The organism is Bradyrhizobium sp. GW821-FHT12B03 (assembly GCF_058807535.1).
Genome location: NZ_JBXAQU010000004.1, coordinates 1 through 56,071, shown reverse-complemented (window position 1 = coordinate 56,071; position 56,071 = coordinate 1). Strand labels below are relative to the sequence as shown.

General features: G+C 64.2%; 51 protein-coding genes, 1 tRNA gene and 2 pseudogenes (1 of these 54 cut by a window edge). 28 read left to right on the top strand and 26 right to left on the bottom strand.

Annotated features, from left to right (window positions below; translation table 11 throughout):
* From AC1RUR_RS09875 to AC1RUR_RS09865, 3 genes are all read left to right on the top strand, one after another.
* Positions 1–1,025, top strand: the 3' portion of a protein-coding gene (locus tag AC1RUR_RS09875) for an HlyD family type I secretion periplasmic adaptor subunit (RefSeq protein WP_492843283.1). 310 nt of this gene lie to the left of the window's left edge; the window shows 1,025 of its 1,335 coding nt (coding positions 311–1,335); its start codon lies beyond the left edge, outside the window; its stop codon occupies positions 1,023–1,025.
* A gap of 160 nt (positions 1,026–1,185) precedes the next feature.
* Entirely contained in the window at positions 1,186–2,655 is a 1,470-nt protein-coding gene (locus AC1RUR_RS09870; RefSeq protein ID WP_492843281.1) for an AMP nucleosidase, read from the top strand.
* Positions 2,656–2,732: 77 nt separating this feature from the next.
* The gene (locus AC1RUR_RS09865) at positions 2,733–3,008 is read left to right on the top strand and encodes a DUF1488 family protein (protein WP_492843279.1); all 276 of its coding nucleotides are present in this window, start codon (positions 2,733–2,735) and stop codon (positions 3,006–3,008) included.
* 187 nt (positions 3,009–3,195) lie between these two features.
* Here AC1RUR_RS09865 and AC1RUR_RS09860 read toward each other — a convergent pair whose 3' ends face one another.
* Positions 3,196–3,678, bottom strand: coding sequence for a CinA family protein (locus AC1RUR_RS09860; protein ID WP_492843277.1), 483 nt, complete (start codon positions 3,676–3,678; stop codon positions 3,196–3,198).
* Between the two features lie 168 nt (positions 3,679–3,846).
* Between AC1RUR_RS09860 and AC1RUR_RS09855 the strand changes: the two genes are divergently transcribed.
* Genes AC1RUR_RS09855 through AC1RUR_RS09845 form a run of 3 tightly spaced genes read left to right on the top strand, consistent with a single transcriptional unit; the run spans position 3,847 to position 6,452 of the window.
* Positions 3,847–4,905 carry an amidohydrolase family protein gene (locus AC1RUR_RS09855; protein ID WP_492843275.1) on the top strand — a complete coding sequence of 353 codons (1,059 nt, stop codon included), beginning with the start codon at positions 3,847–3,849 and terminating at the stop codon, positions 4,903–4,905.
* Between the two features lie 24 nt (positions 4,906–4,929).
* The gene (locus AC1RUR_RS09850) at positions 4,930–6,039 is read left to right on the top strand and encodes an amidohydrolase family protein (protein ID WP_492843273.1); all 1,110 of its coding nucleotides are present in this window, start codon (positions 4,930–4,932) and stop codon (positions 6,037–6,039) included.
* Positions 6,039–6,452: a Rieske (2Fe-2S) protein gene (locus AC1RUR_RS09845; RefSeq protein WP_492843271.1), complete on the top strand. Its 414-nt coding sequence runs from the start codon at positions 6,039–6,041 to the stop codon at positions 6,450–6,452. Before AC1RUR_RS09850 ends, AC1RUR_RS09845 begins: the two co-directional genes overlap by 1 nt.
* A 196-nt stretch (positions 6,453–6,648) precedes the next feature.
* Here the strand turns inward: AC1RUR_RS09845 and AC1RUR_RS09840 are convergent, their stop codons facing one another.
* Positions 6,649–7,974, bottom strand: coding sequence for an MFS transporter (locus AC1RUR_RS09840; protein ID WP_492843269.1), 1,326 nt, complete (start codon positions 7,972–7,974; stop codon positions 6,649–6,651).
* A gap of 141 nt (positions 7,975–8,115) precedes the next feature.
* Entirely contained in the window at positions 8,116–9,015 is a 900-nt protein-coding gene (locus AC1RUR_RS09835) for a transcriptional regulator GcvA (protein WP_492843267.1), read from the bottom strand.
* A 110-nt stretch (positions 9,016–9,125) separates the two neighbouring features.
* On the opposite strand from AC1RUR_RS09835, the gene AC1RUR_RS09830 reads away from it, so the two are divergent.
* Together AC1RUR_RS09830 and AC1RUR_RS09825 are read left to right on the top strand one after the other, a co-directional pair.
* Positions 9,126–9,329 carry a DUF1127 domain-containing protein gene (locus AC1RUR_RS09830; protein WP_492843265.1) on the top strand — a complete coding sequence of 68 codons (204 nt, stop codon included), beginning with the start codon at positions 9,126–9,128 and terminating at the stop codon, positions 9,327–9,329.
* A 67-nt stretch (positions 9,330–9,396) separates the two neighbouring features.
* Positions 9,397–10,020, top strand: a complete 624-nt coding sequence (locus tag AC1RUR_RS09825) for a GNAT family N-acetyltransferase (RefSeq protein ID WP_492843263.1) — start codon at positions 9,397–9,399, stop codon at positions 10,018–10,020.
* 225 nt (positions 10,021–10,245) lie between these two features.
* On the opposite strand, the gene AC1RUR_RS09820 is transcribed toward AC1RUR_RS09825, so the two are convergent.
* Complete coding sequence (locus AC1RUR_RS09820) at positions 10,246–11,076, bottom strand: enoyl-CoA hydratase (protein WP_492843261.1); 831 nt, start codon at positions 11,074–11,076, stop codon at positions 10,246–10,248.
* 126 nt (positions 11,077–11,202) lie between these two features.
* On the bottom strand, positions 11,203–11,904 hold the full coding sequence (locus AC1RUR_RS09815) for an SDR family oxidoreductase (protein ID WP_492843259.1): 702 nt from the start codon (positions 11,902–11,904) through the stop codon (positions 11,203–11,205).
* A 222-nt stretch (positions 11,905–12,126) separates the two neighbouring features.
* Between AC1RUR_RS09815 and AC1RUR_RS09810 the strand changes: the two genes are divergently transcribed.
* Both AC1RUR_RS09810 and AC1RUR_RS09805 read left to right on the top strand, forming a co-directional pair.
* Entirely contained in the window at positions 12,127–13,911 is a 1,785-nt protein-coding gene (locus AC1RUR_RS09810; protein WP_492843257.1) for an acyl-CoA dehydrogenase family protein, read from the top strand.
* A 45-nt stretch (positions 13,912–13,956) separates the two neighbouring features.
* Positions 13,957–15,045: a Zn-dependent alcohol dehydrogenase gene (locus AC1RUR_RS09805; protein WP_492843255.1), complete on the top strand. Its 1,089-nt coding sequence runs from the start codon at positions 13,957–13,959 to the stop codon at positions 15,043–15,045.
* A 141-nt stretch (positions 15,046–15,186) separates the two neighbouring features.
* Here the strand turns inward: AC1RUR_RS09805 and AC1RUR_RS09800 are convergent, their stop codons facing one another.
* From AC1RUR_RS09800 to AC1RUR_RS09765, 8 genes are all read right to left on the bottom strand, one after another.
* Positions 15,187–15,540, bottom strand: a complete 354-nt coding sequence (locus tag AC1RUR_RS09800; protein WP_492843253.1) for a nuclear transport factor 2 family protein — start codon at positions 15,538–15,540, stop codon at positions 15,187–15,189.
* 34 nt (positions 15,541–15,574) lie between these two features.
* Positions 15,575–17,047, bottom strand: a complete 1,473-nt coding sequence (locus AC1RUR_RS09795; RefSeq protein ID WP_492843251.1) for an amidase — start codon at positions 17,045–17,047, stop codon at positions 15,575–15,577.
* Positions 17,048–17,354: 307 nt separating this feature from the next.
* The gene (gene mbfA / locus AC1RUR_RS09790; RefSeq protein WP_492843249.1) at positions 17,355–18,326 is read right to left on the bottom strand and encodes an iron exporter MbfA; all 972 of its coding nucleotides are present in this window, start codon (positions 18,324–18,326) and stop codon (positions 17,355–17,357) included.
* Between the two features lie 67 nt (positions 18,327–18,393).
* Entirely contained in the window at positions 18,394–19,542 is a 1,149-nt protein-coding gene (locus AC1RUR_RS09785) for an alpha/beta hydrolase (protein ID WP_492843247.1), read from the bottom strand.
* Between the two features lie 201 nt (positions 19,543–19,743).
* The gene (locus AC1RUR_RS09780) at positions 19,744–20,613 is read right to left on the bottom strand and encodes an MBL fold metallo-hydrolase (protein WP_492843245.1); all 870 of its coding nucleotides are present in this window, start codon (positions 20,611–20,613) and stop codon (positions 19,744–19,746) included.
* Positions 20,614–20,628: 15 nt separating this feature from the next.
* Entirely contained in the window at positions 20,629–21,240 is a 612-nt protein-coding gene (locus AC1RUR_RS09775) for a glutathione S-transferase family protein (protein WP_492843243.1), read from the bottom strand.
* Between the two features lie 156 nt (positions 21,241–21,396).
* Positions 21,397–22,239, bottom strand: coding sequence for a fumarylacetoacetate hydrolase family protein (locus AC1RUR_RS09770; RefSeq protein ID WP_492843241.1), 843 nt, complete (start codon positions 22,237–22,239; stop codon positions 21,397–21,399).
* Between the two features lie 241 nt (positions 22,240–22,480).
* Positions 22,481–23,329, bottom strand: coding sequence for an MBL fold metallo-hydrolase (locus AC1RUR_RS09765; RefSeq protein ID WP_492843239.1), 849 nt, complete (start codon positions 23,327–23,329; stop codon positions 22,481–22,483).
* Positions 23,330–23,464: 135 nt separating this feature from the next.
* Here AC1RUR_RS09765 and AC1RUR_RS09760 point away from each other — a divergent pair, with 135 nt between their 5' ends.
* Positions 23,465–23,941 (top strand): DUF3775 domain-containing protein, encoded by a 477-nt coding sequence (locus tag AC1RUR_RS09760; protein ID WP_492843237.1) that lies wholly within the window; start codon positions 23,465–23,467, stop codon positions 23,939–23,941.
* Between the two features lie 157 nt (positions 23,942–24,098).
* On the opposite strand, the gene AC1RUR_RS09755 is transcribed toward AC1RUR_RS09760, so the two are convergent.
* The gene (locus AC1RUR_RS09755; RefSeq protein WP_492843235.1) at positions 24,099–24,881 is read right to left on the bottom strand and encodes an SDR family oxidoreductase; all 783 of its coding nucleotides are present in this window, start codon (positions 24,879–24,881) and stop codon (positions 24,099–24,101) included.
* 127 nt (positions 24,882–25,008) lie between these two features.
* Positions 25,009–25,521: a CvpA family protein gene (locus tag AC1RUR_RS09750; protein WP_492843233.1), complete on the bottom strand. Its 513-nt coding sequence runs from the start codon at positions 25,519–25,521 to the stop codon at positions 25,009–25,011.
* A gap of 118 nt (positions 25,522–25,639) precedes the next feature.
* Between AC1RUR_RS09750 and AC1RUR_RS09745 the strand changes: the two genes are divergently transcribed.
* Positions 25,640–26,401 carry an SDR family oxidoreductase gene (locus AC1RUR_RS09745; protein ID WP_492843231.1) on the top strand — a complete coding sequence of 254 codons (762 nt, stop codon included), beginning with the start codon at positions 25,640–25,642 and terminating at the stop codon, positions 26,399–26,401.
* A gap of 42 nt (positions 26,402–26,443) precedes the next feature.
* On the opposite strand, the gene AC1RUR_RS09740 is transcribed toward AC1RUR_RS09745, so the two are convergent.
* Both AC1RUR_RS09740 and AC1RUR_RS09735 read right to left on the bottom strand, forming a co-directional pair.
* The gene (locus tag AC1RUR_RS09740; RefSeq protein ID WP_492843229.1) at positions 26,444–28,042 is read right to left on the bottom strand and encodes a GMC family oxidoreductase; all 1,599 of its coding nucleotides are present in this window, start codon (positions 28,040–28,042) and stop codon (positions 26,444–26,446) included.
* 117 nt (positions 28,043–28,159) lie between these two features.
* Positions 28,160–29,629, bottom strand: coding sequence for a coniferyl aldehyde dehydrogenase (locus AC1RUR_RS09735; protein WP_492843227.1), 1,470 nt, complete (start codon positions 29,627–29,629; stop codon positions 28,160–28,162).
* Between the two features lie 311 nt (positions 29,630–29,940).
* On the opposite strand from AC1RUR_RS09735, the gene AC1RUR_RS09730 reads away from it, so the two are divergent.
* The 3 genes from AC1RUR_RS09730 to AC1RUR_RS09720 all read left to right on the top strand — a co-directional run bounded on the left by AC1RUR_RS09730 (position 29,941) and on the right by AC1RUR_RS09720 (position 32,475).
* Positions 29,941–30,017 (top strand) — tRNA-Met (locus AC1RUR_RS09730).
* 395 nt (positions 30,018–30,412) lie between these two features.
* Entirely contained in the window at positions 30,413–31,264 is an 852-nt protein-coding gene (locus AC1RUR_RS09725; RefSeq protein WP_492843225.1) for an aldo/keto reductase, read from the top strand.
* 65 nt (positions 31,265–31,329) lie between these two features.
* Positions 31,330–32,475, top strand: a complete 1,146-nt coding sequence (locus tag AC1RUR_RS09720; RefSeq protein ID WP_492843223.1) for an aldo/keto reductase — start codon at positions 31,330–31,332, stop codon at positions 32,473–32,475.
* Positions 32,476–32,589: 114 nt separating this feature from the next.
* On the opposite strand, the gene AC1RUR_RS09715 is transcribed toward AC1RUR_RS09720, so the two are convergent.
* Complete coding sequence (locus tag AC1RUR_RS09715; protein ID WP_492843221.1) at positions 32,590–32,901, bottom strand: ArsR/SmtB family transcription factor; 312 nt, start codon at positions 32,899–32,901, stop codon at positions 32,590–32,592.
* A gap of 94 nt (positions 32,902–32,995) precedes the next feature.
* Here AC1RUR_RS09715 and AC1RUR_RS09710 point away from each other — a divergent pair, with 94 nt between their 5' ends.
* Positions 32,996–33,748, top strand: coding sequence for an SDR family NAD(P)-dependent oxidoreductase (locus tag AC1RUR_RS09710; RefSeq protein WP_492843219.1), 753 nt, complete (start codon positions 32,996–32,998; stop codon positions 33,746–33,748).
* Between the two features lie 104 nt (positions 33,749–33,852).
* Positions 33,853–35,319: an alpha-amylase family glycosyl hydrolase gene (locus AC1RUR_RS09705; protein ID WP_492843217.1), complete on the top strand. Its 1,467-nt coding sequence runs from the start codon at positions 33,853–33,855 to the stop codon at positions 35,317–35,319.
* Positions 35,320–35,688: 369 nt separating this feature from the next.
* Here AC1RUR_RS09705 and AC1RUR_RS09700 read toward each other — a convergent pair whose 3' ends face one another.
* The 3 genes from AC1RUR_RS09700 to AC1RUR_RS09690 form a co-directional block, all read right to left on the bottom strand.
* A complete protein-coding gene (locus AC1RUR_RS09700; protein WP_492843884.1) occupies positions 35,689–36,426 on the bottom strand; it encodes a thermonuclease family protein in 738 nt (245 codons plus the stop codon).
* A gap of 63 nt (positions 36,427–36,489) precedes the next feature.
* Positions 36,490–36,726: a hypothetical protein gene (locus AC1RUR_RS09695; protein WP_492843215.1), complete on the bottom strand. Its 237-nt coding sequence runs from the start codon at positions 36,724–36,726 to the stop codon at positions 36,490–36,492.
* Positions 36,727–36,966: 240 nt separating this feature from the next.
* Positions 36,967–37,467 (bottom strand): hypothetical protein, encoded by a 501-nt coding sequence (locus AC1RUR_RS09690; RefSeq protein ID WP_492843213.1) that lies wholly within the window; start codon positions 37,465–37,467, stop codon positions 36,967–36,969.
* A 294-nt stretch (positions 37,468–37,761) separates the two neighbouring features.
* Between AC1RUR_RS09690 and AC1RUR_RS09685 the strand changes: the two genes are divergently transcribed.
* The 3 genes from AC1RUR_RS09685 (at position 37,762) to AC1RUR_RS09675 (ending at position 42,851) form a co-directional block, all read left to right on the top strand.
* Positions 37,762–40,812: an ATP-binding protein gene (locus AC1RUR_RS09685; RefSeq protein WP_492843882.1), complete on the top strand. Its 3,051-nt coding sequence runs from the start codon at positions 37,762–37,764 to the stop codon at positions 40,810–40,812.
* Positions 40,813–41,103: 291 nt separating this feature from the next.
* Positions 41,104–42,315 carry an OpgC domain-containing protein gene (locus AC1RUR_RS09680; RefSeq protein WP_492843211.1) on the top strand — a complete coding sequence of 404 codons (1,212 nt, stop codon included), beginning with the start codon at positions 41,104–41,106 and terminating at the stop codon, positions 42,313–42,315.
* Between the two features lie 47 nt (positions 42,316–42,362).
* Positions 42,363–42,851: a DUF2059 domain-containing protein gene (locus tag AC1RUR_RS09675; RefSeq protein ID WP_492843209.1), complete on the top strand. Its 489-nt coding sequence runs from the start codon at positions 42,363–42,365 to the stop codon at positions 42,849–42,851.
* 20 nt (positions 42,852–42,871) lie between these two features.
* On the opposite strand, the gene AC1RUR_RS09670 is transcribed toward AC1RUR_RS09675, so the two are convergent.
* Together AC1RUR_RS09670 and AC1RUR_RS09665 are read right to left on the bottom strand one after the other, a co-directional pair.
* Positions 42,872–44,122: a TadE/TadG family type IV pilus assembly protein gene (locus tag AC1RUR_RS09670; RefSeq protein ID WP_492843207.1), complete on the bottom strand. Its 1,251-nt coding sequence runs from the start codon at positions 44,120–44,122 to the stop codon at positions 42,872–42,874.
* 196 nt (positions 44,123–44,318) lie between these two features.
* Positions 44,319–45,384: pseudogene (locus AC1RUR_RS09665) on the bottom strand (ABC transporter substrate-binding protein).
* Positions 45,385–45,676: 292 nt separating this feature from the next.
* Here AC1RUR_RS09665 and AC1RUR_RS09660 point away from each other — a divergent pair.
* Together AC1RUR_RS09660 and AC1RUR_RS09655 are read left to right on the top strand one after the other, a co-directional pair.
* Positions 45,677–47,290, top strand: a complete 1,614-nt coding sequence (locus AC1RUR_RS09660; protein ID WP_492843205.1) for an acyl-CoA synthetase — start codon at positions 45,677–45,679, stop codon at positions 47,288–47,290.
* Between the two features lie 15 nt (positions 47,291–47,305).
* Positions 47,306–48,313 carry a zinc-dependent alcohol dehydrogenase family protein gene (locus AC1RUR_RS09655; protein WP_492843203.1) on the top strand — a complete coding sequence of 336 codons (1,008 nt, stop codon included), beginning with the start codon at positions 47,306–47,308 and terminating at the stop codon, positions 48,311–48,313.
* 17 nt (positions 48,314–48,330) lie between these two features.
* Here the strand turns inward: AC1RUR_RS09655 and AC1RUR_RS09650 are convergent.
* Positions 48,331–49,170 (bottom strand): annotated as a pseudogene (locus AC1RUR_RS09650) (MFS transporter).
* Here AC1RUR_RS09650 and AC1RUR_RS09645 point away from each other — a divergent pair.
* The 5 genes from AC1RUR_RS09645 (at position 49,112) to AC1RUR_RS09625 (ending at position 53,818) form a co-directional block, all read left to right on the top strand.
* Complete coding sequence (locus tag AC1RUR_RS09645) at positions 49,112–49,273, top strand: hypothetical protein (RefSeq protein ID WP_492843910.1); 162 nt, start codon at positions 49,112–49,114, stop codon at positions 49,271–49,273. The pseudogene AC1RUR_RS09650 and the gene AC1RUR_RS09645 sit on opposite strands and share 59 nt — an antisense overlap.
* Positions 49,274–49,350: 77 nt before the next feature.
* Complete coding sequence (locus AC1RUR_RS09640) at positions 49,351–50,154, top strand: MBL fold metallo-hydrolase (protein ID WP_492843201.1); 804 nt, start codon at positions 49,351–49,353, stop codon at positions 50,152–50,154.
* A 157-nt stretch (positions 50,155–50,311) separates the two neighbouring features.
* Positions 50,312–51,328: an alpha/beta fold hydrolase gene (locus AC1RUR_RS09635; protein WP_492843199.1), complete on the top strand. Its 1,017-nt coding sequence runs from the start codon at positions 50,312–50,314 to the stop codon at positions 51,326–51,328.
* A gap of 15 nt (positions 51,329–51,343) precedes the next feature.
* On the top strand, positions 51,344–52,291 hold the full coding sequence (locus tag AC1RUR_RS09630) for a fatty acid desaturase (protein WP_492843197.1): 948 nt from the start codon (positions 51,344–51,346) through the stop codon (positions 52,289–52,291).
* 291 nt (positions 52,292–52,582) lie between these two features.
* The gene (locus tag AC1RUR_RS09625) at positions 52,583–53,818 is read left to right on the top strand and encodes an EAL domain-containing protein (RefSeq protein WP_492843195.1); all 1,236 of its coding nucleotides are present in this window, start codon (positions 52,583–52,585) and stop codon (positions 53,816–53,818) included.
* A 56-nt stretch (positions 53,819–53,874) separates the two neighbouring features.
* Here AC1RUR_RS09625 and AC1RUR_RS09620 read toward each other — a convergent pair whose 3' ends face one another.
* Entirely contained in the window at positions 53,875–54,108 is a 234-nt protein-coding gene (locus AC1RUR_RS09620; RefSeq protein ID WP_492843193.1) for a hypothetical protein, read from the bottom strand.
* Positions 54,109–54,245: 137 nt separating this feature from the next.
* Entirely contained in the window at positions 54,246–55,226 is a 981-nt protein-coding gene (locus AC1RUR_RS09615) for a helix-turn-helix transcriptional regulator (protein WP_492843191.1), read from the bottom strand.
* Positions 55,227–55,313: 87 nt separating this feature from the next.
* On the opposite strand from AC1RUR_RS09615, the gene AC1RUR_RS09610 reads away from it, so the two are divergent.
* Positions 55,314–55,958, top strand: coding sequence for a glutathione S-transferase family protein (locus AC1RUR_RS09610; protein ID WP_492843189.1), 645 nt, complete (start codon positions 55,314–55,316; stop codon positions 55,956–55,958).
* Positions 55,959–56,071 lie beyond the last annotated feature (113 nt).

Below are 56,071 nucleotides of genomic sequence, written 5' to 3'. Positions count from 1 at the left end.
TGGCCATCGTCACCAAGAATCTCGACGCCGCGCAGGTGCGCGCAGCACGACTCCAGGCCGAGCAGCGCGGGATCGACACGATCGATTTCCCGCAATCGCTGCTCGACCGCGGCAACGATCCCGACGTCAAGGCGCTGCTCTCCGCCGAAACCAAGCTGTTCGACGTCCGCGTCAACGGCCGTGCCGGCCAGAAGGCGCAGCTACGCGAGCGCATCCAGCAGCTCAACGAGGAGATTGCGGGTCTGTCCGCGCAGGAAAAGGCCAAGGACAAGGAAATCGCGCTGGTGCAGCAGGAGCTCGTCGGTGTCCGCGATCTCTACGAGAAGCACCTGGTGCAGATCTCGCGCCTGACAACGCTTGAGCGCGACAGCGCCCGCCTCAACGGCGAGCGCGCGCAGTACATCGCCTCGCGGGCGCAGGCCAAGGGCAAGATCACCGAGACAGAACTTCAGATCATCCAGGTCGACAAGGACATGGTCAGCGAGGTCTCCAAGGATCTGCGCGAGACCAATGACAAGATCGGCGAGCTGATCGAGCGCAAGGTCGCCGCCGAAGACCAGCTGCGCCGCGTCGACATCCGCGCGCCGCAGGACGGCATGGTGCTGCAATCGACCGTGCACACCGTCGGCGGCGTCGTCACCGCCGGCGACGCGTTGATGCTGATCGTGCCGCAGGCCGACGATCTCCAGGTCGAGGCCAAGGTCAACCCGGTCGACATCGACAAGCTCCAGATCGGCCAGAAGACGCTGCTGCGGCTGTCCGCCTTCAACCAGCGCACGACGCCCGAGCTCAACGGTGTCGTCAGCCGCGTCTCGCCCGACGTCACCACCGACCAGCGCACCGGCCAGAGCTACTACACCATCCGCGTCTCGTTGCCGGCGGACGAGATCGCCCGCCTCGGCGACTCCAGGATGATCCCCGGCATGCCCGTGGAAGCCTTCGTCCAGACCGGCGACCGCACCATGCTGTCCTATCTGATGAAGCCCCTGCACGACCAGTTCATGCGGGCGTTCCGCGAGAAGTGATGCGCGATACCCTCGTAGTGGTGGGTTAGGCGAAGCCGTAACCCACCACTTCTCTATCCGTGGAAGCAGAAGTGGTGGGTTACGCTGCGCTAACCCACCCTACGGAGCTTCGTTCTTTGCTATAGTTCGATTCAAGCCCCAATAACCCGGCGTTCGAACCATGCAATCCCCACCCCCCATCGCCACCCAATCCTTCACCGACGCCAGCCTTGCCGTTGCGCGGCTCGAAGAGATCTACGAGCGCAATACGAAGTTCCTGCGCGACCGGTTCGAGGCCTATGTCGGCGGCGAAGCGATCACGACGCGGGCGCGGGCCTACTACCCCTTCGTCCGCCTCACCACCGCGACGCATGCGCGGCTGGATTCGCGCCTCTCCTATGGCTTCGTCGCCGGCCCCGGCGTGCACGAGACCAGCGTGACGCGGCCGGATCTGTTTCGCAGCTATCTCACCGAGCAGATCGGCCTGTTGGTCCAGAACCACGGCGTGCCCGTGGAGATCGGCGAGTCGGCCGAGCCGATCCCGATCCACTTCGCCTATCGCCGCGACATCAACATCGAAGCCGCCATCACCACCAGCGAGAACTCGCCGGTCACGCGATCGCTGCGCGACGCATTCGACGTGCCTGATCTCGCCACCATGGACGATTCGATTGCGGACGGCACCTTCGAGCTCCAGAGCGGCGCACCCGAGCCGCTCTCCCTGTTTCGGGCCGCTCGCGTCGATTACTCGCTGCGCCGGCTCTATCACTACACCGGCACCGATCCCGAGCACTTCCAGAACTTCATCATCTTCACCAACTACCAGTTCTATGTCGACGCCTTCGCGCAAGCGTGCCAGCAGCGGCTTCAGTCCGGCGAGGCCGGCCTCGAAGCCTTCGTCGCGCCCGGCAATGTGATCACGCGGAGCGGCGGCGCGACGAGTGGGGACGCGCCGGCACGCACGCCGCAGATGCCGGCCTTCCATCTGGTCGCATCAGGCTATCGCGGCATCACGCTGATCAATATCGGCACCGGCCCGTCCAACGCACGTAACGTCACCGACCACGTCGCCGTGCTGCGCCCGCACGCCTGGCTGATGCTCGGCCATTGCGCGGGCCTGCGCAACACGCAGCGGCTCGGCGACTACGTTCTGGCGCATGGTTACGTGCGCGAGGACCACGTGCTCGACCGCGAGCTGCCGCTCTGGGTGCCGATCCCGGCACTGGCGGAGATGCAGGTCGCGCTCGAAGAGGCGGTCGAGGACGTCACGGGCCTCGAAGGATTCGAGCTCAAGCGCCTGATGCGCACGGGCACGGTGGCGAGCGTCGACAACCGCAACTGGGAGATCTCGGGCCCCGAGGTGATCCGCCGCCTGTCGCAATCGCGCGCGGTGGCGCTCGACATGGAATCGGCCGCGATCGCCGCCAATGGCTACCGCTTCCGCGTCCCCTACGGCACGCTGCTCTGCGTCTCCGACAAGCCGCTGCACGGCGAGATCAAGCTCGCCGGCATGGCCAGCGAATTCTACCGCCGCCGCGTCGGCCAGCATCTCGAGATCGGCCTGAAGGCGCTGGAGCGGCTCAAGCAGCAGGAATCGGAGCGGCTGCATTCGCGAAAACTCCGCAGTTTTGCCGAAGTCGCGTTCCAGTAGGACGAAGCACCTCTTGGCGGCTGACAAGCCGCGAAATCTTCAGCATTGTCGGCGCGGGGCCGACCGGACTGTTTTCAATGCCGCTGCTGCGCGACCGGATCATCGGCCATGACCTCGAACGGCTGGCCTTCCGCTTCACCATGACGCGTGACGACGAGGTGGTGCAGTGCCAGATCAGCGACGCTGCCATGGACGAGCTCGCGGGCATGCAGGGCACGGAAAGCAGCGCGCGGCAGGCGCAGTTCTTGTCCCTGCGCGAGACCATCGAGCGGATCGCGTCGGATATTTACGACGAGGCGCCGCGCTTCAGGGGGTATGTGGTGCGGATCTTCATGCGGCATTTGGGGCGGTAGGCACCGTGCCTCCGCAACGTCGTCCTGGCGAAAGCCAGGACCCATTACCACCGTCGAATGTTGTTGAAAGAAGCTGTGGCTCCGCCGACCGCAACAATTGGCATTCGGGGTTATGGGTCCTGGCTTTCGCCAGGACGACACCGAATGTGAGGTGGCGCCGCTCTCTCGTCCGCAAACGGTGATGCGGCTACTCCGATAGCTTCCTCAGCAAAAGCTTCAGCGCCGTCGCCGCGAACACCTGCATATTCGCCAACCGGTTGTTGTCGCCCGTCTCCAGTGTCATCACCTCCGCCGCGGGGCCCGCGACCGCCATGCAGCTATGGCCGGCGGCATCGCCGTAGCGGTTGCCGGTGGGGCCGGCTGCGCCGGTCTCGGACAGGCCCCAGTCGCAATTGAAGCGGCTGCGCATCTGCTCGGCGAGGAGCTTTGCATAAGGCTCCGACGAGGAGCGAAAGCCCTTCATGCCGTCATCCGAAATATCCATCAGCACGCGCCTGGCATCGCGGGTGTAGACCACGGCGCCACCGAGGAAATAGGCGGACGCACCGGGCACCGCGAGCAGGCTCGCCGAGATCAGGCCGCCGGTGGAGGATTCCGCCACCGCGATGGTCTGTTTGCGCGCGATCAGTTGGGCCGCGACCTGTTCCGCAATACCGACGAGCTCTTTCATCCCTAAAACCCCTATGCCTTCGCAACCGAGCTCAGCCTTCCTACCATATGACAGAAGCCTTCGCCGAGTTGCAGGCGACCGTCAGGCCTGCTTCAATGGTAGGTGCAAGGCGGCGCGGCGAAGCGCTGCGCATATGGAAACGCGAAGAGGAACCGAGAGGGAGACGTGATGGCGTCCCTGATCGCCGGCGCCGTCGACTGCGATGTGCATCCGGCCGTGCCGCATCTGACCAGCTTGCTGCCGTATCTGAACGACTATTGGCGCGATCAGGTGACGACGCGCGGCATGGTCGATCTCGTCTCGCAATCCTATCCCGAGAATTCGCCGATCACGGCGCGCCCCGACTGGCGTCCCGAAAGCGGCAAGCCGGGCGAGAGCCTCGAGGCCATGCAGCGCCATGTGCTCGATCCTTTTCAGCTCAAGCATGCCATCTGCAATCCGCTCTACGGCGTTCAGATGGTGTTTTCCGAGGACATGCAAGCCGCCTTCTGCCGCGCGCTGAACGACTGGCTCGTGAAGGAATGGCTCGATCGCGACACGCGGCTGCGCGGCTCGATCGTGATCCCCACGCAAAGTGTCGAGAAGGCCGTCGCCGAGATCGAGCGCTGCGCGCAGGACCGGCGCTTCGTGCAGGTCTTGATGCTGGTCATGGGCGACACGCCGCTCGGCAAGCGCGCGCTGTGGCCGATCTACGAGGCGGCGGAACGGCTGGACCTCACGGTCGGCATCCACGCCGGTTCCGCCTACCATAATCCGCCGACTGCGGTCGGCTGGGGTTCCTACCATATCGAGGATTATGTCGGTCAGGCCCAGGCGTTCCAGACCCAGCTCACCAGCCTGATCGTCGAGGGCGTGTTTGCCAAATATCCGCGTCTGAAAATGGTGATGTTGGAATCCGGCGTCTCCTGGATTTCGCCCTATCTCTGGCGCCTGCACAAATTCTGGCGCGGGGTGCGGATGGAGACGCCCTGGGTCGATCGCGCGCCGCTGGAACTTGTGCGCAGCAACATCCGCTTCTCGTTACAGCCATTTGATGCGCCGCCGGAGGCCGAGACATTAATTCGCCTGTTTGATCATATGCAGTCGGACGAATTGGTCCTATTCTCCACGGACTATCCGCACTGGCAGTTCGACGGCCAGGATGCACTGCCCGAGGGCCTCACCCCCGATCTCGTGCGCAAGATCATGATCGACAATCCGCATGCGACCTATCCCCGCCTGACTTAGCCCGCTGCCAGAGGAGGCAAGGCGATGAATATTCAATTCCGCGAAAGCACCGAAGCCGCTTCACCCCTGACGACAAAGACCGCGATCGCGGATTGCGACATCCATCCGGCCCGCGCGACCCGCACCGAGCTTTACCCCTATCTCGCCAAACGCTGGCAGCATCATCTCGAAATCTACGGCTTGCACGCCTATCAGGGCATGATGGAAGGCCCGCCCTATCCCAAGGCCCAGCCCAACGCCTCGCGCCGCGATGCCTATCCGCCGGAAGGCGGCCCGCAGGGCTCCTCGCTCTCCTTCATGCAGAAGCAGCTGCTCGATCCCAACAACGTGCAGCTCGGCGTGCTCAATCCGCTCAACACCGGGCAGGGCATCCGCAATCACGAGCTGTCGGCCGCGTTGTGCTCGGCGATCAACGACTGGCAGATCGACAAATGGACCAGCAAGGACAAGCGGCTGAAAGCGTCGATCGTCGTCGGCAATGAGGACGGCCTGTCGGCCGCCGCCGAGATCCGCGAACGCGCCGGCGACAAGAATTTCGTGCAGGTGCTGCTGCTCAGCCGCAATGTCGAGCCGCTCGGCCAGCGCCGTTATTGGCCGATCTATCAGGCCGCGGAAGAGGCTGGCCTTCCCGTCGGCGTCCACGCCTTCGGCTTCGGCGGCAATCCGATCACGCCGTCGGGCTGGCCGTCCTATTACATCGAGGAGATGGTCGGTCACTCGCAGTGCCAGCAATCGGCGCTGGCGAGCCTCGTGCTGGAAGGCGTGTTCGAGCGCTTCCCTAAATTGAAGATGGTGATGATCGAGGCCGGCTTCGGCTGGGCGCCGTCGCTGGCCTGGCGATTGGATAAGGCCTGGCAGCGGCTTCGCAGCGAGGTGCCGCATGTGAAGCGGCCCCCGTCGGAATATATCCGCGAGCAGGTGTGGTGGACCACGCAGCCGATGGAGGATCCTGAAAGGCGTGAGGATCTGTTCGACGTCATCAAATGGATCGGCTGGGACCGCCTGCTGTTCGCGACCGATTATCCGCATTGGGATTATGACGAGCCGTCGCGGGTGCTGCCGGCGGGCGTGAGCGAGGCCAATCGCGAGGCGTTCTATCTCGGCAATGCGCAGAAACTGTACGGAACTTGTTGATGGCGCGTCATGTGATTGCGCCGGTCAACGAGCTTCCGCCGGGCACGCGAAAATTTCTGGAGATCGAGGGACGGCCGATTGCGGTCTTCAACATCAAGGGCGAATATTTCGGCCTGATGAACCGTTGCCCGCATCAGGGCGCGGCGCTGTGCGAGGGCCCGCTGATCGGGCTCGCGCAATCCAATGATCCCGGTGAGATCGAATACACCAAGTTGGGGGAGATCATCCGCTGCCCCTGGCACGGCTGGGAGTTCGACATCCGCACCGGCCAATCCTATTGCGATCCCCGCCGCTTCCGGGTGAAGGCCTATCCCGCGCATGTTGAGCCAGGCGCGACTGTCGTGAAGGGGCCGTATGTTGCCGAGACCGTCCCAGTGAGGGTCGAGAGCGACTACGTGGTGGTGGAGCTGTAGCTCTGCCCTTCACCCTCCCCTGGAGGGGGAGGGTCGATCGCGCGCAGCGCGAGCGGGGTGGGGTGATCTCTCCACTCGGGCAGCGTTCGACGCGGAGAGACCTTCACCCCACCCGTCTCACATTTTCGCTGCGCTCAATGTGAGCCGACCCTCCCCCTCCAGGGGAGGGTAAGAGTCGGCGATGATCGAAGAGCCATCAGTGCCCTGCGACCGGTTCCGCCGCCGTATCATATGTCGGCACGGCCTTGCCGCCGCCGCGGTAGACGATCGAGGCGGCTATGATGCCGAGCAGTGCTGCGAACATCAGCCAGGCACCGGGCGCGGCCTTGTTGCCGGTATAGTCGATCAGCCAGGTCGAGGCGAACGGCGTGAAGGTGCCGAACAATGCGGCCGCGAGCGCGAAGGCGAGCGAGAAGCAGGTGGTGCGGACATGCGCCGGCACGATCTCGACGAGGGCGCCGAGCATGGTGCCGCTGTAGACGCCGAAATAGAACGAGAACATCATCTCGACCGCGAGCAGCTTGCCGAAGCTCGGTGCCGCCACCAGCCAGGACAGGGCCGGATAGGCGGTGACGAGCGCGAGTCCGGCGATGGCGAGCAGCACCGGCTTGCGGCCGATGCGGTCGGACAGCGCGCCGCCGACCGGATTCCAGAAGAAGTTGGTCACGGCGACCAGCAGCGTCACCAGCAGCGCGTCCTGCGTCGACAGTTTCAGCACGGTCTTGCCGAAGGTCGGCGTGTACACCGTGACGAAGTAGAACGTCGTCGTGGTCAGGATCGCGATCATCATGCCGAGCAGCACGATGCGCCAGTTGGCGAGCGCGGAGGCGAACACCTCGCTTGCGGTCGGGTGCTTCTTCATGGCGAGGAAGGCCGGCGTTTCCTCCAGCGTGCGCCGCAGGAAGAAGATCAGCGGAATGATCAGGCAGCCGACGAAGAAGGGAATGCGCCAGCCCCAGGCGGCCACCGTGTCGGCCGGCATCACCTCGGACAGGAGATAGCCGAGGATCGAGGCCACGAAAATCGCGACCTGCTGGCTCGACGACTGGAACGAGGTGTAGAAGCCGCGATTGCCGGGCGTGGAGATTTCGGAGAGGTAGACCGACACGCCGCCGAGCTCGACGCCGGCGGAGAAGCCTTGCAGCAGGCGGCCGATCAGCACGATGACCGGGGCCGCGATGCCGATGGTCGCGTAGCTCGGGCAGAACGCGATGACGACGGTGCCGATGGCCATGATGCCGAGCGTGACGATCAGGCCCTGGCGGCGGCCGATGCGGTCGATGTAGGCGCCGAGCACGATCGCGCCCACGGGCCGCATCAAGGCGCCGAGCCAGAACACGCCGAAGGTGTTGAGCAGCGAGGCCGTCTCGTCGGCGGAGGGAAAGAACGCCTTGCCGATCGCGGCGGCATAGAAGCCGAACAGGAAGAAGTCGAACTGCTCGAGGAAATTGCCTGACGTGGCGCGCAGGATCGCGCCGATGCGCGACTTGATCTCGGGCGGATTGGTTGCTGGTCCAGCCATGACGTGACTCCCTGAAGACGTGGCCGGACCGGAATTCATTTCACGGCAAGGCGACAGATTGAAGCTGCGACAATCTGTCTTACCCCTTCCCGCGCAGGGCGCGGCGAGTCAATCGATTTTCCAGGGGAAGCTGATGATTTTTCAGGCTTTATTTTGCGTTGCAGCGACGATCCATTGACGGAACGCGGCGAGCTTTGGCGCCTCGCGGCGGCCCTCCGGCGCGACCAGGTAGAAGCCGGCATCGGCCGGCAGCGCGATCTTGAAGGGGACGACGAGCCGGCCCTTGGCGATGTCGTCCTGCACGTAGGAGGTCCGCCCCATCGCCACGCCGATGCCGTCGATTGCAGCCTGGATGGTCATGAAGATCATGTCGAAGGTGATGCCGGGCTGCTTGGCGATGTCGGCCGGCAGGCCCGCCGCCGTCAGCCACAGCCGCCAGTCGTCGCTGTTGGCATTGGAGGTGTGCAGCAGCGGATGATTTCGCAGATCCTCCGGACGCTGAAGCGGCCTGTCGCCGCGCAGCAGCGAGGGGCTGCACACCGGAAACAGCTCGTCCGCCATCAGCCAGTCGGCGCGCAGGCCCGGCCATTGGCCGCGGCCGTAGCGAATTGCAGCATCGACATCGTCGCGCTGGAAGTCGACGAGACTGGTCGACGTTGTGATGCGGACGTCGATGCCGGGATGCTGCTCCTGGAAATCGGTCAGCCGCGGCAGCAGCCATTTTGCGGCAAGCGAAGCCAGCGTCGAGAGGGTCAGCACCTTGTCGTCGTCCCTGCGCAGCAGGCGGTCGGTGGCGAGCCGGAGGTCGTTGAAGGCGGCGCGGACCCCCGGAAGGTAGTCGCGCGCCTCCGGCGTCAACGCCAGTGCGCGGTTCTGCCGGATGAACAGGCGGATGCCGAGCTCCTCCTCCAATCGCCGGATCTGATGGCTGATCGCGGTCTGCGTCACGTTCAGTTCGGACGCGGCCAGCGTGAAGCTGAGATGGCGCGCGGCGGCCTCGAACGCCCGCAATCCGTTCAGGGAGGGCAATCTGGCAGTCATCTGGCAGCAGAATACATGACGTTATTTCATGCGAAGAGGTACAAATTGTCGTTTGTCGCATCGCACTGGCAAGCAGATATTAGCGGTCAACTTAGCTCCAGGAGCTGAAAATGTCTACCTTGACCCAAAATTCGATGACAAATCATCATGTGCCCGGCCTGATCCAGCAGATCGGCGAGACGCTCCATGTCTGGCACGAGCGCTATCGCACCAGGCGCGAGCTGACCAACTGGACGGCCCGCGATCTCCACGACGTCGGCCTGTCCTGGTCCGACATTGCCTATGAGGCCGACAAACCCTTCTGGCGGGCCTGATTGGCCGCCTGGCCGGCGCCGCCTGTTCACAGGGGCGCCGGCGGTCCCCTTTCCCAAGGCATGTGTCATGAGCATCCTTCGCCTCGAAGACCTGAAGCAATATTCGGACGTGCTGCGCACGCGGCACGGCGAGGCGCTCAACGTTCGCTTCGTCGAGCCGCGCGACACCGAGGAGCTTCAGCACTATTTCCGCTCGCTCTCGACCCGCTCCCGCTACAACCGCTTCTTCGGCGCGATCAGCGAGCTGCCGAAGGGCCTGCTGGACGACTTCCTCCAGGTCGGCGAGCGCGAGCGTTTCTCCGTGGTCGCGACCAAGATGGTCGATGGTTTCGAGACCATCGTCGCCGAGGCGCGCTATGCCTTCCACGCCGAGACGTCGACGCTCGAATTCGGCCTGTCGGTCGACGACCGGTGGCAGGGCCACGGCATCGCCACCGCGCTCATGAAGAATCTCGAATGCCGCGCAGCGGCGCTCGGCGCCGAGCACATGTTCGGCGACACGCTGCGCGCCAACGAGACCATGATCTCGCTCGCGCGGAAGTCCGGCTTCGCGTTCGTCAATCATCCCGATGATTGGAAGCTGGTGCGCTTCGACAAGGAAATCACGGTCGCGCCGAAGGACATTCCCTGTGCGAGCTGGCGCTTGGCCGCCCTTTCCCGTCAGGCCGAAAGCCCCTCAGCCTCGGCCTGACACCACTGCGAGCCCGGCCTGGTCATCCAGAGCCGGGCCTTTTTTTCCTCACATTCCGTCATCCTGAGGTGCGACCACTGCGGTGCATTTGCACCGCAGTGCGAGCCTCGAAGGATGAACGGCCAAGGATGCAGCCGGGCCGTCGCCCTTCGAGGCGCGCTCAGCGGCGCGATGCGCCACTGAGCGCGCACCTCAGGGTGACGGTCGAAGATTCTCGAATAACGCCTACTTCCCCGTGAACACCGCCTTGCGCTTCTCGATGAACGCCTGCACCGCCTCCTTGTGATCGGCGGTCGTCGTCAGGCGGACCAGCCGTTCGGCTTCGTGGTCGCGGGCGGTTTCGAAGTCGAACAGCAGCGCTTCGTCGAGATTGTCCTTCATGTAGCGCAGCGCGAGGCGAGGACCTTCGGCGAGCGACTTTGCCAGGGCGAAGGCTTCGACTTGCAATTTGTCGTCGGGGACGACGCGGTTGACGAGGCCGATGGCCTCGGCGCGTGCGGCATCCACGCGATCGCCGGTGAACAGCAGCTCGCGCGCCCGTGCGGTGCCGACGAGGCGCGTCAGCAGCCAGGCGATGCCGTAATCGCCTGACAGCGCGATGCGGGCATAGCCGGTGGTGACGAAGGCCGATTGCGCGGCGATGCGGATATCGCAGGCCATGGCGATGGCAAGCCCGGCGCCGACCGCTGGGCCTGGCAGGGCGGCGATGGTCGGCTTGCGCAGTGACACCAGCGCACCGGTGAGCAGCCGCTGCCGCTCCTGGAGATCGGCGACCCTATCGTCAAAGGACATTTCGAGCTTCTTCGGCTCGCGATGGGCGCCCATGCCCTTGACGTTGCCGCCCGCGCAGAACGCTTCGCCCGCGCCGGTGAGCAGCAGCGCGCCGACGTTGGGATCTTCGGCGCAGGTGCGGATCATCGTGCGCAGCGCCGGCGTCAACGCGTCCGACAGCGCGTTGCGCGCCTCCGGCCGGTTCAGCGTGATCACCGCGACGCGGTCGCGGATGACGCAGAGGAGTTCACTGGTGCCGGTATCGACGGTGGTTTCCATGGTCATTGTCGCTCCCTACTCTTGTAGGGTGGGCAAAGCGAAGCGTGCCCACCAATTCTTGCCGTCTCCGAGATGGTGGGCACGGCGCTAACGCGCCTTTGCCCACCCTACGACAGCTGTGAATTTATCGCCTCAAAACTTCTCCACCCACGGCCGCAGCTCGAGCTCCCAGCTCCAGGCGCTGCGCGGCTGTTGCAAAACGTTCCAATAGCTCTGCGCGATCGCATCGGGATCGAGCATCGAATCCGGCTTGTCTTCCGGCTCTATCCGCGCCGCGCTGCGGATACCGCCGTCGATGACGAAATGCGCGATGTGGATGCCCTGCGGCGACAATTCGCGCGCCAGGCTCTGCGCGAGCCCGCGCAGCGCAAACTTGCCCATCGCGAACGAGGCGGACTGGGCATAGCCCTTGACGCTGGCGGAAGCGCCGGTGAACAGGATCGCGCCGTGCTTGTTCGGCAGCATGCGCTTGGCCGCCTGCTGCGCCACCAGGAAGCCGCCATAGGCGCTGACCGCGATCGCATTCGCGACGTCGGCAGGTACAAGATCGACGAACGGCCCGCGTGTGCGGCCGCTGGCGTTGTAGACGACGAGGTCGGGCGTGCCGATCTCGCGCTCGACCAGGCCAAACAGGCGCTCGACCTCCTCCGGCTCGGTGGCGTTGCAGGCATAGGCTTTTGCGCCGGTCTCGGTGCAGAGTGCGCCGAGCTTCTCGATCTTGCGCGCGGCAAGTGCAACGCGAATGCCCTGTGCGGAGAGCAGGCGTGCCAGCGAGGCGCTCAGGCCTTCGCCGGCGCCGACAATGAGGGCGATCTTGTATTTCGGGTGTTCCATGGCGTGATCTCTCGGGGACGGGACGCCGCTGATCTATGCATCCGCCGTGCGGACAACCAGCCGGGTCAATCACAATTCCGCAGAGCGAATTGCTCCCTCACGGCGATCATGCCTCCCTGACAATTTGCGGCTTTATCCGGCTTCCTGGCTGGAGCATGATCGACATCATCCCAAGCAGCAAGCGCTAAGAATTGCCGTCGGGCGGGAACGAAGAGGACGATCATGCACAAGCCGGTCACAGCACAGGCAAAAGACGTCGCGGCCGCTCCATCCGGCCTGCTGGCGCCCGATACATCAGGCATGAACTTCTACCGCGCCGATCCGGCGCTGACCGATTTGCTGCGCATTCACCTGCCGGAGACGCTGTTCCGTCACATCGAGCCGCATCTCGATCGCCTCGGCGAACTCGCCGGCGGTCCACTCGACGACTGCGCGCGCCTCGCCGACCGCCACACGCCGGTGCTGCACCAGCGCGACAAGTTCGGCCGTGACGTGCAGTGGATCGAATATCACCCGGCCTATCGCGAACTGGAAAAGGCCGCCTTCGGCGAGTTCGGCATCCACGCGCTCTCGATCCGCAAGGGCATCATGGGCTGGCCGGACAAATATCCCGTGGTGGCCAAGCACGCCTTCACCTTCCTGTTCAACCAGACCGAATTCGGCATGGGCTGCCCGATCAACGTCACCGACGGCTGCGCAAAACTGCTGGCGAATTTCGGCAGCGAGGCGCTGAAGGCGAAATATCTCGACGGCCTGACCCAGACCGACATGGGCAAGCTGACGCAAGGTGGCCAGTTCATGACCGAGAAGGAGGGCGGCTCCGACGTCGGCACGCTGACCACGCGCGCGGTGCAGGAGGGCGACCATTGGCGTCTCCACGGCGAAAAATGGTTCTGCTCGAATGCCGATGCAAAGGTCGTGATGCTTTTGGCGCGTCCCGAAGGCGCTGGCCCCGGCACGCGCGGCGTCGGCCTGTTCCTGATGCCGCGCTTCCTCGACGATGGCTCGCAGAACCACTACCGGATCGTGCGGCTCAAGGACAAGCTCGGCACCCGCTCGATGGCGTCGGGGGAGATCAAGCTTGAAGGCGCGATCGCCTATGCCGTCGGCAAGCTCGACCGCGGCTTCGTGCAGATGGCGGAGATGGTGAATTCCTCGCGGCTCTCCAACGGCGTCAAATCGACCGCGCTGATGCGCCGCGCCTATCATGACGCCATGACGGTGGCGAAGAACCGCGTGGTGTTCGGCAACCGCATCATCGACCTGCCGCTCGGCCGGCGGCAGATGCTGAAGATCATGCTGCCGGTCGAGCAGGCGCTGTCGATGAGCTTCCTCACGGCGGACGCGCTCGACCGCGCCGAGGCAGGCAGCCAGGATGCGGCGGCGCTGCTGCGCATCCTGACACCGACGTTGAAATTCCGTGCCACGCGCGATGCGCGAAAGGTCTGCGGCGATGCGCTCGAGATGCGCGGCGGCATCGGCTATATCGAGGAATTCGCCACGCCTCGCCTGCTGCGCGATGCGCATCTCGGCTCGGTCTGGGAGGGCACCGGCAACATCGTCGCGATCGATGCGCTCCGGCGCGCCGTCGGTCGCCACGGCGCCGAATCCGCGCTGTCCGCCGATCTGCATGCGCGGCTCGATGACAGCGCGTCGGTGCCACAGGCCTGGCGCGACAATCTGCGCGGTTTCGTCGATCGCGCGGTCGGCTTTGCGCGCGAGGTCGCGGGCAAGTCGGAGAACGAGGCCGACGCGCGCCGTGCCACCAGCCTGCTCTATCATGTCGCAAGCGCCGTCGCGCTCGCCTGGGAAGCGCATCGCATCCACGCCATGCGCGGCGACGCGCGGCGGCTGCTGCTGTCGCGTCTCGTCATCGACCACCGCGTGATGCCGAGCGATCCGTTCCGGCTGACGGAAAATGCCGCGCAGGCGAAGATCGCCGCACTGCTGCTCGGCGAACGCGATGCCGGCATGAGCGAGGTTGGCGAACTGGTTCTGGCAGCGTAGGCTGCGCTCCACGCTCAAACCAAAAGAAGCGATAGGGAGTGCTCGATGAAGGCCGCCGTCCTCTATGAAGTCAACAAGCCGCTGGTCATCGAGGATGTCAGCCTGCCGAAGCCCGGCCCGCGCGAGGTCCTGATCCGCACATCGGTTGCCGGTCTCTGCCACTCCGACCTGCATTTCATGGAGGGCCTTTATCCGCATCCACTGCCCGCGGTGCTCGGGCATGAATCCGCCGGCGTCGTCGAGCAGGTCGGCTCCGACGTCACCTACGTGAAGCCGGGCGATCACGTCGTCACCTGCCTGTCCGTGTTCTGCGGTACCTGCGACAATTGCACCACCGGCCGTACCGTGCTCTGCACTGACACCACGGTGAAGCTGCTGCCGGGCGTCTCCAACCGGATGCAATGGTCGAAACCTGAGAAGCTGCACCAGTTCCTCAATCTCTCGTCTTTTGCCGAGCAGATGCTGGTGCACGAGAACGCGATCGTCAAAATCCGCAAGGAGATGCCGCTCGATCTCGCGGCGCTGATCGGCTGCGGCGTCATCACCGGCTACGGCGCGGTGGTGAACACCGCGAAGGTGACGGCCGGCGAGACCGTGGCGGTGATCGGCTGCGGCGGCGTCGGCATGGCCGCCATCAACGGCGCGCAGATCGCCGGTGCCGGCCGCATCATCGCCATCGACACCAATCCGGCAAAACTGCAGCTCGCGACCAAGCTGGGCGCCACCGACATCATCAACCCGGCCGACGGCGACGTCGTGAAGCAGGTGCGCGACCTCACCAATGGCGGCGTGCATCACTCCTTCGAGGTGCTCGGCCGCAAGGAGACTGCGGAGCAGGCCTTCGCGATGCTCGCCTCCGGCGGCACCGCCACCATCGTCGGCATGATCCCGTTCGGCCAGAAGATCGAGCTGCACGGCTTCGACTTCCTGCGCGAACGCAAGATCCAGGGCTCCTCGATGGGCTCGAACCACTTCCGCGTCGACATGCCGCGCCTGGTCGATTTCTATCTGCGCGGCCGGCTGCACCTGGAGGACTGGATCTCGGCCAAGCTGAAGCTCTCCGAGATCAACGAGGGCTTTGCCAACATGAAGGCCGGCAAGACGCTGCGCAGCGTGATCGTGTTTGATAGCTGATCCAACGCAGGTGTCATCGCCCGCGAAGGCGGGCGATCCAGTATTCCAGAGGCGGTCGTGATTGAATCGAAAGGCCGCGGCATACTGGATGCCCCGGTCAAGCCGGGGCATGACAGTGGAGCGTGAGGTTGCTTACCTACCTCACCGCGACACGTGCGCCGAGACCGCGAGCCACTTCCCGTTCTTCTTGGTCCAGCAATCGGTGTACCGCCCGGTCGCTGGCTGGCCGTCTCCCGTGGTGTAGCTGGTCGCGGCATGGATGATGGCGAAGTCGCCCATGATGCGGATGATGACGTCGTGCTCCCTGAGGTTCCGGATCGCGATCGGCCGTGCGGTCTGCTCGAGGAAGGCGGCGCGGTCGACCAGCGTCTTGTCGGGATTGGAGCAATAGAATTCCGGCGCCAGGATCTGGTCGAACCGCTTGACGTCGCAGTTCTGAACGGAGGCGACGTAGTCGCGGTTGAGTGCGGTGAGCTCTTCCATGTCCTGGCTCATGACGTTCTCTTCCCTGTGGTCGTTGACGACAGGACTAATCATCGAACAATGGCGGCGGTGTGAAGCCGCCGAACTCGCGCTCGATCAGCTCGGCCAGCTTGAGCGGCGTGCGGTCCTCGAGGAAGGGGCCGACGATCTGGACGCCGACCGGCAGGCCGTCCTTCGACAGACCGAGCGGAACGGCCGTTGCCGGCAGGCCCGGAAGCGTCGCAATGCCCGGCCAGGCGAGCTGGTCGGAATAGGGGTAGTCCGTGCCGTCGATGCTGATGCCTCGCAGGCGCTGCTCCGGCGAATGATCATGCGGAAAGGCCGGCGTCGGCATGATCGGGCAGATCACCGCATCGAAACTCTCGAATAGCGCGCGCCATTGCGCACGCAGGCCGGCGCGGGCGCCGGCGTCGAGGATCCAGCTACGGTGACTTGCAGCAATGCCGCGCAGTCGCTCCGCCCCGAGGCTCCGGTCCTCCGCCGACAGTTGACTCGCACGTGCCTGCGAATCCGCCAGCTCGTCGGGCGGGAAGAACGCACCGAGGAAGCTCAGCAGCATGCGCATGTAGAGCCGCGACGTCTGCGCGAAGTCCGGAAGCAGCGCGCTCTCGCGCGCGACCGTCACGCCGGCCTTCGTGAGGTCGGTGGCGAGCTTGTCGATCGCGCCGCGGACGTCCCGGTCGGTTGGCAGCAGCGGATGGCTCTCGATCAGCAGCACGCGGAAATCCCGCAGCGACTGATGCCGCGCAACTGGCAAATCGAGCTTGTAGGCGACGCCGGCATCGAGCGGATCCGGTCCGGCCATGACGTCGAGCAGCAAGGAAAGATCCGCCGCCGTGCGCGCCATCGGACCGATGACGGCGAGGTCGCCTTCGCGCGGAATGGCCGGAAACGGCGGCGGAGTCTCGCCGCGCGCCGCGCAGAGATTGAGGGTCGGCTTGTGAGCGAAGATGCCGCAATGAAATGCCGGCACACGCAGGGAGCCGCCGATGTCCGAGCCGGTGGCGAGCGCGCAATAGCCTGCGGCGAGGGCTGCCGAAGATCCCCCCGACGATCCACCCGGCGTGCGGCCGAGATCATAGGGGTTGTTCGTGGTGCCGTAGATGTCGTTGTAGCTCTGCCAGTCGCCGAGGCCTACGGGTACGTTGGTCTTGCCGAGGATCACGCCGCCGGCCCGCTTGATGCGCGCCACCGCCAGCGCGTCTTCGACAGGCTTGAAATCCTTCTGAGGGACGAAGCCCCAGGTCGTCGGCAGGCCGGCGATGTTGAAGGATTCCTTGATCGTCAGAGGCAGGCCGAGCAGCGGCTTGCGCTCGCCGCGGGCCAGTGCGGCGTCTGCCTCGCGCGCCGCAACGAGTGCGCGATCGAAATCGCGCACGCAAACCGCGTTGATCTTGCCGTCATGCCGTTCGATGCGGCCGATCGCGTCCCGTGTGAGTTCGATCGCGGAGACCTTCTTCGCGCTCAATGCGGCCGACAGCTCGGTCGCGCTCTTGAAGCTCCATTCCGATTTGGCCACGACGCGCCTCCTGTTCTTGTTGTCGAACGATGATGCGCAGTTTGGCCGAACCCTGCAACCGCCGTTTGATCGCGATTGATGTGCGGGTAGGTCCGAGCGAGAAGGGGGCGAAGGGGCGCTATAGCTGCGCCACACATTCCGTCGTCGTCCCGGCGAAGGCCGGGACCCATAACCACAGGGAGTGGTTATGGGTCGAGCCGGTAACTCCGAGTCTTCGCCAAACTACGTCTTGCGGCTATGGGTCCCCGGCCCCCCGTGCGCAATTGCGCACTAGGCCGGGACGACGGCAGTGGTATGGAGGGCGAGGCTACGCCGCCCCGATCAAGATCCCCACCGCCAGCACGATGGCGCCGCCGAGCACGATCTGGAACACGGCCTGGAGGAACGGCGTGTCCATGTAGCGCGCGCGGATGAAGGCGATCGCCCACAATTCGAAGAACACGACGATGCCGGCGATCGCGGTCGCGATCCAGAACGCATTGGCCCAGTTGTCCGGCACCAGATAGGGCATGGTATGGCCGAGCCCGCCGAGCGTCGTCATCGCCCCGCAGGTGAGACCGCGCAGCCAGGGCGAGCCGCGCCCCGTGAGCGAGCCGTCGTCGGACAGCGCCTCGGCAAATCCCATGCTGATGCCGGCGCCGATCGAGGCGGCGAGGCCGACAAGAAATGTCTGCCAGTTCTGGTGGGTGGCAAACGCAGCGGCAAACAGCGGCGCCAGCGTCGAGACCGATCCGTCCATCAGGCCGGCAAGGCCCGGCTGCACATATTGCAGCACGAACATGCGGCGGTTGGTGCGATCTTCCTCCGCGCGCACATCCGGGCTGAGGATCTGGCCCGACAGCTTGGCGGCCATCTCTTCGTGGCCTTTCTCGGCTTCGGCGAGATCGCCGAGCAACCGGCGCACGCCGACATCCTGCGCCTGTTCGGCGGCCTTGACGTAAAAGCGCTCGGCCTGCATTTCCATGGTCTCGACCTCCCTGCGGATGGTGTCGAGCGACAGGTTCTTGGTGAGCCAGACCGGGCGGCGACGCAGGAAGCCCTTGACGTCCTCGCGGCGGATGGGGGGCAGGTGCGGACCGAAGCGCTGCTCGTATGTTTCCAGCAGCATGTGACGATGCCCGCGCTCTTCCTCGGCCATCTGCTCGAAGATCTTGGCGGAGTCCGGATATCGCTCCCGCAGATCCTCGGCGAAGGTCATGTAGATGCGGCTGTCCTCCTCCTCGGAGGAGATCGCGACCGCAAGCACCTCGCGCTCGGTCAGATCGGCAAAATTCTTCACGACGGCCCTGTCTCAGTAGTTTAGAATAATTCTAAACTGTATAGACCGCCGTGGTTCCCGGGTCAAATCAGCCGGCGCGGGCCTTCGCCAGGAAGTCGAGCAGCAGGCGGCTGACCTCCGCCGGCTGCTCCTGCTGCACCCAATGGCCTGCGCCGTCGACGAGATGGCAGCCGAGCATCCTGGTGCATGCGCTCTTCTGCATCGCCTCGAACGCGCCGGGGCGCTGATATGTGCCCCAATCCTGCTTGCCGGAGATGAAGCAGGAGGGCACGTCGATGCGGCGTCCGGAGAACAGTTGCATCTCGCTATTGAGGAGGCCCGATGTGCCGTAGCGGTACCATTGCAGGCCCCCCTGGAATCCGGTGCGGCCATATTCGGCGCTGTAACAGGCGAGGTCGCTGTCCGGCAGCCATTGGTTGGCTGCAATCGCGGCGGGCGACGGCATCTCTTTTGCCACCGTCTCAGCCATGGTCTCGCCGGCGTCCATCACGTAGTAGGTCGGCAGCTTTGCGAGCTCATTCGCCGACCACGACTTCAGCGGATAAGGCTTGTTGTCTGTCCAGTCCGCACTCTTGTGGTGATAATAGGCGCGCAGGAAATCATGCATGCCCTGCGGCGCGTGCTGCATGTCGGCGTTCGCGGTGCGCGTCGCGTAATACCATTGATAGTGTTTGCGCGGGCGCGGCAGCGCGGCGAGTTCGCGATGCACGGGGTCTTCCACGGGTGGCTTCGCCGCCGCATCGACCGTGCCAAACGGCAGCGGCGGCGCTCCGCCGAACGGCGCGCTCATCAGCGTCACCGAGCGAAACACATCGGGCCGGATCAGCGCGCACCACGCCGCGACCGGGCTGCCGAAATCGTGCCCGGCGAGATCGACCTGCCTGTAGCCGAAGGCCGAGACCAGTCCAAGCGCGTCGCGCACCAGGTTGAGGAGCGAGAACGGCGCGAGATCGCCGTCATAGTCGGCGGTCCATCCCGTGGTGCGGCCATAGCCGCGCTGGTCCGGTGCGATGACGTGATAGCCGGCCGCAGCCAGCGCCGGCATCACCTTGCGCCAGGAGAAGGCGAGCTCGGGAAAGCCGTGCAGCAGCAGGATGCAGGGCCGGCCCTTGGTTTCGAAGCCGGCCTCCAGCACATGCATGCGCAAGCCGTTGATGCCGTCGACATAGCGCGAGCGGATGCCGGCAGGCAGCGGGACGTCGGGGAGCGCGGTCATCGGTGCTTCCTCCTTACCCTCCCCTGGAGGGGGAGGGTCGATCGCGCGAAGCGCGAGCGGGGTGGGGTGATCTCTCAACACGGGCAGCGTCCGTTGTGGAGAGACCATCACCCCACCTCGGTTCGCATTCCGCTGCGCTGCATGCGAACCGATCCTCCCCCTCCAGGGGAAGATGGGAGTTCGCGGTGCAGCCGCCTTACATCAAACCGCCGCGCAGACGAATCCGTTGCCCTTGCGCCTGATCCTTCCGACCGACGGCGAGGGGAAATGCGCTGTGCAGCACAGCGTGTCGGTGTCGCAATAACGCTCCAGGAAACTGCGGCGCGTGGTTGCCGCCTTGGCCTGATCGACGTCGAACTTGATCGACAGTTCCGGATAGAGTGTCTGCAACGGCGAGTGCATGAGATCGCCCGAGAATACGGCATCGTCCTTGCCGCGGCCCATCGTCACGGCGATATGGCCCGGCGTGTGGCCGGGCGTCGGCAGGATGCGGACGTGATCGCCGATCTGGTGGTCGTTGCCGACGAGCTCGTGGCGCTTGGCCTCGACCACCGGCAGCACGCTGTCCACGAAAGGCGGGATCTCCGTCTTCGCGTTCTGAGCCGACCAGTGGTCGAATTCCTGCTTGGCGAACAAATAGTGCGCCTTGGGGAAGGTCGGCACCCAGCGGCCGTTTTCCAGTCGCGTGTTCCAGCCGACGTGATCGACATGCAGATGCGTGCACATCACGAAGTCGATGTCGTCGACGGAGAAGCCGGCGCTTGCGAGCCCACGCAAGTAAGTGTCGTCGGTCTTCATGTTCCATTTCGGCCGCTGCGGCCGCGGCTTGTCGTTGCCGATGCAGCTGTCGATCAGGATGGTGTGGTGCGGCGTCTTCACCACATAGGACTGGAAGCACAGCAGCAGCACATCGTCGTCGTCGAGCGCCTTGGCCTGCCGCATCCATGCCCGGTTCTCGGCCAGCAACTCGGCCGTAAGTCCGGGCAGCATTTCCAGCGCCGGCACGAACGAGGTTTCCTGCTCGATGATTCGATGGATGGTGAGATCGCCGACCGAGAACTTGAGGCTCATGAGAACTCCCGCGCGTTACGCCGCCGGTGGTACCGAGATCTTCACGGAAGGCCGCTCCAGCATCTTCTGATGGAAAGCGTCGAGCTTCGGATAGGCCTTGCGCCAGCCGCAATCGGCGAAGCGGAAATCGGCATAGCCGAGCACACAGACAAGGCCGATCTGCGAAATGTCGAACGGACCGTTCAGGACATCGGGCATGTTCTCGAAGCGCGCCATGCCGGTCCAGGCCCGGTTCCAGTGGTCGTCCGACCACGCCTGCCATTGCAGGCCCTGCGGCCGCACCATTCTTTCGTAGCGGCACAGCAGCATGGAATCGAGCATGCCGTTGATCAGCGAGTGATTGGTCTTGGCCTTCCAGCGCCGCGGGCCGTAATCGGGGATCAGGCTGCCGCCGGCCATCTCGTTGAGATATTCGACGATGACGTAGGAATCGAGGATGACGTCGCCGTCGTTGGTGATCAACACCGGCAGCTTCTTCAGCGGCGTGATGCGCGAATAGTCCTCATTGGCCTGCCCGGGGGCGACGGTTGCCGGCGTGAACTCGATCTTGTCGATCAGCCCAAGCTCGATCGCGGCGATGCGCACCTTGCGGGCGAAGGGCGAGGCGGCGGAGAAGGAGAGTTTCATGGGGCCTATTCCCTGCAATCGATCTGATGCGAACGGTGTCTCCTCCGTCATGGCCGGGCTTGACCCGGCCATCCACGCGTCGCGGCGTGGTGAGACTGTGAGACGTGGATGCCCGGGACAAGCCCGGGCATGACGATGGAGTGTAATGCGCGCGTCCTACGCCGCAATAATCTCCTGGCGCTGCTCGCCAAGGCCCTCGATGCCGAGCGTCACGACGTCGCCGACATTGAGGAAGGTCGGCGGCTTCATACCGAGGCCGACGCCGGGCGGGGTGCCCGTGGTGATGATGTCGCCCGGCAGCAGCGTCATGAACTGCGAGACATAGGAGATGCACTTGGCCATGGAGAAGATCATGGTCTTGGTCGAGCCGGTCTGGCGACGCTGGCCGTTGACGTCGAGCCACATCGCCAGGTTCTGCACGTCCTTGATCTCGTCCTTGGTGGCGAGCCAGGGGCCGACCGGGCCGAACGTGTCGTGCGACTTGCCCTTGGTCCACTGTCCCAGGCGCTCGGTCTGGAAGTTGCGCTCGGAGACGTCGTTGCAGACGCAATAGCCGGCGACGTGGTTGAGCGCATCGGCCTCCGAGACGTACTTGGCGCGGGTGCCAATGATCGCGGCGATCTCGACCTCCCAGTCGAGCTTGGTCGAGCCGCGCGGCTTCTCGACAGCATCGTTCGGGCCGGACAGCGAGGTGTTGGCCTTCATGAAGATGATCGGCTCGGTCGGGATCGCGGCGCCGGTTTCCTTGGCGTGGTCGCTGTAATTGAGGCCGATGGCGACGAATTTCGAGATGCCGGTGACCGGCGCGCCGAAGCGCGGCTTGCCGGAGACGGCGGGGAGCGAGGCGGGGTCGAGCGCGGCCAGCTTCTTCAGGCTTTCCGGCGAATAGGCCTCGCCGGTCAGGTCCTTCACATGCGCCGACAGGTCGCGCAACTGGCCGGATTTGTCGATCAGGCCGGGCTTTTCCGCACCCTTTTCGCCATAACGAACAAGCTTCATTCTCGTTTCTCCCTTGGGATGGACCGATCGGTTGAACAGCTTCATGGAACAGGGCGGCGGGAAATTCAACCGCTCAAAGTGAGGCGCATTGCAGGCTTCCGGATTCGGGAGGTGACTCCGTGTCCCGGACGCGGTGCAGCGTGCAACGCTGCTCCGCAGAGCCGGGACCCCGTTTGGCGCAGCATGGGCCCCGGCTCTGCAGCGCATCACTTCGTGCTGCGCAGCGTCCGGGGCACGAGACCTAGGTCAGCGCCACAAACCTGAACGCGTCGCCGTCCCGCTTGATGTGCCCGGCCGAGTAATGCCCGCCGATCACCAGCGTCGGAGTGTCGGCAAAGCGCGAGAACACCTTGTGCCGGGTTGCCGCCGATTGGGCGGGATCGGTATCGACGACCGAGCACCAGTCGAGATGCGCCATCTGGCAGGGGTGATGAGCAACGTCGCCGGTGAGCAGCGCTTGTTCGCCGCCGGACTGGATCAGGACGCTGATATGCCCGGGGCTGTGGCCGTGGGTCGGGATCGCGCTGATCTCCTCGCAGAGCCGGTGGTCGCCTGGGATCAGCTCGACCTGACCGGCATCGACGACCGGCTTCACGGAATCGTTGAACACCGCGACCTTGTCCGCTTCGGCCGTATCATCGCGCCAATACTCGTATTCGGTCTTGCCGAACAGATAGCGCGCCCTGGGAAATGTCGGCACCCATTTGCCGTCGACCAGTTTCGTATTCCAGCCGACATGGTCGACATGAAGATGCGTGCACAGCACGGTGTCGATGCTGTCAGGGGCGAAGCCCGCCGCCGTCATGGTCTCCAGAAACGGCGTACTGCGGTTATTCCAGATCGGGACGCCACGGCCCTGCTTGTCGTTGCCGAGGCCGGTGTCGACCACGATGCGGCGCGTCGGCGTCTCGACCACCAGCGAGTGGATCGACATTTTCAGGCGGCCCTCGTCGGTGGCGAAATGCGGGATCAGCCAGGGCAGCTTCCGGATTTCATCATTGGTCGCGGCCGGCAGGATGAAGCGGGTCGAGCCGACTGTCTCCATCTCGACGAGTTTCGTGATCGTGACCTTGCCCACCTTCCACGACATCCGGCGTGTCCCCATGTTCTTGCTTTGCGCCGAAACATGCGGGTTTCCGCCGGGAAGCGCAATGGATCATCTGGTGGCGCGCCGCGTTATCGCTGGAACCCAGGAAAAGCCTCGGACGAGCCGGAGGGAAAGACGATGCCAGAGCTTGCAATTTCCGCCGAGAAGGTCGCCTTCATCATTGAGAAGGCCCGCGAATTCGACGTCAAGGAAGCCGCATCCGATCCGGACTCGGGCTCGAACCCCTCCGACGACGACGAGATCGACGTTCTGGAGGACACGGCGTCCGATCCGGTCGCAAGCGAGTTGATCGGCTTCATCGGGGCGCTGAACGAGGACGAGCAGCTCGACCTCGTGACGCTGATGTGGCTTGGCCGCGGCGACGGCTCCATCGACGAGTGGGACGATCTGCGCGCCCGCGCCGCCGAGGCCCGCGCCGAATACAAGGCGCCCCGGCGCGAAGCCGTGCAATATCTGCTGGGCGAGCCGATGCTGGGCGATCTGTTGGCCGACGGTCTCGACGAACTCGGCATCGACTGGACCGACGAGCAGCTCACCGCCGATTCCTCCGGTCCCAGCGAACGGGACGAGGACGAGCCGACCAGGCAGCGGTGAGGATCTTACCTCGCCCCGCTTGCGGGGAGAGATCGGCGCGAAGCGCCGGGTGAGGGGAGTCTCCGCGAATCCAACTCTCACCGTGCTTGCGGAGAGAGCCCCTCACCCCAACCCTCTCCTCGTAAGAACGGGGCGAGGGAGCGCTCCGGCAAGGGCGTTACAGCGTGCCGGGGAAGGCGCCGCCGTCGAGCAGGATGTTCTGCCCGGTGATGAAGCCGGCCTTGGCGCCGCACAGGAACGCGCAGGCATAACCGAACTCGTCGGGCTGGCCGAAGCGGCCGGCCGGGTTGAGCTTGGCGCGCTCGGCCAAAACCTGTTCCGGCGTCGTGCCGCGCTTGTCGGCTTCGCCTTTCGCGGTGCTGGTCAGGCGATCCGTCTCGAACGGGCCCGGCAACAGGCCGTTGATGGTGACGTTGTTGATCACGGTCTTGCGCGACAGGCCGGCGATGAAGCCGGTGAGGCCGGCGCGCGCGCCGTTGGAGAGGCCGAGGATGTCGATCGGCGCCTTCACCGCGGCCGAGGTGATGTTGACGATGCGGCCGAACTTGCGCGCCATCATGCCGTCCACCGTCGACTTGATCAGCTCGATCGGGGTGAGCATGTTGGCGTCGATCGCCTTGATCCAGTCGTCGCGGGTCCAGTTGCGGAAATCGCCGGGCGGCGGGCCGCCGGCATTGTTGATCAGGATATCCGGCTCCGGGCAGGCCTTCAGCACGGCCTCGCGGCCGGCCGGCGTCGTGATGTCGCCGACGATCTCGGTGACCTTCACGCCGGGATAGGCCTTTCGAATCTCGTCCGCCGTTTTCTTCAAGGCCTCGGCGCCGCGTGCGGTCAGCGTGACGTCGACGCCGGCTTCTGCCAGCGAGATGGCGCAGGCACGCCCTAATCCCTTGCTGGATGCGCAGACGATGGCGCGGCGACCTTTGATCCCAAGATCCACTGTTTCACTCCGTAATGTCAGGCAGGTTTTGGATGGGCGGCACTCTAGCCAAGAGTGACGCCGCTGGTAAGAGAGGGGCTCGCACCAAAATGCATGCGCATCCGCGCGGCGATGCAAATGCGCCTGATCAGATGTGGCGCTCCTGCTTGAGGCGGTCGATGGCGGAGGCGGCCTCCGGCGGCAGCGACTTGAAGCCCATCTGCCCCGCCGCCGAGAACAGCGGCCGCAGATGCGAGCCGGCCAGGAAAGGCGGCTGGCGGTTCGCCGGTACGATCTGGTCGAACACCAGCACCAAAGTGGTGGCGACGAGGCCGACCCTGACGGCGCCGAGCGCGGCGCCGCCGAGCCGGTCGCCGATGCCGGCCTCGCCGATGGCGTCGTTCAGCGCGATGTTGCCGATGTGCCCGAACAGCATGCCGACCACCACGAAGATGCCGAAGAACCAGATCCAGTTCTGGAGCAGCGGCGAATTCGGATTTGCGGCGAGCTGCGGCGCAATCAGCGGCATCAGCGCGACCGCGATGGGGGCGGCGAGCAGGTAGGCGAGGATGGTCATGGCGCTGCGCAGCAGGCCGGTCCGGAATCCGAAGCCGACCGCGATTGCGAGTGCCGCATAGACCGCGAGATCGAAACTGTTCATGCGTGCGAGCCTGTCATGGAACGAATGAACGCCGGACCGATCATTCCGGTTTCAGATCGCTAAAATCGTCTGTATTGATGGCCCCAAAAGCTCAAGCGTCGCGCCCAAGGAAATCGTCATGTCAGGCCTATTCGACGTCAGTAAAGAAACCATTCTCGTCACCGGCGCGAGCCAGGGACTGGGACGGCAGTTCGCCCGGGTGCTGGCCGCCCATGGCGCGGCCGTCGCGCTTGCGGCGCGGCAAACGGACAAGTTGAAGAATCTGGAACAGGAGATTCGCGACAATGGCGGCCGCGCCGCCGCCGTCGCGCTCGACGTCACCGACACCGCATCGATCGCGAAGGCCGTCGATGCGGCGGAAGCCGCGCTCGGTCCCGTGACGGTGCTGATCAACAATGCCGGCATCGCCATCGAGAAGCTTGCGACCGAGCAGACTGAGGCCGATTGGGACGCCGTGATCGGCGCTAATCTCAAGGGCGCCTATTTTCTCGCGACCGAAATTGCGCGGCGCATGATCGCGCGCAAGCAGGACGGCAACATCGTCAACATCGCTTCCGTCCTCGGCACCGGCGTCTTGAAGGCGGTCTCGCCCTACGCGATCTCCAAGGCCGGCATCATCCAGGCGACGAAAGCGATGGCGCTGGAACTCGCGGGGCAGAACATCCGCATCAACGCGCTGGCGCCCGGCTATATCGACACCGAGATGAACCACGCCTTCTGGTCGACGCCGGCCGGTGAGCGATTGGCCAAACGCATCCCCCAGCGCCGCGTCGGCGCCGAGTCCGATCTCGACGGCGCAATCCTGCTGCTGGCCTCGCAGGCCTCGCGCTACATGACGGGAAGCGTGGTGACCGTGGATGGCGGATTCTTGTTGAATTGAGCAAGGCGGTCGTCCCGGCCTTCGCCGGGACGACCGGTCGATTTAGCTCGCCCCCATCTCCCCGCGGATCATATCCGCCGCCTTCTCACCGATCATGATGGTCGGCGCATTGGTGTTGCCGCCGATCAGCGTCGGCATGATCGAGGCGTCGACGACGCGCAAGCCCTCGACGTCGTGCACCTTCAGCTTCGGGTCGACCACCGCCATCGCGTCCGCGCCCATCTTGCAGGTGCCGACGGGGTGATAGACGGTGTCGACGCGACCCCGCAGGATGGCGCGGATGTCGTCGTCCGTTCTCACATCGGACGTGAACATGTCCTTTTTCTGCAACGCGCGCAGCGCCGGCGTCTCCATCAGGCGTCGCGTGGTCTTGAAGCCCGCGACCATCGCCTCGAGATCCTCCGCCTCGCCCAGAAAGTTCGGATCGATCATGGGAGCTGCGAGCGGATCGGCGCTTTTCAGCCACACGCTGCCGCGGCTCTTCGGTCTGAGCAGGCAGACATGGCATGAGAAGCCCGCCTCCTTGTGCTTCTTGCGGCCGTGGTCGTCGAGCATCGCGATGACGAAGTGGAGCTGAATGTCCGGCACGTCGAGATCGGGGCGGGTTTTCAGGAAGCCGCCGCACTCGGCGAAATTGGTGGTCATCAGGCCGCGGCGCTCGCGGCGGTACCGCTGGATCGCGCGCAGCAGGGATGGCAGCCGGCCGAGTGAGGCGTGAACGAAGTGCGGATAGTCGGAGGCGTAGACGAACACGAAATCCGGATGGTCCTGCAGATTGCGCCCGACGCCCGGCAGATGATGCACGACGCCGATGCCGTGCGCGGCAAGCGCATCGCCGTCGCCGACGCCCGACAGCATCAGCAGTTGCGGCGACTGGAAGGCGCCGGAGGCGAGGATCACCTCGCGGCGGGCGCGGAGCTGTTTCAGCTCCTTGCCCTGCCGGTATTCGACGCCCACTGCGCGCCTGCCTTCGAACAGGATGCGCGTGGCATGCGCCTGCGTCTCGACGCGCAGATTCGCGCGCTTGCCCAAATGGGGATCCACATAGGCGCGCGCCGCGCTCCAGCGCTCGCCATTGCGCTGCGTCACCTGGTAGCTGCCGAGCCCTTCATGGTCCTCTTCATTGAAGTCCTCGCGGATGCGGAACTGCGCCTCGCGCGCAGCCTGATGGAAGACGTCATGGATCGGATTGTCCGAGCGCAGCTTGTTGACATGCAGCGGGCCGCCCTTGCCGTGAAATTCGCCGTCGAAATCGGCGTTGTTCTCGGAAGCCTTGAAATAGGGCAGCACATCCGCATACGACCAGCCGGAATTGCCGAGCGCGGCCCAGTGGTCGTAGTCGGCGCGATGGCCGCGGATATAGACCATCGCGTTGATCGCCGAGGAGCCGCCGAGGCCCTTGCCGCGCGGTTGATAGCCGATGCGGCCGTTCAATCCCTTCTGCGGCACGGTATCGAACGCCCAGTTGGCCGTGCGGTATGGCAAAGCGAGCCCGAATGGCGTGGTGATCCGCCAAGTGTCGTTCCGTCCGCCCGCATCGAGCAGCGCCACGGATGTCGCCGCATCCTCCGACAGCCGCCCCGCAACGGTGCAGCCGCCCGAGCCCGCGCCCACGACGACGAAATCGAATGTGTCAGTCAATGTTGTTTCCCCCTGCATTTTCCTTTCGTCATTGCGCGCGACGCGACGCGATCCAGGCTGCCTCCGCGAAGGGATTCCGGATTGTTTCGGCTCGCTCGCAACGACGGGTGTTGAGACCTACGACATGAACCGCATCAACTTCTCCAGCCGCGCGATCTTGCCGCCATAGGGCGGATAGAGGTCGGCGAGGCGGTTGAACCTGGAGCGGTAGAACACCGGCTTCAGCTTGCTGAATGTCCTGAAACCCCATTCGCCGTGATAGGCGCCGGTGCCGGAGGCGCCGACGCCGCCCATCGGCTGGTTGATTTGCGCGAAGTGGAACAGGCAGTCGTTGACGGTGACGCCGCCGGAGATGGTGCGCGCCAGCACGTCGTCGCGCGCAACGCGGTCCCTGCCGAACCAGTACAGCGCGAGCGGCCGGTCGCGGCGGTTGACGAAGGCGATCGCGTCGGACAATTCGCGATAGCCCAGCAGCGGCAGCACCGGCCCGAAGATCTCCTCCTGCATCGCCGCCATGTCTTCGGTCGCGCTGAGGATCAGCGTCGGCGGGAATTTGCGGTGCGCCTTCCAGTTGGGATCGTCGGCCTTTGCCGGTTGCAGGATCCTTGCGCCGCGGCTCGCGGCATCCGCGACGAGACCTTCGAGCCGCGCATAGTGCCGGTCGGAAATGACGGAGGTGTAGTCCTTGTTGGCGGGATCGGTTCCGAACATGCGCCGCATCTGCGCGCGCACCTTCTCGGCGAAGGCCTGCAACGCGCGCTCCGGCACCAGCACGTAATCCGGCGCGATGCAGGTCTGCCCGGCGTTGAGCAGCTTGCCATAGGCGATGCGCTCGGCCGCCTCGTCGAGATCGGCCGAGGCGTCGATGATTGCGGGCGACTTGCCGCCGAGCTCGAGCGTGACAGGCGTGAGATTGCGTCCCGCCGCCTCTGCGACCAGCCGGCCGACCCGGGTCGAGCCCGTGAACACCAGATGATCGAACGGCAGCGACGCAAAGGCTTTTGCCACTTCGTCCTCGATGCCGGTCACGAGCACTTCCGTGACATCGAACCTTTCGGCGACCGTCTCCTTCAGCAGGCCTGCGAAGTGGGGGACGAGCTCGCTCGGCTTGATGATGACGCGGTTGCCGGCGGCGAGCGCGCCGATCGCGGGCGCCAGCGTGAGCTGGAGCGGATAATTCCAGGGCGCGATGATGCCGACGACGCCGAGCGGCTGCGGGATCAGCCGGTTGCGCGCGGGCAGGAATTGCAGCGCGGTGGCGATGCGCTGTGGCGCCATCCAGCCCTTCAGGTGCTTTGTCGCGTGCCGGATCTCGCCATAGACCATCATGGCCTCGGCGATGGTGGTCTCGACCGCCGAGCGGTGGCCGAAATCGGCCGAGATCGCCCGCCGGAAGCGCTCCTCATTGTCGGCGATCACGGCGCGAAGCCGCGCCAGTCGGTCGAGCCGTTCGGCGAGATCAGCCGCGGGCTCCGCCCGCGACCGCGCGACCATGGCATGGAAGGCTCCTTCAAGGGCGTCACGCGGGGCGCTCGCCAAGGATCGGTCCAAAGATCGCTCGAAGATCTGGTCCCTGATCCGGTCCATGGCGTTCCTCCCCAAAGCGGCGTTTCGCCCGTGTTTTGTTGCCGCAAGCTGGTCCTTTGCGGAACTTCTGGCAAGAGCGCGGCGAATAGGCCGGAATCCGGTCCATCTGCCTGTCATAAAGTCGAAAAAAACGTCCCCACAGCCCTTTCCAAAGGCAGCCCGGGTTGGTACATACCCCCCGCACCCGACGGGCTTTGCCCCGGGGTTGCCTTCCAAGGAAGTCTTTGGGACGGAAGAGAAAAGCCACGCGAACAGCGCCGGCCCTCATCCCCCGTCCCCGGCCTTCTGGCGAAGGCCAAGCAACGGTTTAACGCGGGGTGGAGCAGCCCGGTAGCTCGTCAGGCTCATAACCTGAAGGTCATAGGTTCAAATCCTATCCCCGCAACCAAATTCGGACTTCACCGGTTCCGATACGAAAATGGCCCGCTTGATGCGGGCCATTTTTGTTTTGCGGCCAGCGACACGTCAGCCTTGGCCCAGCCTCGGTGAACTGCCGCGCTCGAGAGCTCTCCATGAGAGCTGGCGATCTCACGGAGGTCGACACCGGCTTTTCATGAGTCAAACGAATAAGTACATGCCGATTTTAGCGTCTAATCGCTTGATCCTCCGTGCCGTATTATGCGGAGCAACCACGGGGTCCATCATGCACGTCGCCTGCAGGATTGGCTGAGCGCCCCCTGGCCGCCCGGGAGGTCATCGTCCTCATCGCTGTCGCCATACGGCTTGATAGCAGGCTGGAACGTGACCCTGAGACAAACATCAATCAACGAGAAGGATCAGGACGTGAAAAACATCGTTCTCAACAATGGTGTCGAAATGCCCGTTCTGGGCTTTGGGGTATTCCAGGTTACAGACCTCGCCGAATGCGAGCGCAGCGTACGGGACGCGATAGACACAGGGTATCGTTTGCTTGATACCGCCGCCTCTTACGGAAACGAACAGGCCGTGGGCAAAGCAATGCGCGAGCATGGTATCGACCGCAAGGAGTTGTTCGTCACGACCAAATTGTGGTTGGAAGACGCCAGCTATGAAGGCGCCAAGAAGGCATTCGAGCGGTCGCTCAACAAGCTGCAGCTCGACTATCTCGACCTCTATCTCATCCATCAGCCTTACGGCGATGTCTACGGCGCCTGGCGTGCGATGGAAGAGCTGTATGCTGCCGGCAAGATCCGCGCGATCGGCGTCAGCAATTTCTATCCCGACCGGATTACGGATTTCGTCATTCACAACAAGATCACGCCGGCCGTGAACCAGATCGAGACCCATCCCTTCCATCAGCAGGCCGACGCCCAGAAGATCCTCCAGGAACTCAACGTGCAAATCGAATCCTGGGGGCCGTTTTCCGAGGGCAAGAACGATATCTTCAAGAATGAAATCCTTGCGGGCATTGCCAGGAAGCATGGCAAGAGCATCGCCCAGGTCATTTTGCGCTGGCTCACCCAGCGCGGCGTGATTGCCATTCCCAAGTCGGTCCGCAAGGAACGAATGGCCGAAAATATCGCCATCTTTGATTTCGAGCTGGGGGATGGGGAGATGGCGCAGATTGCCACGCTGGATCGGAAAGCCAGCAGCTTCTTCGACCATCGAGATCCTGAAATGGTCAAATGGCTCGGCAATCGCAAGCTGGGCCTATGACCATGGAGGCAGCTTGGATGCCATCCCGTCTCCACCGCATCAACCGATAAAGGGGACAGCGAGATATGGCGACAGATCGTATATTGGGGATCGCGCGGCGGGCTTTCCTGGGAGCTGCGGGTGGCCTTGCCGCCACTCCGCTGCTTGGTGGATTTGACCAGCGGGCATCAGCGCAGGCAGGGGCCCCAGAGGTCAGGGCAATCGGACGTCGGAAGCTCGGGTCACTCGAGGTTTCCAGCGTCGGCCTCGGCGTCCAGAACATGAGCCGAACCTACCAGACGACCATTCCCTCGCGCGCAGAAATGTTGAACATCATCCATGCTGCGTTTGATCGCGGCGTGACGTTTTTTGATGCGGCCGAGGCCTATGGGCCGCATGAGGTGGAGCGAATCCTTGGCGAAGGAGTAGCTCCGTTTCGTGACAAGGTCGTCATGACCTCGAAGTTCGGCTGGGATATCGATCTCGAAACGGGCGAGCGGCGGCTGGGTCTCAATAGCCGTCCTGAACACATCAAGCTCGCCGTCGAAGGTATGCTGAAGCGGCTGCGCACGGACCGGATCGATTTGCTGTATCAGCACCGCGTTGATCCGCAGGTGCCGATTGAGGAGGTGGCTGGTGCGGTCAAAGACCTGATTGCGGCGGGTAAGGTGCGGCATTGGGGCCTGTCTGAGATGGGTCTGAATACGCTGAGGCGCGCGCATGCAACGCTGCCCGTTACTGCGGTGCAGAGCGAATACTCAATGCTCTGGCGCGGGCCGGAGAAAGCCGTGCTTCCTGTGTGCGAGGAATTGGGCATCGGGTTTGTCCCATGGAGCCCACTGGGTGTAGGTTTCTTGACGGGTGCTATCGATGCCAGGACACGGTTTGCCGACGGTGACATTCGTAAGATTGAGACCAGGTTCTCGCCCGAAAATCTTCCCAACAACCTGAAACTCGTCGCGCTGATCAACAGTTGGGCCGAACGCAAGCAGGCAAGGCCTTCTCAGATCGCCTTGGCTTGGTTGCTGGCTCAGAAGCCGTGGATCGTTCCCATTCCAGGCACAACGCAGATGCCGCATATGCTTGAGAATATCGGAGCGACCGCCGTTCAGCTGACGTCGAGCGATCTCGCAGAATTGAGCAAAGCTGTCTCGTCAATCGAGATAGGCGGGGCGCGTCTTCCGCCCGCTGTTCAGGCCTTCTCTGACGTTGAGGCTCCTCCAAAAACCTGAATGTCATCGCATGTGGCCCGCCTTGCGCGGGCCATTCTTGTTGGACGACCACTCCGGATGGAAACATCACCGCGACCTTGCACATCCCGCAAATCCGCTCGGGAGCGAACGCTCTCAGTCGGGAAAGCTCAGGATCATTTTCAACAGTTTCGGAAACCGCGCATTGATGTCCTCCTCGCGCAGCACGTTACGGTGCTGCACACCTTGCTTCGACGTCCGGATCAGGCCGGCCTCCCGCAGGATCCGGAAATGGTTCGACAGGGTCGACTTCGCCATCTCGGGGCAGGGCGCGGCCTCGGTGCAGGACATGCAATCGTTCTGCGCGGCGAGGCTCTTGACGATGCGCAGCCGCATGGGATCCGCGAGCGCTCCAAGCACTCCGGCCAGCGTGATCTCGTTCCGCGGCGGGTGAACGAACTGCACCATGCCCAAAATATAGCCCGTCTCTTGAACTGTTTCAATAGTTCATTAGTATTGAACTATTGAATATCGGCGCCCTGCCGGTTCCTGGAGATAGGCGATGACGAAAAGACTCGAAGGAAAAGTAGCGCTCGTGACCGGCGCATCCAAAGGCATCGGTGCCGAGATTGCCATCCGGCTCGCGGCCGAGGGGGCGGCGGTCGCCGTCAACTACAGCAGCAGCAAGGAGGCCGCCGACCGCGTCGTCGCCGCCATCGTCGCCAAGGGCGGCAAGGCCGTCTCCGCTCACGGCAATCTGGCCGATCCCAAGAACGTGAAGAGCGTGGTCGCGGAGACCGTCAAGGCGTTCGGTCCGATCGACATCCTCGTCAACAACGCGGGCGTCTACGATTTCGCGCCGCTCGAGGACATCACGCCCGAGCATTTCCACAGGCATTTCGACCTCAACGTGCTCGGCCTGCTCCTGATCTCGGGGGAAGCGGTTCGGCACTTCAACGCCAAGGGCGGCAGCATCATCAACATCTCCTCCGGCGTATCGACCATCGCGCCGGCCAACACGGCCGTCTACACCGCGACGAAGGCATCGGTGGATGCGATCTCCTCCGTGCTGTCGAAGGAGCTGGCGCCGCGCAAGATCCGCGTCAACGCCGTCAATCCCGGCATGATCGCCACCGAGGGTGTGGTGTCCGCCGGCCTGCACGAAGGCGACATGCGCAACTGGATCGAATCCACCACCCCGCTCGGCCGCATCGGCAAGGTCGAGGAGATCGCCGCCGCAGTGGCCTTCTTCGCGTCGGACGATGCGTCCTACGTCACGGGTGAGACGCTCCACGTCACTGGCGGCCTGCGCTGACGAGGCGCGTACTCCGGCGGGCCGACGGTGCTGAAGGTCGTCGTCCCGGCATTGTCGGTGGTTACCCCTCGGACTTCGCCGGTTCCGATACGAAATGGCCCGCATTGAGCGGGCCATTCTTGTCTTTGGGGAAAGGCAGCCACGAGTCTCACGCGATCATTCCCCATCGATCCGCCATATTTTCATTGACGTCCTGCTGGCGGCGGGCGCGATTGTCGTGTGGTTCGCAAGAGACGGTGATCGGCTTGAACGACGTGACTGAATCAAGTGCGGCAATCTGGTGGCACGTCTACCCGCTTGGCTTTGTCGGCGCCGAACCTGAGGCCGCGGCGTGCAGTGGTGTCACCCATCGCCTCAGCCGGCTGACCGCGTGGCTCGATTATGCCGCGGACCTCGGCGTGTCCGGTATCATGCTCGGGCCGATCTTTGCCTCGTCGACCCACGGCTACGACACTGTCGATCATTTTGCGGTCGATCAGCGTCTGGGCGACGACGCTGATTTCGACGCCTTCATCGAAGCCGCGCGTCGCCGTCGCCTGCGTGTCGTGCTCGACGGCGTGTTCAACCATGTCGGCCGTGATTTTCCGGCTTTCCAGCGTGCGATCGCGGGCGGTCCGAATTCAGCGGAGCCGTCGTGGTTTCATCTGACATGGCCGGCGGGTACCGCTTCGCGGCAAGAGCCCGACTACGCGATGTTCGAAGGTCATCGTCAGCTTGTCGTCCTCAACCATGACGAGCCTGCCGTGGTTGACTATGTGACGCGCGTGATGACCCATTGGCTCGACCGCGGTGCGCATGGCTGGCGGCTCGATGCTGCCTATGCGGTTCCAAGACCGTTCTGGAAGAATGTCCTCCCGGCGGTTCGCACCCGGCATCCGGGCGCCTACATTTTCGGTGAGGTGATCCACGGCGATTATGCCGGCTTTGTTCGCGAGACCGGCGTCGATGCGGTGACGCAATACGAGTTGTGGAAGGCGATCTGGAGTTCACTCAACGACCGCAATCTCTTCGAGCTCGCCTGGGCACTCGGCCGGCACGACGTCATGCTCGACAGTTTCGTGCCGCAGACCTTTGTCGGAAATCACGATGTCACGCGCCTCGCGAGCCAGCTTCGCGATGAACGGCATCTGGCCCACGCGCTGGTCGTCCTGATGACCATTGGCGGCACGCCATCGATCTATGCCGGCGACGAGCAGGCCTTTCGGGGGATCAAGGAGCACCGCGCTGGGGGTGACGATGCGATCCGTCCCGCATTTCCCGCGACGCCGTTGGAGCTTGCGCCGTTCGGCTGGCCGATCTACCGGCTCCATCAGGAGCTGATCGGCTTGCGGCAACGCCGTCCCTGGCTGCGCCAGGCCCGCAGCCGCATCGTCGAACTCAGCAATACCGCGCTGACATTCGAATCCTCTCATGAGGACAACAGGGTGTGGGTCGCGTTGAATCTGGCCGACGCGCCCGTCCTGCGCGCAATCGACGGTCCGGCCGACATCCTCGGCGGCGTTGCTGCGTGTCGAAAGGGAGAGAGCACCGAAATCACATTGCCGCCCCACGGGTGGGCGATTCTGGGCTAGAGCGCGACGGGATCAGGTTCGATCGACGTCCGGGGTCACCTCTCCCCGACGGGGAGAGGTCGGATTGCTCCCGGCGATGCGAAGCATCGTCCGGTGCAATCCGGGTGAGGGGCCGCGGCACCCAGTGAGGCCAAAACCCCTCACCCGGACCGCATCTTCGATGCGACGTAGCCGAAGCTTCGCTTTGGCGTTCTTAGGAACGGCCGCCAAGGGCGGCCTATGCCTCTCCCTACGGGAGAGGTGATCGGAGCTCTCGGTTGGCATCGATTCAACCAAATCACATCGCGCTTTGGCGATCAGGGACAACCCGACGAAGCGGCACGCATCGCACGGGCCATTTTCGCTTCTGATCAAGCCTGGCGCGGCCCCTCAAAACCCCGCAATCGGTTTCCCGTCCGCTCCGACCAGCATCGACGGCGCCTCGCCGAACACTAGTCCCTCCGGCTGAAACTTGATCGTCTTGCCGCCCGCGACGAACTCGGCAAGATTCCGCGGCGTCGCCGAGTGCACGCCGTTGGTCAGGAAGTCGTCGATCTCGTAACAGGTGTCGGGCTTGCCGCCGGAGCCTTCGGCCAAATACGTCTGGAAGGTCTGGCTGGTCACCTTGGCCTTCTTGCGCGCCGACCAGTTGGTGTAGCGGCGGTAGAGTTTTGGCAGGATCACCGGGCCCTTGTCGGTCGCGAGCACGCCGGTCTCGTTCGTCTTGGGCTCGCGCAGACCGAAGTCGAAGGCGGGAACGGTCCTGGCGAGGTGCTTCCAGACCGGCAGCTTCTTCGTCCGCGCGGCCTTGGCGAGTGCGAGGAAGGCCTTGATCTCGTCGTCGTTCATCGAGGAATAGAAGGTCGGATAGGCAAAGCCCTGCTCGACCAGCCAGTGGTTGATGTCGACCGTCTGGCCGCCGACCGTCACCTCGATGTCGCCGACCAGCCTGCCATAGGTGTCGAACACCTCGTTCGGCGCATCGACATGGGTGAACACCCGGCAGGCCAGCGTCGGTCCGCCGGCGCCGCTGAGAAAATCATGTAGCGCCTTGCTCGCCGTCGCGCCGAGAAACTGCCGGTAGGGATGCGTGACCTCGTGGTAGGCCTGCCGCTTGGTGTCGCTCAGGCCCTTCTTCTCGGCGGGCGAGAGCGGCGATGGCTGGTAGTGCAGCTCCGGCGCGTCGATGCCCTAAAGGCGAACGGTCAGCTTGCCGTTCTTGATCGGCGCCGTGTTGGTCCGGCCCTTGACCTTGGCGTTGTCGAAGACGTGGGTCGGCTGGAACGGCGAGGCGTCGTTCTTGCGAAAGCGGATCGCATCGGGCGCGACTGTTACCACGACCTTGGTGGTGTCGGCATCCGACCGCCCTTCCGGCCAGAACTGCTTGACCTCGATGGTGCCTTCGACCTCCAGCAGTCCAACCGGCATCGGCCGCTCCTGTCAAACGAGCGCGTCGATCGCCTCAAGCAGGCGGCTCGCGCACACGACGGGAGCGGATCATTTTCGTGCGACAGGCCCATGACGGGGTGCGGCCGCGAGACAGTGCAACGCGGCCTTCGAGCGGAGCGGGCGGGGAATGATCGGTCCGTCGAGCAACGCATTCGCGGCTGGGCGAGGCGGCGTTGACATCGGACCTCCCTCCGTCGACCCGTCAGGTCCGACCCGAGATCAGGATTTGGAAGGCCTATGCGGGCAGACCATCGTCAGATAGAGCAGCGTCGGTTTGTCCGAGCCCTTCTTGTATTCCCATTCCAGCCGGATCTCGTGCCGGTGGGCGTAGGCATCGCTTGGTGCGTGGGTGATGATGTTGGTCTTCATCGGGATCGGCGGTTCGGAATTGAAACATTTCCGGACGCATGCATCGAGCAGATCGCATCGCGTCAGCGGGATGACGCCGGGCTCGTCCCTGGACAGGGGGACGGTGTTAGGTTGGGTACTGAGGTCGACGCGAGCTCGGCCCTTCTCCTTGTGCCAGAACTTGGCGCTGCCTTGCGGCCATGTCGACGGCGGGTTCAGGATCAGGTGGTATTGGCCGTATTCCAAAGTCGCGAGGTCGATGTCTTCCGAGGCCTTGAGCTTGGCCACGCTCTTTTTCATGTTCGCCAGCGGATAGTAATTGCTGTTCATCAGGTCTTTAAACGGCTTACCATTATAGACTAGCATGCCCATGTATTTTGCCCCTCAATCAGTGCCTGGCTTCCCCGGGAAATATGCAGCTCCGCAAAACTTGACGGCGAGAACAAGAGCCTGGCGACCCATCGTTCGTAACCACTTTCTCGCGCAACTCTTGGCAAACTACCACCTGGGACTGTGAAACGTCCAGATCAGCAACCGTCTAGGGGGCTGCTTTGCCCAGGATGAATCGCATGCCCCGTTGCTAACCAGGTTTCCATAAGCGATCTTATCGGCATCGTTCGCAGTGGCCAGCCGACCATGCCGCTGCAAGGTCTTGAGAGCACGGGAATGCTTTGCACGGCGTGTCAGTCGACAATCGACCCAGGCGACAGCCGATGCCCCAATTGCGGTGCCGGCGTGCGCCGCTCCGATCCCGACAGCGAACGACGGTTCGTCACAATTCTCCGGGCCGATGTCATCGATTCCACCGGGCTCGTTGCAGAGCTTGATCCGGAGGAGGCGGTCTCGCGCCTGGAGCCGGCCTTGGCGGCCATGAGGGGAGCAGTTCGGCAGTTTGGCGGCATCGTCAGCAAGGAGCTGGGCGATGGGCTTGCGGCGGTGTTTGGAGCCCCGATTGCGGACGACAACCATGCACCCATGGCCTGTCACGCGGCGATCGAGCTTGTCAGGCGCGTTGTAGGTCTGGGTGACCCCGGACTTCAGGTGCGGGTCGGTCTCCATTCGGGCCATGTCGTCGCCTACATGGTCGCCAGCGAGTTCTCCAAGGTCTACGAGATCGGTGGTGCCGCCCAGCATCTGGCTGCGCGGCTGGAGGCCTCGGCCGAGGCGAACCAGATCTACGCCTCGGAAGCCTGTCAAAAGCTCGCCGAAGGACATGTCCGGTTCGAATCGCTGGGCGGCAAGTCCCTGCGCGGCTTTAACCAGCCCGTGCCGGTCTACCGGATCGTAGGCGCGAGCGACCTGTCGAGTTGGCGGGTGCGGCGGGCGCGCAGCGTCTCTCGCTTCGTCGATCGCACCGCCGAGCGGGCCTTGCTGGAGCGCACCGCCGGAAACGCCCGGGCAAGCCGGCAGACGGTTCTGCTGCTTGGCGATGCGGGTATTGGCAAATCGCGGCTCGCGCATGAGTTTGCCCAGGAACTGAAGGCCGATGGCTGGCGGTTGATCGACGCCGAGTCCAGCCCGAACCTCCAGGGTGCGCCTTTCAGCACGCTCAAGCGGATCTTGCTGTCGGCAATGGATGTGGCAGCAAAGGACCCCGGCAATTGGGCGGATCTTCGGAAAGATCTGTCGGCGATCCAGCAAACCGCGCTCGATGCTGTGCTCGATCTGCCGATATCGAATCCGCACTGGGACGAGCTGGAGCCTCATGCACGGGGACGAGCGATCTCCGATGCGAGCTGTGCGATCGTCGGACGCCTGGCCAATCGCCAGCGAACGGTGGTTCTGCTCGAAGATCTGCATTGGATTGACCGGGCCAGCGATGTCGTCGTAGCCGCCATTGCCTCGCTACAGGCGGCCGGTCTTCTCGTGCTCTTTACCTCGCGACCCAATGGTATGCCGGTCTGGATTGCGCGCTGCCACGCAGAGATCGTCGCGATGCGGCCCCTCGACGACGATTCGGGATTGGCCATGCTGGCAGACATGCTTGGCTCCTCCGAAACGAACGCCGATCTGAAGAGCCGGATCATTTCTCACACCGCCAACGTTCCTCTGTTCATCGAAGAGGTTTGCCGCGGATTGAAGGATAGCGGCACCCTGCGCGGCCAATGGGGCGATCTTGCGCTCGTGCGCCCAATTGACGAACTCGGCATTCCGACCAGCATCCAGGGCGTTATTGCAGCGCGTCTCGATCGGGTGTCGAAGCAAGAACGATCTGTCCTGCAGATCGCCGCCACGCTGGGCTCGAGATCGAACGAAGCCATGCTGGGGAAGATTGCAGCCCTGCCTGACGAGGTTCTACAAGGTTGCCTCGCAGCACTTGATCGCGCCGAGTTGCTGGTCAGGATCGATAGCGAATTGGAAAATTCGCTGGAGTTCCGACACGAGATGGTCCGGCAGGTCACCTACGACTCGATGGTCGAAAAGGTGCGCGAAGACATCCATGCGCGCGTTCTTTCGACCCTTGAAAGCAGCGAAGGCGGCGCCGACGATCCCGACAAGCTATGCTATCACGCCACGCGGGCGAAGGATTGGGACAAGTCGTTCAACTACGGCAGGGCTTCGGCGAGAAGATGTCTGGCGCGGTCGGCATTTACCGACGCGGCCGACTATTTCGAGACCGCGATGCGATCGTTGGATATGACGCCGGAAAATCCCTCGAGGGAAGCGAGTGCCGTGGATGTTCGCATCGAGGCGCGTGCGGCGTTCATCGCGTCGGGCCAGCTCGCCGAATGGTTGAACCTCGGCAAGGAGGCCGCGCGGCGCGCCGATGCGATCAACGACATCGGGCGGAAGGTCGCTGCCATGACCGTCATGGCAGCTGCACAGAACTTTTATGGGACACCAATCGAAGCGGTCACCGCCGGTGAGGAGGTGGTGCGCCTTGCGCAGGAGTGGGGCAATCCGGGGTGGCTCAATGCTGCGCAATACGGTCTCGGCCAGGTGTATTTTCTTGCCGGACGCTATCGTGACGCCGATCGGTTTTTTGCGCGGAGCTGTGCCCAACTGACGGGGCCGGAGGCCAGTGCTCCTTTCGGTTCGACCCCGAAATATGCGTTACTGCTCTGCTGCATGATGAACAGCATCAACAACGCCGTCATGGGTGAGCTCGATGCCGCCGAGCAGCTCCAGCAACAAGCCGCCGCGATCGCGGAGGAGACCGGCCGTCCCTACGACCGCGTCGCCGCCGCCTATAGCGGGGGCTGGCTGAAGCTCGGCCGCAACGAGCCGGCGGCCGCTGCCGCCATTCTCGAGGAAGGCTTCGTGCTGGCGCAGAAGCACGGCATCCGCCTGTTCGTGCCGGTGCTCGCGTGCCATCTCGGCATCGCCTATCTCGAGCAGGGCCTGTTCGACCGGGCGCGCGGCATGCTCGGCGAAGCGCGCGAGGAGGCGAAGGCGGTCGGCTATACCTCGGCGGTGCTGCGCAGCTCGATCTACCTGGCGCTGGCCACCTCCCGGCTCGGCGACGTCCAGGCCGCGCAGAACATGCTGCGTGAGGCGCGCAACACCGCGCGGCAGCAGGGGTTTTCGGGCCTCGAGGCCGAGGCCCTGTTCGGCGAAGCCGTGGTGACGCCGCCGAAGGATGCGGCGAACAAGGCCGCGATCATCGTCGCCCTGCGCGCGGCCGTCGCCATCGCTTCCGAGAGCGGCGCGCTGCCGCTCAAGCAGAAGGCCGAGGCGATGCTGAACGGGATGCTCGCCCGGGGCGAGCTCACCTGACTTGGCCGTCCAATCCGCCTGTCGTGCGATCGTACCGTCGCAGCACGCGTCTTGCCCGACGCGTCATTTTTATTTCTTAGCTAAAACAATGGCTTAGAGCGCTGCCTCTACTGTGCATGGGGTTGTTTTCGATGTTGTTGTGCGAAGCTCGCCGCTTTGCGCGGGCACCAAGGTCGGCTACCGTTGGCGGTCAGCTAGCCGCAGGGCCAGGTGATTTTCTGATTCGCATTTTTTAGCATTGCATTTTGCCGGCGCCGCCATGGCGCGACGCCCACCGGACGAGGCGGGGCCATGATCACACGGGACCAGTCGGCACTCCTGGCGCCGGTCGAGCGCGACCTGCGGCTCGATCTCTTCCGCGGCATCGGCCTGTGGATGATCTTCCTCGACCACATCCCGCACGACGTCGTGGCCTGGCTGACGCTGCGCAATTACGGCTTCAGCGACGCCGCCGAGTTCTTCGTCTTCATCTCCGGCTATCTGGTCGGCTGGATCTACGGGCCGATCATCGCGGGCGGCTGGTTTCTCGCCGCGCTGAAGCGGCTGTGGCGGCGCGCGGCCGAGATGTACGTCGCCCACATCATGCTGTTCCTCTTGTTCACGGCGCAGATCGCCCGCACCGCGCGCCGCTTCGACAATCCGATGTACGAGCACGAGTTCAACGTGTTCAATTTCCTGTCGCATCCGGACGAGTTGATCGGGCAGGCGATCCTCTTGAAATACAAGCCGGTCAATCTCGACGTGCTGCCGCTCTACATCACGCTGGTGTTCGCCGCGCCCTTCATCGTCTGGGGCCTGGTGCGGCGGCCGAACCTGACGCTCGCCGCCTCCGTCGTGCTCTATGTGCTGTCGCGCTGGTTCAACTGGAACATCGCCTCCTATCCGCCCGGCACGACCTGGTACTTCAATCCGTTCTGCTGGCAGCTGATGTTCGTGTTCGCGGCCTGGTGCGGCATCGGCCAGATCGGGAAGATCGCGACATGGGTGTGGTCGAAGGCGGTGATGGGACTGGCTGCGGCCTGGCTCGTCTTCGCGCTCCTGATCGTGATGACCTGGCACATTCCCGCGCTCGAGGCCCTGATCCCGAAATGGATGATCAAGGCGATCTACCCGATCGACAAGACCGATCTGGACATGCTGCGCTTCACGCATTTCCTGGCGCTGGCGGTCTGGGTCACCCATTTCATCTCGCGCAAATGGCGGGCGCTGCACACGCCTTGGCTGCGCCCCGTCATCCTCTGCGGCCAGCATTCGCTGCCGATCTTCTGCTTGGGCGTGTTCCTGTCGTTCTCGGCGCACTGGATCCTGACGCAATACACCAAGGGCTTCTGGGAGCAGCTCGCCGTCTCCATCGTCGGCATCGTCATCATGATCGGCGCCGCCTGGCTGCTCGATCGTGCCGAACGCGTGCCCAGCCTGTTCGTGAAGGTGACGGAGGTCGAGGAGCCGGAGGCTCCGGCCGAGAGCGCCGCGGCCGGCGCCGCAGCCCCTGCGAGCCGCTGAAGTATCGCGTCGCCTGCATGTCACGCAGAGCTCCAACGGAGAGGTCCATGTCCAGACGCTTGTTGACGATCGCCGGCACTCTCCTGTTCCTGGTCTGCGGTGCCTCCGCACAAGCGCCATCGCCGGAGGCGATGAACGCGGCGCGCAAGCTCGTCGTCACGCTGAAGATTGCGGACCAGTATCGTGCGCTGCTGCCGCAGCTCCTGCTCAAGCTCCGGCCCGTGGTCGCCCAGGACAGGCCGGAGATCGAGCGCGATTACGACGCGCTGACGGCGCCCGGCTCCCAGATCTATGCTCCGTTCGTCGCTGCGATGATCGACCAGATCGCGGCTGTCTATGCCACCAGTTTTACCGTGGACGAGCTGCGCCAGATCGAGGCGTTCTACGCCCAGCCCGTGGGACGAAAATTCCTAGAGAAGTCGGACGCGCTGGCGCAGGCGAGCGCACAGATCGGCCAGGATGTCAGCCAGAAGGCGGCCGACGAGTTGAAGCAGCGCCTGATCGAGGCGCTGCGCCAGAAGGGGCACAAGTTCTGAGGCGGCCGCCACCCGTCGACCTAATTGGTCAGACGAACGGGTGAGGCTTTGGTGAACAGCGTGGTGAACGCCGACTGGATGGCCGTCGGATCCGAGGTGCGGATGAAATAGGTGCCGGCACAGGCCGACAGCGCGATCGGAATGTCGTCGACCCGGGTCGCGCCGCCGAGGCTGCCCGGCTGGCCGAGCGTCGCGTTGTAGCCCCAGTCCCAGGTCATCGGGTAGTAGGGCGTGTTGAGGATCGCGACGGTGACGCCCTTGTTCTTGAGGGTCGTGCAGAAGCTGGTGTCGAACACTTTCACCTGCGAGCGCAGCGAGGTCTGGCTGACCCATGCGCGGGTGGGATCGTTGACGCCGTCGGTTGCCAGGATCACCAGCTTCTGCGGACTGGTGAGCGAGCTTCCGTCGCCACCATTGCCGACGATCGAGACGAAATTGCTGATCAGGCTGTCGAACGGTGTCGCGGCGGCCGCGTCGCTGCTCGCCAGTCCCGGCGCCGGGAAATTGTAGGAGACCGACGTGAAGTTCGAGGTCAGGGCGGACATCTGCGTCAGCGAGCTGTCGAATGACCACAGGCCGACCCGCACATAGTTCTTGAAGGTCGTCTTGCTGTTCAGATAGGTCAGCAGGTTCTGCACGCCCTGGTTCACGACCTGGTAGCGTAGCTGGATGCCCTTGTTCAGCGCCCAGGCATAGGAATCCGTGCCGTTGGTCTGATCGTGGCAGGCGAGCGCGCAGCCGGTGCCGTTGATCATCTGCGTGATGCCGGCCTGGGTCGAGGGCAGCAGCATCGACGAGGAGATGTCGACCAGGAGATACACGTTCTGATAGGGCTGCGTCGTCGACGAGGTGTTCGATGCCACCGACAGCAGCAAATTCGGTTGCCCCATCATCCCGAGGAAGTTCGTGGTGAAGGTCGTGCTCGCGTTGCCGGTCCCCGACAGCGTCAGTCCATTCACGGTGAAGTTCGTGACGAGTTGGGAGACGATGCCGGACGTGTTGCCGGTGAACAAATTGCTCGCCGCTGTGTTTGCCGCGCTGATCGCCGTGCTCTGGCTCGCGCCGGAATCGAGCGCCTGCTTGCCGGCGGCCGCGCCCGCGAGCAGCGCCAGGTCCAGCGCCTGCTGGAGCTTGGTGCGTTGCTTGTTGGCGATGGTGTAGTCGATCGCGACGCCGACGAATCCCATGATCGGGACCAGCGCCAGCGCAAAGAGGATGGCGATGTTGGCGCGATTGTCGCGGCCGAAGGTGCTGAGAACTCTGAAACCCAAGGCGGAAACTCTCAAAGGTATGAAACAAAGCTGCGCATCCGGATGTCGGAGACACGCGTGCGCAGCTCATACCTAGAGCCGTAACGTTATCAGGTTCCGAACTCGGAACTCCGTATCATTCCGGGGTATGGAAGGTTATCGCCCCCGACCGAGGCCACCGCGAGTCCGTGGAGGCCCCGGCGCTCGTGGGCAAGCCTCACTTCACCAGCGGGCAGCCGCCGTCCTTCAGCGGACGAAACGCCTGGTCGGCAGGCACCTCGGCGAGCAACTTGTAGTAATCCCACGGGCCCTTCGATTCCTCGGGCTTCTTCACCTGGAACAGGTACATGCTGTGGACCATGCGGCCGTCCTCGCGCAGGACGCCGTTGTCGGTGAAGGCATCCTTCACCGGCAGCTCGCGCATCTTGGCCATCACGGTCTTGGTGTCCTTGGTGCCGGCGGCCTGCACGGCCTTGAGGTAATGCAGCGTCGCGCTGTAGGTCGCGGCCTGGTTCATCGTCGGCATGCGTTTGACGCGATCCAGGAAGCGCTTGCCGAAAGCGCGGGTCTTGTCGTTGAGATCCCAGTAATAGGCCTCGGTGATGATCAGCCCCTGCGCGAGCTCAGCCCCAGGCTGTGTACGTCGGAGATGAACATCACGATCGCCGCCAGGTTCTGGCCGCCGGCGACGATGCCGAACTCGCCGGCCTGCTTGATCGCGTTGATGGTGTCGCCGCCGCCGTTGGCAAGCCCGATGATCTTGGCCTTGGAGGCCTGGGCCTGGAGCAGGAAGGACGAGAAGTCGGCGGTGTTGAGCGGATGCTTGACGCTGCCGAGCACCTCGCCGCCTGCTGCCTTCACGACGTCGCCGGTGTCGCGCTCGACCGAATGGCCGAACACGTAGTCGGCGGTGAGAAGAACCATGTATCGCCGCCGTTCTTGACGATGGCGCTGCCGACGGTGTGGGCGTTGGCATAGGTGTCGTAGGTCCAGTGCGCCGTGTAGGGCGAGCAGGACTTCCCGGTGATGTCGGAGCTCGCCGCATCCGTCACGATCATGATCTTCTCGGACTGCTTCGACAGCTCCATCACCGCGAGCGCAGTGGCCGAGGTCGGCAGGTCGATGATCATGTCGACGCCCTCGGTCTCCCACCATTTGCGGGCGATGGTGGAGGCGACGTCGGGCTTGTTGAGGACATCCGCCGAGACCATGTCGATCGGCTTGCCGAACATCTGTCCGCCAAAATCCTCGATGGCCATCTTGGTAGCCTCGACGTTCCCCATGCCGCCGATGTCGGAATAGACCGAGGAGAAATCGGAGAGCACGCCGATCTTGAGCGGGGTCTGCTGGGCGGACGATGGATCGATGAAAGACGCAGACAGCAGCCCGGCCGCAAAAGCGGCGCGCGCGATCCGATGCATGGCATGTCCCCCGATATTTATTGTTGGTGCACCAGTCCAAACTTGCCCCGGCGAAACGGCAATTCTTGCGTCATGACGCCACCATGCAGGCAATTTGACGCGGCCGGCAGCGCCGACTACGCTTCGCGCAAATTACAGATCCTGGGGAGTGGAAATGTCGAGCGATACTGCAGCCACCATCGCGAAAGCACGCGAGCATTCCATCGGCGATCTCCTGCGCCGGTCGGCGGGCCGCGATCCGGGCAAGCTCGCGGTGAGCTGCGGCGGTGTGAGCTGGACCTTCGCCGAGATGGACGCGATCTGCAACCGGCTCGGCCGCGGCCTGCTCGGTCTCGGCGTCAAGAAGGGCGATCGCCTCGCCGTGCTCTCGCGCAACTCGCATGCCTTTGCCGTGCTCCGCTTCGCGCTGGCGCGGATCGGCGCAGTGCTGGTGCCGATCAATTTCATGCTCAATCCGGACGAGATCAATTTCATCCTGAAGAGCTCCGGCGCAAAGCTGCTCGCGGCGGGGCCGGATTTCGTCGAGTCGGCGCGGGCGGCCAGCGCCAAGGAGTGCGCGGTCGAGAAGATGATCTGGCTGCCGGGCGAGGATCCGGCATCCGCGCCCGCGGGCCTCACCACCTTCGACGACCTCCTCAGCCCCGACGGCTCGTTCCTGGAGGCGTCCGTCGACAGCCGCGACCTCGCGCAGATCGTCTACACCAGCGGCACGGAGTCGCTGCCCAAGGGAGCGATGCTGACCCATGAAGCGGTGATGTGGCAATATGTCAGCTGCATCATCGACGGCGGCATGAGCGTGGACGACAAGTTCCTGCATGCGTTGCCGCTCTATCACTGCGCGCAGCTCGACGTGTTCCTCGGGCCGCAGATCTATCTCGGCGCCTCCGGCGTGATCACCGGCAAGCCGACCGCCGACAACATTCTGGCGCTGATCCAGGCGCACAAGATCACCTCCTTCTTCGCGCCACCGACGATCTGGATCGCGATGCTGCGCTCGCCGAATTTCGACACGACCGATCTGTCGACGCTGCAGAAGGGCTATTACGGCGCTTCGATCATGCCGGTGGAAGTCCTGCTCGAACTGCAGCGCCGGTTGCCCGCCGTAAAGTTCTGGAATTTCTACGGTCAGACCGAGATCGCGCCGCTCGCGACCGTGCTGCGGCCCGAGGACCAGCTGCGCAAGGCCGGCTCGGCCGGCAAGCCCGTGCTCAATGTCGAGACCCGCGTGGTCAACACGTCCATGGAAGACGTGAAAGTCGGTGAGGTCGGCGAGATCGTGCATCGCTCGCCGCACCTGTTGTCCGGCTATTACAACGATCCCGTCAAGACAGCGGCGGCGTTTACCGGCGGCTGGTTTCACTCCGGCGATCTCGCCACCGTCGACGACGAGGGCCACATCACCGTGGTCGACCGCGTCAAGGACATGATCAAGACCGGCGGCGAGAATGTCGCGAGCCGTGAGGTCGAGGAGATGGTCTATCGCATCCCCGCCGTCTCCGAGGTCGCCGTGGTCGGCCTGCCCGATCCGCGCTGGATCGAGGCGGTGACGGCGATCGTCGTGGTCAAGAGCGGCGAGAAACTCGACGAGGAGTCCGTCATCAAGCACTGCGCCGGCCAGATGGCTCATTTCAAGGTGCCCAAGCGCGTCATCTTCGTCGATGCCCTGCCGAAGAACCCGAGCGGCAAGCTGCTCAAGCGCGAGCTGCGCCAGCGCTTCGTCGGCGGCGAGACGCTGGACAGGGCGATTCAGAAGAACTTCGGCACCTGAGACGGAGCATTTGCCATGAAAGCCTGGCAGGTCGCGCGCGAATGGTCGATCGAGGGGATGGAGTTGGCCGATCTGCCCGAGCCCGCGCCCGGCCCCGGCCAGGTCGCGGTGCGGATGAAGGCGGCATCGCTGAACTATCGCGACCTGCTCACGGTGCAGGGCAAGGGTGGTGTCACCAGATTACCGCTGATCCCGTTCTCGGATGGTGCCGGCGAGGTGATCGCGGTCGGCGAGGGCGTTGCCCGCATCGTGGTCGGTGATCGCGTCTGTCCGATGTTCTTCCAGTCCTGGATCGACGGGAAGGTCTCGGCGACCAGTCGCCGCCACGCGCTCGGCGGCACGCGGCCGGGTGCGTTGCAGGAGGTCATGCTGTTCGACGCCGAAGGTGTCAGCCGCATCCCTTCGCATCTTTCATTCCAGGAGGCTGCGACGCTTCCTTGCGCGGGGCTTACGGCATGGCGCGCGCTGTTCGAGGAAGCCAATGTGAAGCCCGGCGACATCGTGCTGGTGCAGGGCACCGGCGGCGTATCGATCTTCGCGCTGCAATTCGCAAAGCTCGCCGGCGCAATTGTGATCGTGACCTCGTCGAGCGACGAGAAGCTCGAACGCGCCCGCGCGCTCGGGGCTGACCACACCATCAACTACCGCTCGGTTCCGGAATGGGGCAAGGCGGCCTCGGACTGGACCGGCGGCGGCGTCGACCACGTTGTCGAGGTCGGCGGCAAGGACACCTTTGCGCAGTCGCTTGAGGCTATCAGGGTCGGCGGGACCATTCTCGTGATCGGCGTGCTCTCCGGCTTCTCGCAGCAGATCGCGATTCCGAGCCTGTTCTCCAAGAATTTGCACGTCATCGGCCTCTCCGTCGGAAGCCGCCGCATGTTCGAGGGCATGACCGCTGCGATCGGGCGCAACGGGATGAAGCCGGTGATCGACCGCGTGTTCGGCTTCGATGCCGTGCCCGACGCACTGCGGCTGATGCAGCGGGGCGGACACTTCGGCAAGATCGTGGTGGAGTTCTCCTAAGAGCACGCAATGACGGTCTAATACTTCTTCACCGCAGCCCCGAACGCGAGCCACAGCGCCATCGAGGCGAGGCCGAAGCCGCCGAGCAGCAGGAAGGTCGGGCCGTAGCCGATCCACTCGGCGATCCAGCTGCCGAGTGCGGGGCTCAGGCTTGCACCGATGCCCTGCACGGTGATCACGGCGCCCTGGCCGAGATTGATGCGACCGGTGCCGTTGAGCGAGCGCGCGACCATGCCGGGGACGGCAACCGTCTGGAGCCCGGTGCCGATGCCGTCGAGCACCTGCATCGGCACCACGCCCCACCATCCCGTGACGAAGAAGGCGAGCACGCCGCGGACCGGCAGGAACATGAAGGAGACGAGAATAACCGGCCAATAATTGCGCCTGCTCGCCGCCTGCATCGCGATCAACGACGTCACGACCATCACGCCCTGCGCGATCACGACGGTGGTCGCGACGAAGCTCGGGCCGTTGGCCTGGCCTTCGGCCACCGCCGCAAGCCCGTAGAGCGGCACGATGGCGGCGCTCGCGATCGACTGCGCGACTTGTGAGAAGGTCACCGCTCAGAAATTCTGCGAGATCAGGATGATCGCGGATGCGAGAACGACGCAGATGCCGGGAATGACGACCCACAGGCGCTTGTTGCGGCTGGCATCGATGAACCCGCCGATCGGCGTCGTGATCAGCATGCCCGCGACATTGCCGATCGTCATGGCGGTGCCGATCAATCCGCTCGCCCAACCGCGTTCCTGGAGGAATACGCCGACGAACGGCCCAATGCCCGACTGCATGTCGGCCATGAAGAAGTTGAGTGCAAACAGTGGCCAGATGCGTGGTGGGGAGGGGCGCGATGTCATCGAGACGCTGAACGTGTTTCTGCCGATCGGTGGGGTTCGCGCAAAACTGATCGTGATGACTGGCCAATTGCGCCGGCGTGGACCAGAACGTAACCTGCGTTGACAGCGTTGGTTCCTCCACATTTGCGTCCGCGGAGTGATGTCACTTCACTCCGTGCCGGCCTCTTTCGGATCCTGGCGATGCCCCTCTGGACCTGCGAAACCTGCGGCGCGCAATTCCCGGCCAGCGAAAAACCTCCTGCATCATGTCCGATCTGCGACGACGAGCGCCAGTTCGTGAACTGGTCGGGCCAAACCTTCCTCACGCGGGAAACATTGGCGGAGCGTAACCGCGTTGTCTGGCGCGACGATCTCGGCCTGACCGGCCTTGCACTCGAGCCGAGCTTCGCCATCGGCCAGCGCGCCTTGCTCGTGCCGCTCAAGGACGGCTGCGTGATGTGGGACTGCGTGCCGCTGGCAACGCCGGAGGCGATCGCGCAGGTGCGTTCTCTCGGCGGGCTGAAGGCGATCGCGATCTCGCATCCGCATTACTATGGCGCGCTCGCCGACTGGAGTGACGCGTTCGGCGGTATTCCGGTTTATCTGCACGCGGATGACCGCGAATGGGTGACGCGACCGCACCCGTCGATCGTGCATTGGACCGGCGACAGCCATCGCATCTCCGATGAGGTGGTGCTGCTGCGCAGCGGCGGCCATTTCGCCGGTGCGACCATGTTGCACTGGCGGCAGGGCGCGGACGGCAAGGGGGCGCTGCTCACCGGCGACATCGCGCAGGTGACGATGGACCGCCGCTTCGTCAGCTTCATGTACTCCTATCCGAACTACATGCCGCTCAATGCCGCCGCGGTGCGGCGGATCGCTGGCGTTGTCGAGCCGTTCGGCTTCGATCGCATCTATGGAGCCTGGTGGGGGCGCAACATCGCCACCGGGGCCAAGGCCGCATTCGCGGCATCTGTCGCACGCTATCTGGCGGCCATCGCCTGAGCCGGCGAACCGACCGGATTTATCTTGCTGCCCGTCAATATATGTACTATTTGTACAGTTATTGAGCGTGGGGCGACGATGCGTCGACGGCCCGGCATGATCGATGCATCGCCATTTCAGCGGCGCGTTCTGCGGCCGCGTGAGCGGAGTTGAGCGCATGGCTGCGCAGCGCGACTACGAGATCTTCGAGGCCGGCGACGTCACGCTCCAGTCCGGGGCCGTGGTCCCTTCGCTGAAGCTCGCCTACAAGACCTACGGTGCGATGAGCCCGGCCAAGGACAATGTGATCCTTTATCCGACGTCGTTCAGCGCGCAGCATGCCGACACCGAATGGCTGATCGGGCCCGGCGGCGTACTCGATCCCGAACGTTACTTCGTCATCATCCCGAATCTGTTCGGCAACGGCCTGTCCTCCTCGCCGTCGAACTTCGCAGGGTCGTTTCCGACGGTCACCTATCACGACGCCATCGCAGTCCAGCACCGGCTGCTCACCGAGCGCTTCGGCATCTGGAAGCTCGCGCTGGTCTATGGCTGGTCGATGGGCGGCATGCAGGCCTATCACTGGGCCGCCTGCCATCCCGATATGGTCGAGCGCGCCGCGGTGGTCTGCGGCAGCGCGCGTTGCGCGCCTTATAATTATGTCTTCCTCGAAAGCGTGAAGGCGGCGCTATCAGGCGATCCCGCCTTCCGCGACGGCCGGTTCGTCGAGAAGCCCGTTGCGGGCTATCGGGCCATGGGACGCGTCTATGCCGGCTGGGCGATGTCGCACGGCTTCTATCGCGACGAGCTCTGGCGCGAGGCCGGATTTACGTCCCTGGAGGATTACCTTGTCCGTGGGTGGGACGCGACGTTCGCGCGTCGCGATGCCAACGACCTGCTGGCGCAGATCGGCATCTGGCAGAGCGGCGATATCAGCCGGTGCGCCGCATTCGGCGGCGATTTCGATCGCGCGCTCGCCGCGATCAAGGCGCATATGCTGCTGATGCCCGGCGCGACCGATCGCTATTTCGACGTTCGCGACAACGAGGACGAGCTCGGCCGGCTGGTCAACGCAAAATCGGCGGTGCTGCATCCGATTCCGTCGCTGCACGGTCATCGCGCCGGCAATCCCGTCAACAATCCGCGCGACCAGGCCTTCCTCAAGGCCGAGATCGCGGAGCTCCTCGGTAAGTAAGACAGGTATCCGACCATGACTGACGCGACCGCTTCAGAGCCCGGCCATCGCCTCAAGCCGCTCACACCTGCGATGCTGCGCGAATTGTCGGTTCGCTCGAATCTGAGGGGCGCTGCGCAAAGCCTCGGTCATTATGGCGCGATCGTGCTGATCGGCGCGCTGATCTGGAAGGTCACCTCCAGCCTTGGCGTGCTCTGGGCGCTGCCGCTGATGGTGCTGCAGGGGTATGTCGTCGCCTTCCTGTTCATGGCCGTGCACGAGACCGCGCACAAGACCGCGTTCAGGAGCCGCAGCCTCAATCTCGCAATCGGCTATCTCTCGGCCTTCATCATCGGATTGCCGTACGAATATTACTGCCTGTTTCACTGGGACCATCACCGCTACACCCAGGATCCGGAGAAGGACCCGGAGCTGATCGTCGGCGTGAAGCCGACATCCGACACGCAGCTCGCGATCGCCTATAGCGGCTTGCTCCAGGTCGCCGGCCGTCTCCGGCTGATGCTCTACCATGCCGCCTCCGGCAAGGTCGTCGTGCCCTGGATTCCAGAGACCAAGCGCGCCACCATCGTGACCGAGGCACGGGCCTATGTCGCGCTCTATGCGCTGCTGCTTGCGCTCTCCCTGTGGTCGTCGTCGGCGTTGCTGCTCTGGGTCTGGATCGTCCCGCTGATCATCGGGCAGTTCTTCCTGCGGCCCTATCTCTATGCCGAGCACACCGGTTGCGACCGCACGCGCAGTGCTTTCCAGAACACGCGCACCACCTACACCGGCGCGATGGTCAAATGGATCGCGTGGAACATGCCGTACCACGTCGAGCATCACGCCTATCCCTCGATACCCTTTCACGCCCTGCCGAAGTTGAACGAGATCGTCGACGGCGAGATCGTCTATCGCGGGCCTGGCTACATCGCGACCACGCGCGAGACCTGGGCCTGGTTTCGCCGGCATCGGCAGACCGGCTAACCGAACGCGCATCTCGAAGTTCGCCCCTCGACTTGCCGGCTTCCGATAGGGAGCTTTACCGCGTGTTCACCGCACGCTTAGCTTGGGCGGATCATTCCGATACCGTCCCGTCATGCCGCGCCGGGAGACACAGAAACGCCGATCGAAATCAATCGTTTGGCAGCCACCGAAACGTGGCTAACAAGGCGTTCCGGATCGGGAAAGTTTTAGCGGCCTTGTATTCACGACGGGGTGAGCCCGCTGTTCTAGCGTCGACGGAATCAACGCCGCAGACGTCGGGAGAGATGGGCAATGAGCGCGACGAGAAGCCGTCTTCTGGTGGTCGATGACGATCTGGTGCAGAGGGTTCTGATCGGCAAGATCGGCGCGAAGCTCGGCTACGATACCGTCGTCGCCCCATCCTTCGAGGCCGCGACCGAGCTTCTGGCGCGAGAAACCTTCGAGATCATGGCGCTCGACCTGTCGCTCGGCGAGCGGGACGGGGTGGAGCTGCTGCGCTTTGTCGCCGAGCGAAACCTCCACGCGATGTCGATCGTGATCATCAGCGGCTGCGACGACCGCATCATGAAGGCAACGCGACGGCTCGCGAGCGGATTGAAGCTGCCGATCGGTGGTTGCCTGACCAAGCCGCTCGATCTGAATCGGTTGCGCAACGCGCTCGAATTGCCGCAGCGGTCGCCGCTGGCCGCGACGTCCGCCTCGCCGTCGCTCCTGATCACGCCGGAGAGAATCGTGCGGGGGCTCGCCGATGGCGAGTTCTACGTCGAATTCCAGCCGAAGATCGGGCTTCAGACCGGAAGGGTCGTCGGCGCCGAGGCGCTCGCGCGCTGGCGTACCGCCGAGTTCGGCATGGTCTCGCCGCTGGTCTTCATCCCGGTCGCCGAGCAGGCCGGCCTCATGCGCGAAGCAACCGACTGCATCCTGTCGTCAGCGATGTCGCAGGGCCGCAAGCTGATCGAGCGAAATCCCGGCTTCACCATCGCCGTCAACATGTCGGGTTCGCTGATGTCGGACCTGACCTTGCCCGAGCGGATCGAGGAGATACTGCGCCGCGAAAACATCTCGCCGTCGTCGCTGACGGTCGAGATCACCGAGACCACGGCGATGGCCGACGTCGACCGCGCCAACGACATTCTGGTGCGGCTGCGGATCAAGAAGATCGGCACCGCCATCGACGATTTCGGCACCGGCTATTCGTCGCTTGCGGCGCTGGCACGGTTGCCGTTCAGCGAGCTGAAGATCGACCAGTCCTTCATTAAGGGCTGCGAAACCGACGACGATATGATGAAGATCGTCGATGCCTCCGTCGCACTTGCGAAGGCGTTCAACATGAAGGTCGTGGCCGAGGGCGTCGAAAGCCCGGAGGCGCTCGAGATCATACGCCGGATCGGCTGCGACGTTGCCCAGGGCTATTTCTTCGCTCCTTCGCTGCGGCGCTCGCGCGCCGAACGATGGATATCGCAGCGCAATTCTCTCGCGGACGAGCAGGCCGGCTCCGTGCCAGAGGTGACGGCTCTCGCGAGCTGAGACGACGAACCCCGGTCGCGAAGCGACCGGGGTTGCGCCAGCCGATGCAGGTGGGCTCAGTAGACCCCGTAGGCGCAGACATTCACGACGCGGACGCGCAGGCCGTGGCGGGTCCGGACGAGGCGCTCCTGGTAGCAGTTGTTGACGCCGGTGTTGACGTAGATTCCGCCAAAACCCCAGCCGGGACCCCAGTGATGGTGGAAGCCGTGGGCCGAGGCGGCCGTGGGCGCGAGAGCGGCAACGCCGAGCGAACCGGCAGCGATCAGACCGAGGGCAAGCTTACGAAACATCTTCATTCTCCAATATGGCGCGAGGCCGTTGTTGTGTCCCTGCATCTCGGTCGGGTCGAAATGCGAATGCGTTCACGCAGCGGGCCGAGAATCGTGTTTCAGGATTGTTTCGTCGGCTGCGGCGAGCTGCGCCGCCATCATGCTTTCCGTGTCGCGCGATACCGCGCGGCCATGGCTTGCGTCATCTCGGCGATCTTCTCGCGGAGATCGGCGGGCTCCAGCACCTCGGCCTCGGGACCGAGCCGCAGCAATTCCGCGGCCGCGTGCCACGACGTCTTCCCGGTCGGCACCCTGGCGATACGCCAGCCGTCCGCGTCGGCGGCGTCTTCGATCTGCGTGCGCGCCTTGACGTAAGGCTGGCTCAGCGCACCGAGCATTTTCACGCCGAACGGCGACAGTCGCACGACCGCGACATTCGGATGCATCTCCGCCTCGAGGCGCTGCGTCGCGGCCTGCCAATAGGCGGCGAGGTCGAAATCGGCGGGACGATCGAAAGGGTCGTCGAGCGCCGTGCAATCGAGCACGCGCGCGACGCGATAGGTGCGTACGCTGCCGTCGACCTGCCCCGCGAGATACCAGCTGCCGCCCTTCAGCACGAGCCCGAGCGGCGCGACGCGTCGCTGCTTTTCGGCACGCCAGCTCTGATAGCGGATCTTGATCAGCGTCCCGCGCAGCGCCGCACCGGCAATGCTGCGCAGGTGCTTTGGTTCTTCCGCCTCGCCGAACCAGCCGGGGGCATCCAGGTGAAAACGCTCCTGCATCCTCCCCGCGTCCTCGCGCAGATTCGCGGGCAGCGCGGCCATCAGCTTGTTCTGCGCGGCGATCATCGCTGCATCGAGCCCGAGCGCTGCCGCCGGTCCCGGCAACCCGGTCAGGAACAGCGCTTCGGCCTCGTTCTGCGACAGGCCGTTCAGCCGCACGCGATAGCCATCGAGCAGGCGATAGCCGCCCTCCGCGCCGCGGTCGGCATAGACGGGGACGCCGGCGGCGGCGAGCGCGTCGATGTCGCGATAGATCGTACGCACCGACACCTCGCAGGCTTCCGCAAGTTCGGGCGCGGTGACCTGCCCCCTGGCCTGGAGGGTGGTGAGGATCGACAGCATCCGGCTCGCGCGCATGATCCCTTAAACCATACCTGACACAGGATGTCAGGTATGGGCCGCTACAAGGTGCGCACCGCCAGCCCACGCCCGAGGAGCCCCGCCATGACCGATCCAAATCGCATCACGCTGTATTATTCGCCGCAAAGCCGCGCCACCGGCACGCGGGTGCTGCTGGAGGAGCTGGGGGCTCCTTACGATCTCCATGTCCTCAACATGAAGGCCGGCGAGCAGCGGCAGGGCGCCTATCTCGCCATCAACCCGCTCGGCAAGGTCCCGGCGATCCGCCATCGCGATGCGCTGGTCACCGAGCAGGTCGCGATCACCATCTATCTCGCCGACCTGTTTCCGCAGGCGGGATTGACGCCCGCGCTGAACGATCCGCTGCGCGGCCCGTACTTGCGCTGGATCGCCTATTACGGCGCCTCGTTCGAGCCGGCGCTGATCGACAAGTTCATGCAGCGCGAGCCGGCGCCGATCACGCAATCGCCCTATGCCGATTACGATACCATGTTGGCTGCGCTGGAGACGCAATTGTCAAAGGGGCCTTATCTGCTCGGCGAGCGCATGACGGCCGCCGATGTTCTCTGGGGCGTTGCGTTCAGCTGGACGATGATGTTCGGCATCGTGCCGAAAAAGGACGTCTTCGTCCGCTATGCCGAGCGGATGACGTCACGGCCTGCGTTCCAGCGGATCACGGCGGCCGACGCCGAGATGGCGGCGCAGCATGCTGCCGCCGTTGGTGGGTGAGCCGGCGCCTCAGTCTCGGTCGTCGTCCCGGCCTCCGCCCTAGGGCATGCACATATCTGGTGCGACGGATTGACTCGGGTCGAGGGTAAGGGGTTCCAGAATCGGGAATCCGT

Excerpts from the sequence above, each read along its gene's own strand:
- AC1RUR_RS09870 (WP_492843281.1), top strand. The coding sequence starts at position 1,186 with ATGCAATCCCCACCCCCCATCGCCACCCAATCCTTCACCGACGCCAGC.
- AC1RUR_RS09865 (WP_492843279.1), top strand. The coding sequence starts at position 2,733 with ATGCCGCTGCTGCGCGACCGGATCATCGGCCATGACCTCGAACGGCTG.
- AC1RUR_RS09860 (WP_492843277.1), bottom strand. The coding sequence starts at position 3,678 with ATGAAAGAGCTCGTCGGTATTGCGGAACAGGTCGCGGCCCAACTGATC.
- AC1RUR_RS09855 (WP_492843275.1), top strand. The coding sequence starts at position 3,847 with ATGGCGTCCCTGATCGCCGGCGCCGTCGACTGCGATGTGCATCCGGCC.
- AC1RUR_RS09850 (WP_492843273.1), top strand. The coding sequence starts at position 4,930 with ATGAATATTCAATTCCGCGAAAGCACCGAAGCCGCTTCACCCCTGACG.
- AC1RUR_RS09845 (WP_492843271.1), top strand. The coding sequence starts at position 6,039 with ATGGCGCGTCATGTGATTGCGCCGGTCAACGAGCTTCCGCCGGGCACG.
- AC1RUR_RS09840 (WP_492843269.1), bottom strand. The coding sequence starts at position 7,974 with ATGGCTGGACCAGCAACCAATCCGCCCGAGATCAAGTCGCGCATCGGC.
- AC1RUR_RS09835 (WP_492843267.1), bottom strand. The coding sequence starts at position 9,015 with ATGACTGCCAGATTGCCCTCCCTGAACGGATTGCGGGCGTTCGAGGCC.
- AC1RUR_RS09830 (WP_492843265.1), top strand. The coding sequence starts at position 9,126 with ATGTCTACCTTGACCCAAAATTCGATGACAAATCATCATGTGCCCGGC.
- AC1RUR_RS09825 (WP_492843263.1), top strand. The coding sequence starts at position 9,397 with ATGAGCATCCTTCGCCTCGAAGACCTGAAGCAATATTCGGACGTGCTG.
- AC1RUR_RS09820 (WP_492843261.1), bottom strand. The coding sequence starts at position 11,076 with ATGACCATGGAAACCACCGTCGATACCGGCACCAGTGAACTCCTCTGC.
- AC1RUR_RS09815 (WP_492843259.1), bottom strand. The coding sequence starts at position 11,904 with ATGGAACACCCGAAATACAAGATCGCCCTCATTGTCGGCGCCGGCGAA.
- AC1RUR_RS09810 (WP_492843257.1), top strand. The coding sequence starts at position 12,127 with ATGCACAAGCCGGTCACAGCACAGGCAAAAGACGTCGCGGCCGCTCCA.
- AC1RUR_RS09805 (WP_492843255.1), top strand. The coding sequence starts at position 13,957 with ATGAAGGCCGCCGTCCTCTATGAAGTCAACAAGCCGCTGGTCATCGAG.
- AC1RUR_RS09800 (WP_492843253.1), bottom strand. The coding sequence starts at position 15,540 with ATGAGCCAGGACATGGAAGAGCTCACCGCACTCAACCGCGACTACGTC.
- AC1RUR_RS09785 (WP_492843247.1), bottom strand. The coding sequence starts at position 19,542 with ATGACCGCGCTCCCCGACGTCCCGCTGCCTGCCGGCATCCGCTCGCGC.
- AC1RUR_RS09780 (WP_492843245.1), bottom strand. The coding sequence starts at position 20,613 with ATGAGCCTCAAGTTCTCGGTCGGCGATCTCACCATCCATCGAATCATC.
- AC1RUR_RS09775 (WP_492843243.1), bottom strand. The coding sequence starts at position 21,240 with ATGAAACTCTCCTTCTCCGCCGCCTCGCCCTTCGCCCGCAAGGTGCGC.
- AC1RUR_RS09770 (WP_492843241.1), bottom strand. The coding sequence starts at position 22,239 with ATGAAGCTTGTTCGTTATGGCGAAAAGGGTGCGGAAAAGCCCGGCCTG.
- AC1RUR_RS09765 (WP_492843239.1), bottom strand. The coding sequence starts at position 23,329 with ATGTCGTGGAAGGTGGGCAAGGTCACGATCACGAAACTCGTCGAGATG.
- AC1RUR_RS09760 (WP_492843237.1), top strand. The coding sequence starts at position 23,465 with ATGCCAGAGCTTGCAATTTCCGCCGAGAAGGTCGCCTTCATCATTGAG.
- AC1RUR_RS09750 (WP_492843233.1), bottom strand. The coding sequence starts at position 25,521 with ATGAACAGTTTCGATCTCGCGGTCTATGCGGCACTCGCAATCGCGGTC.
- AC1RUR_RS09745 (WP_492843231.1), top strand. The coding sequence starts at position 25,640 with ATGTCAGGCCTATTCGACGTCAGTAAAGAAACCATTCTCGTCACCGGC.
- AC1RUR_RS09735 (WP_492843227.1), bottom strand. The coding sequence starts at position 29,629 with ATGGACCGGATCAGGGACCAGATCTTCGAGCGATCTTTGGACCGATCC.
- AC1RUR_RS09720 (WP_492843223.1), top strand. The coding sequence starts at position 31,330 with ATGGCGACAGATCGTATATTGGGGATCGCGCGGCGGGCTTTCCTGGGA.
- AC1RUR_RS09715 (WP_492843221.1), bottom strand. The coding sequence starts at position 32,901 with ATGGTGCAGTTCGTTCACCCGCCGCGGAACGAGATCACGCTGGCCGGA.
- AC1RUR_RS09710 (WP_492843219.1), top strand. The coding sequence starts at position 32,996 with ATGACGAAAAGACTCGAAGGAAAAGTAGCGCTCGTGACCGGCGCATCC.
- AC1RUR_RS09695 (WP_492843215.1), bottom strand. The coding sequence starts at position 36,726 with ATGCCGGTTGGACTGCTGGAGGTCGAAGGCACCATCGAGGTCAAGCAG.
- AC1RUR_RS09690 (WP_492843213.1), bottom strand. The coding sequence starts at position 37,467 with ATGGGCATGCTAGTCTATAATGGTAAGCCGTTTAAAGACCTGATGAAC.
- AC1RUR_RS09685 (WP_492843882.1), top strand. The coding sequence starts at position 37,762 with ATGCTTTGCACGGCGTGTCAGTCGACAATCGACCCAGGCGACAGCCGA.
- AC1RUR_RS09680 (WP_492843211.1), top strand. The coding sequence starts at position 41,104 with ATGATCACACGGGACCAGTCGGCACTCCTGGCGCCGGTCGAGCGCGAC.
- AC1RUR_RS09675 (WP_492843209.1), top strand. The coding sequence starts at position 42,363 with ATGTCCAGACGCTTGTTGACGATCGCCGGCACTCTCCTGTTCCTGGTC.
- AC1RUR_RS09660 (WP_492843205.1), top strand. The coding sequence starts at position 45,677 with ATGTCGAGCGATACTGCAGCCACCATCGCGAAAGCACGCGAGCATTCC.
- AC1RUR_RS09655 (WP_492843203.1), top strand. The coding sequence starts at position 47,306 with ATGAAAGCCTGGCAGGTCGCGCGCGAATGGTCGATCGAGGGGATGGAG.
- AC1RUR_RS09645 (WP_492843910.1), top strand. The coding sequence starts at position 49,112 with ATGAAGAAGTTGAGTGCAAACAGTGGCCAGATGCGTGGTGGGGAGGGG.
- AC1RUR_RS09640 (WP_492843201.1), top strand. The coding sequence starts at position 49,351 with ATGCCCCTCTGGACCTGCGAAACCTGCGGCGCGCAATTCCCGGCCAGC.
- AC1RUR_RS09635 (WP_492843199.1), top strand. The coding sequence starts at position 50,312 with ATGGCTGCGCAGCGCGACTACGAGATCTTCGAGGCCGGCGACGTCACG.
- AC1RUR_RS09630 (WP_492843197.1), top strand. The coding sequence starts at position 51,344 with ATGACTGACGCGACCGCTTCAGAGCCCGGCCATCGCCTCAAGCCGCTC.
- AC1RUR_RS09625 (WP_492843195.1), top strand. The coding sequence starts at position 52,583 with ATGAGCGCGACGAGAAGCCGTCTTCTGGTGGTCGATGACGATCTGGTG.
- AC1RUR_RS09620 (WP_492843193.1), bottom strand. The coding sequence starts at position 54,108 with ATGTTTCGTAAGCTTGCCCTCGGTCTGATCGCTGCCGGTTCGCTCGGC.
- AC1RUR_RS09615 (WP_492843191.1), bottom strand. The coding sequence starts at position 55,226 with ATGCGCGCGAGCCGGATGCTGTCGATCCTCACCACCCTCCAGGCCAGG.
- AC1RUR_RS09610 (WP_492843189.1), top strand. The coding sequence starts at position 55,314 with ATGACCGATCCAAATCGCATCACGCTGTATTATTCGCCGCAAAGCCGC.